Below are 57,671 nucleotides of genomic sequence, written 5' to 3'. Positions count from 1 at the left end.
CGGACGCCCCACCCTAATGAGCCGCCGACGCGAAGTCGATCAAGCACTCGTGCACGTGTCCGGGACACGTGCACGAGTGCTTGATGATCAGGAGCTCCAGGGGTGGCCGTCAGAAGCGGAACCCCCAGCCGGGCGTGCCGGGCTGCGGAGCGACGGGCTCGCTGAGCGTGCTCACCTCAGCGGGCGGGACCGCCGGGCAACGGGCTCCCTTCGCCGGGAGCGTCTGCGTGAGCAGGTAGGACTCGATGATCTGGTTGCCGCACGCTCCACGCCCCAGGACGATGTGCCCCCAGCCCTCGTACGTGAGCAACCGCCCAGAACGCCCCAGTTGCCGGGTCGCGCCGAGTGCCCACGGGTAGACGGTGGCGGGGTCGTGCAGGGAGTTGGCGACCAGCAGCGGCGTGTCCGTGCGGACGTTCAGGCGATGCTGCGGGTTGGGGATCGGGCCCGGCGTCCCGAGGCAGGCGACGCTCGTCACGAGCGCGATCGGGCTGTACCGCATTTCGGGCGCGATCTTGGCCATACGGCGCAGGTGCCCGGCGAACTCTCGGTAGTCCCGGATCGGCAGCCGGTAGTCCAGGCAGAAGATCTGCAACGGGTTCGGGCTGACCTCCTCCGCGCTGGTCTTCGGGGCGCTGGTGAGCGACATCCGCAATGTGCTGTCACCCGTCGCCTGGCCAGTGTCAAGATCGGCGAGCAGCTGGGAGAGCGCCAGCCAGTTGAAGGGATCGTAGAAGGCGCCCAGCGCCTCGTTAGCGATCATGAACGCGGTCACCGGGACGTCGGGCTCCCCCGGTACGTGCAGTTCACCGCGATCGGCCCGCTCCAGCAGCCCCCGCCAGAACGCCTTGACGTCCTGGCCGTGCTGGAGACAGCGGCTGTCCCGGTCGCACCAGGCCGCGAACTCGTTGAAGGCGTCCTGCGCGCCCCACGTCTCGGTGTCCATGAACGCCTGCGTGCCCAGGCTGTGGTCCATGGTGCTGTCGAGAACGAAGGCGCGGACCCGCTTCGGGTAGCGCTCGGCGTACAACTGGCCGAGGAGGGTGCCGTACGAACCGCCCCAGAACGACAGTTGCCGCTCACCGAGCGCGGCGCGGAAGGCGTCGAGGTCGGCCGCCGTGCTGAGCGAGTCGACGTGGTCGAACAGCGGGCCGGTACGCGCCCGGCAGTCGTCGCGCAGGCGCTTGTTGTAGGCGACCATCCGGTCGAAGTCGGCCTGGCTCTTCATGAGCGGCTCCGGTGCCTGCGTCAGCAGGTCCGTGGAGCAGAGGATGGGGTGGCTCCGGTTCGTGCCGCGCGGGTCGAGACCGACGATGTCGAAGCGGCGCAGCACCTCGGGGCTGAAGCGGCGCGGGCTCGTAAGGACCAGGTTCACTCCCGAACCACCTGGGCCACCCGCCCCCAGCGTGAGCACACCGATCCTGGCCGCCGGGTCGGTGGCCTTGCGGCGGGCGACCCCGACCTGGAAGGTGCCGCCTTCCGGATGTTTCCAGTCGACGGGAACGGTGATCGTCCCGCAGTCCATCTCGGGAACCTCCGGACACGGCGTCCAGGAGATCGCGGCAGGGGCCGGTTCGGTCCGCTCGGCGGTGGCCGTGGCCGGCGTGATCAAGAGGAGCGGGATTGTGAGCCCCGATAACAGGGCGACGAATCTTCGCATGTCCCGATCTTTGACCGCCTCCGGTCAGAAGGGAATCGAGCGAAAGTAGGGACGTGACCTCATCCGCAGGTATGACGGCCGGGCGGATATGAGGTGCCTCACACGGCGTCACAGCCGAGCGGAACGTGTCGTCCATGGGGCATGACGAACTCGCGACAGACCTCGGTGCTGATCACCGGAGGCGACAAGGGACTCGGCTTCGAGGCGGCCCGCCAGCTCGCCGAACTGGGCTGGACGATCTTCCTCCCGACGTGGCCGACGACGCCGTGCTCGCCGACCGCGTCTCGATGGCGATGCTGCTGGTGCTGGAGGTGCTCACGCCGACCGAGCGGGCGGTGTTCGTGCTGCGCGAGGTGTTCGAACTGGAGTACACCGAGATCGCCGAGGCCGTCGGCAAGACTCCGGCCGCGGTACGCCGGCTCGCCCACCGGGCACGATGTTCTACGCCGAGCCGGGGACAACCGATCACGACAGGATGGTTCTGCTCGACATGGACAGGTCCGAACACGCGACGTCCGACCCGTGCTCATCGCGTGCCCTTGCCCGAGCCGGACGGCGAGCGTTCCGGGATCTAGGAGTCGCTGGTCAGGGTGTAACTGCGAGTGACCGCGACGAGGCCGCCATCCTCTCTGGTGGCCGCGACCAGATCAGGGGGTCTGGGGACGAAGCCCGGTACCGCGGTCAGCCCGTCAGTCTCGCCGATGACGGTGAGGCGAATCCGATCCGCTTTCGCCATGCGCAGGGTGATCTGGGCTCCCTGGGCGGGGATGCCGCGGAAGCGGATCTCCGAGGGCCAGGTTCCGGTTCGCGTACCGGTGACCGGCACGCTCGCCGACCCGAACCGGCCGGCCGATGCGGTGGCGTGGGTGATCGGCTGGTCGAGTCTCAGCATCACCGAGCGCGCGCCCTTCCCCGCTGTCACGTGCAGTTTGAGCGTGCCCTCGCTTTGGGCCAGGACGGCAGCTCGCGGGCCGTCGGCGGCGATCACCGGTGCGGGACCGGTCCGCAGCGTGCCTCGTGCGTAGCCGCCGGGCAGCGCGGAGGTGTCGTGGCCGGACACGTACTGCCTGGTCCACTGTGCCGGGTCGGTGTCGGCGCTGACCCAGTGGGCGGTGCGGGTGTCGGCGTCCATGACGTAGGCCAGGTGCGTACGCTGCGGCTGGTCGGCGTCGAAGTCGTCCACCACGAGCCCGGTGGCGACCAGTGCCGTCGCCAGGACAAGGGCCGTCAGGGACACGGGGAGGACGACGGCGCGTTTCGGCCGGATGGCGGGATCGGGCAGGAACAGTTCCGCGAGCGGCACCACGATCAGCCCGAACAGTGCCAGGATCAGCGCACTCACCCCGCCGAGTGCCAGCCCCATCCCGTCGAAGACGTCCCCGGCCAGGGACGGCAGCAGCATCGCGGCCGTGATCGGGCCCAGCATCGCCGCCGCCCACCGCGCCCACGCGGGTCCGCGCAGCAAGGCGGCGGCCAGGCAACCGAGCGCGCCCAACAGGGCCGGCAGGGCGAACAGGAAGGAAGCGCCGGGAGCGAACTGCGCGCACAGCACGCCCAGCCCGGCAAGCCAGGTCAGCGCTCCGACGGCCAGCGCCGCCGGACCGAGCCTGCGCCGCAGCATCAGATACCAGCCGAGAACCGCCAGCGCGCACAGGGCCGCGATCGCCGCCTGGTACGGCCGTGGGCGGTGCAGCAGCCCGCCCATCAGGTCGTAGGCGGGCCGCCAGGCCACCAGCAGTTCCCACAATCCCTGCGCCAGGGCGACCGACAGCGCCAGCGGCACCACGGCCGAGACCGCGGCCGCGATCAGCCGGGGCACGCTCAGCAGTCGCCTGAGGCGGGCCAGCAGCGCCAGGCCCGCCACCGCGACTACGGCCAGCAGCGCCAGCGGCCAGACGAGCCCGGCCGGGTAGGTGATCATGGTGCCGAGCGCACGGAAGTAGGTGGCGTCCTGATCGGAGGTCAGCGTCCGCAGGTCCGCGTCGCCTAGGGCGCGCGTCAGCGCCAGCATGTTGGTGCCGTGATGTTGCAGGCTGCCCCGATTGAGGTTGGCGATGGAGTCGCCCGCGGTGTGATACAGCGAGGAACGCTGGATGTAGGCGAAGTTCATGCCGGCGTAGCCGGCCTTGGTCAGCGGGGTGAAGTCAGTGTTGTTGGGCAGCAGCCGATACAGATCCACCATGGCGGAGTGACCGCGCGGTGCGGGGACGGCGTTGACGAAGGTCTCGACCAGGCGGGCGTTGTCGGCGGTGGTCTCGAACATCAGCGAGGGGCCGCTGACTCCGCGGGCCTCCCAGTTCAGCAGCACGCCGCCGGCTTTGCCCAGGGGGTGGTCGCGGATGAAGGCCTCGGCGCCGAGCACCCCGTCCTCCTCGCCGTCCGACATGAGCAACACGATGTCGTTACGCGAGCCGGGACCGGTGCGCAGCGCCCGGACGGTTTCGATCATCGCGGCCACCGCGGCGCCGTCGTCGGAGGCGCCGGGGCCCATGGCCGCGGAGTCGTAGTGCGCGGCGATGAGCACAGTGCCGGTCGAGCCTGTCCCCCGCAGCCGGCCCACGATGTTGTCGACCTGGCCGAACGTCGCCAGCCCCGCGGCGGACCGGCCGCCGACCGAACGCTGGATCTCCACCTGAAGCCCCGCCGCGCGCAACTGCCCGGCCAGGTAGTCCCTGGCCCGGGCGCTCGCCGGGCTGCCGATGGGCCGTGGTTCGGCGGCGAACTCCTTCAGGTGAGCCAGCGCGCGTTCGGCGCTGAACTGCGCGCTCGGGGCGGCGGCCGGCAGGGGTTGCATGGTGCTGTCGGCCATGGCGGACAGCATGATCACCGCCATCAGGGTGAGCAGGGCCGCCGGCCCGGCCAGCAGCCGCCGTGGGACGTCGAACAACTTTCCGATCATGGCCAGGAGGCTAAGCCCGGCCACTTGCCCCGCGGAATGAGGCGCTCACCCGCCCGTACCTGCGGTTTTCCGCAGCCCCCGGTCGAGCAGGGCAAAGCCTCTGTCGGGAGGAGCAAAGGCGGAAGCGTGGGTGCGCCGAGCGGTGCGTGATCCAGATGGAATGTCCGACGGATGGCGGATGATGTCGTGTGCGGCAACCGTGAAGATGGCTGGCATGGATCCAGAACTGGAAGTATTCATCCCCTTGTTCCCCCGCGCCGACCTGACCGACCCGGTCGCCGAACGCAAGAACTTCGCCGAACTGGCCGCCGCGCTGCCGCCGCCCGACACCGCGGACCTGCTGATCGAGGACCACACCGTGCCCGCCGATCCGGACGTGCCGGTACGGATCTACCGCCCGCACCACCCGCAGGGCGCCATCGTCTGGCTGCACGGCGGCGGATTCGTCATGGGTGACCTGAACACCGAACACCCCTGGGCCGCCCGGCTCGCGGACGTCTCCGGCGCGGTGGTGGTCTCGGTGGCTTACCGCCTGGCCCCCGAGCATCGGTTCCCGGCCGCCCTGGACGACGTCTACGCCGCGCTGACCTGGACGGCCGAGCACGCCGCCGACCTCGGCGTCGACCCGGAACGGATCGCGGTCGGCGGCCACAGCGCCGGCGGCGGACTCGCCACCGCGGTGGCGCTGCGAGCGCGTGACGAGCAGGGGCCGCCGATCCGCTTCCAGCTGCTCAACCAGCCCGGGCTCGACGACCGGCAATGGCGGTGGACCTGGTTGCGTTCTGCGCGCCCTCGCTGACCGCCCTCATCCTGCTCTGGCTGCTGGGCCCACACACTCCGACGGTCCTGATCGGCTCGGCCGCCGCCCTGGCCGCAGTGGTGGTCCTGGCGACCCAGATCATCCGCTACGCGGACGTAGCCAGCCCCGTACAAGGGGGCATGATCGGGCGGCCGTCTCCGTCTCCTCGGCGCCCGCGGTGCAGACCCGCGACTACGACGCACCGCGCGTCGTGACACCCACCCTGAGGGTGCCGGCCATCCGCTATCGAGCCTCAGCAGGAACAGCGGAAACCAGCATGATCCTTCTCAGCGCCAATGGCTGTCCGCCGGTTCCTCGGCCCCCGTACTCGGTCGCTCCGCCTTTGGAGGTGACGCGGCCGCGCCGGAACTCCAGGTCCAGGTCCTCGATGTTCAGGGACAGGAGTTCCTCGGCTCTGGCCGCCGTTTCGTAGAGCATCCGCTCGCGCAGGCCGTGCCGGTCGTCGGTGAACAGCTTGTCCAGCCGGGTGCGCGGGATCGACCGGTCGCCGCGGCGGGCGGGCTTGCGCCGTTCCAGTCGGCGTCCCGGGTTAGTGGTGAGGATCTCCTGTCGTCCGGCCCAGGCGGTGAAGGAAGTAAGCGCGGACAGGTGCCGGTTCCAGGTAGCGGCCGCCACGCCGTCCCACCTGTTCATCACTGCGGCGTAGTCCTCGGGCGTGAGCACCACGGCGGGCCGGTCCCCGGTGAGCGTGGCCAGCCGGGCGAGGGTCTCGGCGTAGCTGTCACGGAGCGCGGCTGGGTGCGGTGTTGACCTTCGTTGCTAACGTTACTAGTCTAAAGCTAATCAAATTAGCCATACTTGTGGAGGACGGCATGACCGAACACCTGAGAATCGGTAAGAACACCATCGCCTTCGACGTGGCCGGGGAGGGTCCCCTGGTCGTGCTGGCGCACGGTATCGGTGACAGTCGGCACTCCTACCGTTTCCTCGTTCCCGGCCTGGTGGCCGCCGGTTACCGGGTCGCGAACGTCGACATCCGCGGGTGCGGTGAGTCCAGCCTCGGCTGGGACGGTTACAGCCGCACGGACATCGCCGGCGATCTGGTCGCCGTCGTACGTCATCTCGGCGGGCCGGCCGTGATCATCGGGCAGTCGATCAGTGGCGGCGCCGCGACCATCGCGGCCGCCACGGCGCCTGAGGTGGTCAGTGGTGTGATCGAGCTGGCCCCGTTCACCCGTGCGCAGCCGGTCGACCTGGGTGGGCTGATCCGGGTCAAGCGCTTCCGGACCGGGTACACGCGGATGGCGCAGGTCATCGTCCGGGGACGCCTGGCGGACTGGAAGAAGTACCTCGACGTGGCCTACCCGGCCAAGCCCGCCGACTGGAACGGTGAGCTGGCCCGCATCGAGGCCAAACTGAGCGAGCCCGGCCGGATGAAGGCCCTGCAGGACATGTGCAAGTCCAAGCCCACCGACGCTGGCGCCCAGCTGGCCCACGTCACCTGCCCGGTCCTGATAGTCGAAGGCAGTCTCGACCCCGACTGGGCCGACCCCCGCGCCGAGGGAGAGAAGATCATCGCCGACCTGCCCGCCGGCCTCGGAGAGCTGGCCGTGATCGACGGCGCCGGACACTACCCGCACGCCCAGACCCCTGATCAGGTCCTCGCGCTGGCCGTGCCGTTCCTGGCCAAGGCGGCCGCCGGTGCCTAGGGCCGGACTCACCGCCGCGGCGGTCACCGAGGCCGCCGCCGCCCTGGTCGACGAGGTCGGGTTCGACCAACTTGGCATGGGCCTGGTCGCCGAACGGCTCGGGGTCAAGACCCCGTCGCTGTACAAGCACGTCACCGGCCAGACCGACCTCGCCCACCGGATCGCCATCCTGGCCATGAACCAGTGCGCCGACGCCATCCGCGACGCGATCCAGGGCCGGGCCGGCACCGAAGCCCTGGCGCGCGGCGCGCAAGCGATGCGAACGTTCGTGAAAGCACACCCCGGCCGATACGCCGCAGCCAACGCCGCCCGCCCGACCGGGCCCGACGACCCCCTCATCGACGCTCTCAACCGGGTGGTCGACTCCTGGGCGGCCATGCTGCACGGCTACCGGATCGACCCCGACCAGCAGATCCACGCGCTGCGGATGCTGCGCACCGTCCTACACGGATTCGCATCTTTGGAAGTGGCCGGCGGATTCCAGTTCGCCACGGATATCGACGACAGCTTCACCTGGATGATCGACTTCATCGACCACGGCCTGCAGGAGACCACGGCCACCCCCACCACCAGCGCCCTCTCTCCCGCAGGGCCGCACCGGGCGTGACGCTCTGACCGCTGCGGACTGCGCTCCACGCCTGGTCCCACCTACCACCGGTAGACCACGCGCTCGCCGAACCCCACCCCCTCCCGCCCGCACCAGCCAGAAGTGGAACCCACCGTGAAGCCAGTCCTCACCGCCGTCATCGACATCGACGCCACCCCGCAGGCGGTGTGGGACGTCCTCACCGACTTCGCCGCCTACGGAGAGTGGAGCACCTTCTCCGCAGCCGAGGGAACCGCTCAGGTGGGAAACAGGCTCACGATGCGCATGCCGGGCATGACCTTCAGGCCCACGGTCACCGTCGCGACGCCTGGCCGGGAACTGCGGTGGGTCGGCACGCTCGGCGTGAAGCAGCTGTTCCACGGCCAGCACTCCTTCGTCCTTTCTCCCAACCACGACGGCACCACCCGCCTGACCAACCACGAGGAATTCTCCGGTGCCCTGGTCACCCTGATCCGGCCCTTCCTCAGAACACCCAAGAATGACGGGTACGCCGCGTTCAACAAGGGCCTCAAGCAGCGTGTGGAAGGCTGCACCGAGCTCGGGCCCGGTGTGTGAGGTGCCGTCGCTCCCGCCCCGGCTAAGGTGTGGCATCTGATGACATTGGTTCCTCGCTGTCAGGCTTGGCGGGCGTAGGACGCGAGGCGATCGGCGAGCGCGATGACGAGGTCGCGCAGTTCATCGGGGCGCTGGATGACAAACGGCCGGTCGAGTGAGGCGAGTGCCGGAGGCAACCAGTCGAGCCGCTGCGCCCGTAACTCGACGCGAGACCCACGGGCGGATCGACATCCTGGTCAACAACGCCGGCTTGATGCTCTTCTCCTTCTGGAAGGACGTGGCGGTCCAGGACTGGCAGAAGATGATCGACACGAACCTGCACGGCTACCTCAACGCGATCGCCGCGGTGCTCCCGCACATGCGAGAGCGCGGCAGAGTGACGACCAGGGAACTAGCCAGGGTTGCACCCTGTGGGGATTTTCCGATCCTGACGGTCCCCGTACGTCCGCTTCGGTGGGGAGTTTTGCGAGGCATCAACGCGCGCACGCGCGATATCCCCGCCGAACAGCGGTCAGGCGATCGTCACCCCGCCGAACACATTGCCGGTCTGCACCACGGCCCCGTTCATGACGTTGTGCGTCTGCCCGTTGCGGGACGTGGCGTGCTGTGCACGCTCATCGTGTGTCATGCACCCTGTACGGCCCTGGCGCCCCATTGGGCTCAATTCTCCCTTACCTCCCGCCACCTGGGAGGATGCGACGATGCAAGCGGGAACGGGAGAACGTGGTTGGTAAGTGATCAGGTGGCATGGCTGGGCTCTACGCGGTGGTCTCGGGGGTGAAGACGCGGACGAGGAAATCGTCGAGGGTCGCGGCCTCGAAGGTACCGTCCAGGGACAGGGCGGTGGCGATCGAGCATTCGCTGACCGCGCACGGGATCTCGGGGATCAGAGAGATTCGGAATGAAATCGGGCGTTTAAGGGGGTTCACCCTTGGTCAGGCCGCTGCCTTTTCCTGCGGCCCGCACACCGCCCGCCCCCGCCTCGGCTACGACCGCGCCCATGTCCTGCTCGATAAGTACGCCGGCCCGTCTAGCGGGGTTTCACTGCGGGAGCTCGTCCGTCCACTCGGTGTTCACCGAGATATACGAGTTGCTCATCGCCGAGCCCCCTTCGGCGGTCAGCAAGATGTTGGCACGCGCCACCCGGGCGGCCTCGGGATCGACGACCATCCTGATCTTCAGGCTCGCGGAGAGCGGGATCAGCAGTTCCTGCCCGCCCTCGACCGGTCCCGCGTTCTTGATCCCCGGCGTCGTGGCGAGGGCCTCGAACGCCGCCGAACGGACCTGCGCGGGCGTCGGCAGCTCCGTGATCAGGGTGATCAGCGGGGAGACGAGCTCGCCTTGCCGGTCGGCAGGGGTCATGGCGCTGTCATACTGGGGAAGCCCGGCGATGCGCTCCTTCAGCTCCTCCGGATCCGCCGGAAGCCGTTCGAGCTCCTCGAAACCGATCTCGGCGCCCATGAGCCTGAACGGGGCCGGGTCCTTGACGACGGCGCCAGGAGCGGCGTACGGCTCGTTCCTGGACCAGCGGTGGCCGTCGCGGGTGGTCCAGCTCTCCTGCATCTGGGGCGCGTTCGGGCCCTGCCATGTACGCGTGATGTGCCAATAGGTCCCCGTGCCCTGGGGGATGTGCTCGGCGCTGGCCGCGGCCATGAGCAGGACGTCTCTGCCCGCGACCGGTACGGCGGCGGGCGAAACCATGCTGGTGACGATCACGGCGACGGCCACTGCGGCGGCGACCGCCATGCCCCGCATCGGCAGGAGCCAGCTGCGGCGCCCGACGGTACCTGCCCGCCACGGCAGGCGCCGGACACCCCGGGGACGGGCAGGGCGCGTTTGGGGGGCGGCTGTGGCGGGGTCCTCAGCCGTGATCAAGGTGAGTAGCGTTTGTGCCTCCGCGTCGGAAGGGTGGCCTCCCGGCTGTCCGGGCGCGACCCGGGCCAGCGCCCTCGTCATGGCGTCGATCTCGTCGGTGTTCTTCACAGCGACCTCTCCGCCGGCGCAAGCCGGCTTTCCGGGGTTGAACGGATGCCCGCATCGGTCAGCGCGCGGGAAAAGCGCCGGCGGGCGCGGTGGAGCCTGACGCGTACGACGTTGCGCGACAGGCCCAGCGCCGTGGCGATGTCCTTGTGGTCGAGGCCCTCCCAGGCGACCAGCGCCAGCAATTCCCGGTCGTCGTCGGGCAGGGCCCGAAATATCTGGGTGATCGCTTCCCGTTCGAGCCCGCTATCGGGGGAGTCGGCGTAACGGTCGGCCATCTTTACATCGAGTTCGGCGCTGCGGGCCTTGCGGCGACTCTCGCTACGGTGGTGGTTGGCCAGCACGTTGCGTGCCACGCCGTAGAGCCATAACGTGGCCTCTTCCCCTGACGGCAGATCGTCCATCCGCCGCCAGGCGATCGTGAAGGTCTCCGCCACCACGTCCGCAGCATCCTGCGGCGAGTCGCAGCGGCGCACGGCATACGCTGTGATCTGGCCATATGTCTCCCGGTAGACGGCCTCGAATCTGGCCAGCCGTTCGTCAGGCACGGGCGGTTCCCATGAGCGATTCCTTTGTCAGCACGAAATACAGACATGTCCCCTATGTGTTGAGCGAGCGCATCATTACGCGCCAACTTAAAGAAGTTTCAGCGTGTTGGCAGCGCAGAAGCGTGTGTACCTCGGGTTCTCGGAAACGCTCGATTTCCAGAGAAGATCACCAGAACGCTTGGCGGGGCCGGTTCTGATCTCCAGGAGGGCTGACTTCTTCTCAAGAACAGGGCCACGCTCTGAGGGTCGGGTTCGCCGACAGCGTGGGGCGACGAGGAAGAGTCTTTGATGGTGAGGCGCTGGGTGAAGTCGCTGGGCTCATCCCGGTGAAGCATCATCCTCGCCAGGGCGGTGTTTCGGTGATCGTTCCGTAGCGGCTCAGTGGTGGCACCGTGTGCGGCACGGATGTCCAGCTGCGTGCCGCCCGCCAGACTGGCCGTACACCGTCGAACACGGAGATCACGATGACCGTTGTCCACCGGGGCCGGCGAGGGCCGGCGTCATGACCGAAGCCGACCTGGACGCCCACGCCCGTGGCCTGAAGGACGCCAACCTGTACGCGGTCCTGGGCACCGCCGCCGACGACGACGACGGCATCCCGTGGACGTCGCCCGTCTACTTCGCGACCGCCGACTACGCCGAGGTCTTCTGGGTGTCCAGCCCCGACGGCGGCACTCCCGTAACCTCGCCGCGCCCTGAGCTGAGCATGGTGATCTTCGACTCGACGGTGCCGACCTACCAGGGCCGGGTGGTGTACCTGTCCGGCCCGCCACCGAGCTGACCGGCCGCGACCTGGACCGCGGTATCGAAATCTACCCCGGCGAGCCCAGCCGGGGCGGGGCCGCCCTGCCGCGGCCGGAACAGGTCGCCAGGAAGCGGCGCGCAGAGCCGTGTCTCCCTCGTCTGCGACACCACACGCCCGAACGACGTCGCCGGCATATCCCCGTCCCGACGATCGAGCCGTGTCGGTAAGAACCTGTCCATTTATGAAACCCGAAGGAGTACCAACCATGTCCCGCGTACGAGTACAGAATTTCGCGATCTCGCTCGACGGATTCGGCACCGGCGAAGGCCAGGACCGCGATGCGCATTTCGGGCACGCCGGCGACCGGCTCCACGAGTGGATGTTCGCGACCAACTGGGGGCAGCCCGGGGGCAGCACCGGAATCGACGACGCCTTCGTCCGCCAGCACGACGACCCGCAAATCGGCGCCGAGATCATGGGCGCAGGAAAGTTCGGACACCCCGGGTGGCACGAGGACCCGGAGTGGAAGGGTGCCTGAGGCCCCAACCCGCCGTTCCACACGCCGGTCTTCATCCTCACGCATCACACGCGCCCGTCGATCACGATGGAAGGCAGTACAACCTACCACTTCATCAACGCCTCACCTGCTGAGGCGTTGGAGGCGGCTCGCAAGGCCGCCGGCGACCGAGATGTCCGCATCGGCGGTGCGACGGTCATTCGCGAGTTCCTTGCCGCCGGCCTCGTCGACCAGATGCACGTCGTGATAGTCCCGATCCTGCTCGGCCGCGGAGTGCGGCTCTGGGACGGGCTCGAAGGTATCGAGAAGGCCTACCGGATCGAGAGCGTCTCTTCGCCCAGTGGCGTCACACACGTGACGTTCAACCGTGCGGGTGTCTAGACTGCCACGGTCCGACTGCGGCCGCGGCGCGTGGACCTTCACCGGTGTTGACCGAGCTCTCGGTCACATCGGCTGACCGCAACTCCCCTGGCGTCGTTTCCCTCTGGCATCCCAGCGTGGAGCACGCTCTGGCCGCCACGCACGGAGCTACGCGCCGCTTCGATGATGCTCCCCCTGCAGCTGCGGCAGCCGCTCGAGGAGCGGGAGGATGTTCGGGCGGACGTCGCGCCGGTGCATTCCGGTACGGCTCGGCGCGGTTCCGCGAGGACGTGGAGGTGGTCGGACTCGGCGTCCGTGAACCCGGCGAGCGGTATGCGGCCGGTGTCGCGCTACTTCGCGATCGCCTCCCGGACGGACGGGACGATCTCCTGGGTCCAGCGGGCCAGCACGGTGAGGTCAACGGCGCCGTGGCCGTGGGAGAAGAGGGTGAAGCCCGACGCGCCGTGCTCCAGCACGGCTCCGGTCAGCTCCTCGACCCACTGGTCGACGGAGCCGCCGAGCCAGCGGCCGTCGCGGTCGCGGGTGTTGGGCAGCGGCTGGTCGGTGATGCGTCCGGGGAAGTTGAAGACCGTACGGATCTCGCTCGGATCGCGGCCGACGGACGCCGCCGCCTCGTCGATGATCGGCCGGGAGGTCCGGTAGCGCTCGCTGAGCCAGTCGGCCGCGTGGCCGGGGATCCAGCCGTCGGCCACCCGGCCGGTGGCGGCCAGGGACTTCGCGCCGACCGAACCGGTCCACACGGGCGGCGCGGCGACGGGAGCGGGCTCGATCTGGTGCACCTGGTAGTGCTTGCCCTCGTAGGTGACCGGCGGGCCGCCCCCCGACAGCAGCTTGACCAGCACGATCGCCTCCTCGAAGGCGTCCACGGCCGCGCCCGGCGTCAGCCGCGGCACTCCCATGTCGGCGATGCGATCCCACAGCCCGCCCGCGCCCATACCGAGCACGACCCGGCCGTCCGACAGCGCCGACAGCGACGTCACCGTCCTGGCCAGCATGGCGGGAGGCCGGGTCGGCAGGTTGGTGACGTTGGCGAAGCCGGCGATGTGCCGCGTACGCCCGAGAATGAAGCCGAGCGCGGCGTAGGCGTCCAGGCGTTCGCCGATGTAGGGGTGGTCGGACAAGGTGAAGATGTCCAGCCCGTCCTGGTCGGCCTGCTGGACCATGCGCAACAGCTCAGGCATGTCATCGATGCTGGAATGCGCGCCAAAACCGAAGACGACGTTATGTGCGGACAACGTGCTGCCTTTCTCTGCGGATGCTCGTCAGCGCACCGTGGTGTGCGGCGCGACACATTGAGTTCGTACTGCGAACCATATTAGTTCGCAGTACGAACTGCAAGTCCGGGTTCAGCGCCGGCGATCCGGTTCCACGAAGACGGTGGGCACCTCGTTGTCCGCCACGACCCGGCCGAGCAGCGCGGCGAGCGTGTCGAGTTCCGCCGGGGCGAATCCCGAGGTCAGCTCCTCCACGCGGCGGCAGGTCTCGGTGTAGAACTCATCGACCAGCTTGGCGCCCCGTGGGGTGAGCGCCACCCGCACCGCGCGGGAGTCCTGCGGGTCGGGCCGGCGTTGGACCAGGCCGTTGCGTTCGCTGCGGTCCACCAGGCCGGTCAGGCTCGACTTGGCCAGGCCGAGCATCGCGCCCAGCTCGCTCATGCCGTACGGCTGCGCCATCAAGACGCACAACAACTGGCCCTGCTGCTGGGTGAGACCGTACTCGCGGGCAGAATTCGCGTACACGGCATTCACCAGAAAGGTAGACCGTACGAGTGCGGCCACCGTCCCGATCTGGCCGTCGACATCTTTACTCACTGGCCCAGGCTAACAAACTTCGTGTGACGAACTACCGCTGGCAGCGAGCCGGCTCGTAGCCGGGAAGTGCGGCCGGGTCGCCGGGCGCATGGTCAGGATCAGTACGGCCAGCCCGGCGAAGATCACCGCGGCGATGACGCCGGTGACGTGCACGCAGGCGGTGAACGCCTCCCGCGCGGCGTGCAGCAGTTCCGCGCCTTGGCCGGCGGGAAGGTGCCGGCTGGTGGCGACCGCGCCGGCCAGCGAGTCGGACGTGCCGTCCATCCGGCTGCGGTAGACCACCGCGGCCACCACACCGAGCAGCGCGAAGCCGAGCGAGCCGCCGAAGTAGTTACTGGTCTCCGACATCGACGCCGCCGAACCGGCGCGCTCCGGCGGTACGGCTCCCACGACCAGCCCCGTGCCCAGCGCGAACAGCGGCCCGGTGCCCAGCGCCAGTACGGTGATGCCGATCATCACCAGCGGCAGGGCGCTCGCCCCGCCGACGCCGACCAGCAGCAGGCCGCCCAGCGCCGACACCGCCAGCCCGCCGGCGATGGCGGTCGGCTGCTTCATCCGCCGGGCCAGCGCCGGCGCGGCCATGGTGCCGACCGCCGTGCCCAGGCCCATGGGCGCGAACAGCAGCGCCGACGCGACCGGCGAGAAGCCCAGCACGCTCTGCAGGTACTGGGTCACCAGCAGGCCCGTACCGGCCATGGCGATTCCGGCGAAGACCAGCGCGATGAGTACGGCCGTGAACGGGCGGTTGCGGAGCAGCCGCAGGTCCAGCAGCGGCGTCTCCAGCCGCAGTTGCCGGCGTACGAACAGCGCGCCGATGGCCGCGCCGACGACGAGGGCCACCGCTGGAACGACCGGCACGCTCTCGACGGGCACCTGCTTGATGCCGTACACCATCAACAGCACCGCCACGAGCGACAGCCCCACACTGGCCAGGTCCAGCCGACCGGCCCGGTCGGTGCGGAACTCGGGCAGCAGGACCGGCCCGGCGAGCAGCAGCAACGCCATCGCCGGCACGGCGACCAGGAACACCGATCCCCACCAGAAATGCTGGAGCAGGAATCCGGCGAGCACGGGCCCGAGCGCGCCGCCGGCGAACTGGCAGGTCGCCCAGATCGCGATGGCCTGCCCGCGCTGCCGTGGATCCTGGAACATGTTGGTGATCAAGGCGAGGGTGGACGGCATCAGGGTCGCGCCGGCGACGCCCAGCAGCGCACGCGCGACGATCAGCATCAGCGGGCTGACCGAGAAGGCGGCGACGACCGACAGCACCGCGAACGCCGCTCCCCCGATCATCAGCAGCCGACGGCGGCCGATCCGGTCGCCGAGCGTGCCCATCGTGATGACCAGGCCGGCCACCATGAATCCGTAGCTGTCACTGATCCACAGCTGCTGGACGTTGGTGGCGCCCAAGCCGGCGCTCAGCTGCGGGAGCGCGAGGAGCAACGCCGTCATGTCCATTGCGACGAGCAAGGTCGGCAGTACCAGGACGAGCAGTCCCAGCCATGCCCGGTTGACTCGCATATCCGAACTCCTTGTGTGTTCTGCCGACGGGTGTTCTGTCGACGTTTCGCCGGTTGGTCGGAGCGGTCGCGAGCTTCTTGACATCGCCGCGGAAAGGATCTCGCGCGGCCGAGGCGGCGAAAATTTCGCCGGTAAGTTGTGGCGAGGGGATGTCAAGACGACGGCGGCGGCTCCGACCAACCGGTCGAAGGGCCCCGGCCGGGGCTCGCGAACCACGAGGAGTACGACATGAAGTTCCTGATCAGCATGCACATCAACCCGGCCGTGCTGGACGCGCTGACCGACGAGGAGAAGGCGGCGATCGGCGACGGCCACGGCGCGTTCATCGAGGCGCTGAAGAAGTCCGGCGAGCTGATCACCACGCAGGCGCTGGTCGACCCGTCGCAGGCTGCCGTGGTGTCCGTACGCAACGGCCAGCCGGTGGTGACCGACGGCCCTTTCCTGGAGGCGAAGGAGTATCTGGGCGGCTTCTACCTGATCGACTGCGAGAACAAGGAGCGGGCGATCGAGCTGGCCACGCAGATCCCGGACACCGCGATCGAGGGGCTGGGGGTAGAGGTGCGGCAGGTGATGTTCGCTGACGGACAATTGGAGGCATGACGACATCAGCCATCGAGGACCTGCTGCGTGAGCTCACGCCGCAGGTCCTCGGCACGTTGGTACGGCGGAACGGGCAGTTCGAGGCGTGCGAGGACGCCCTGCAGGAGGCCGTCCTCGCCGCCACCGTGCAGTGGCCGGCCGAGGGGCTGCCGGACAACCCGCGCGGCTGGCTGATGACCGTCGCGTCCCGGAGGCTCATCGACCAGGTGCGCAGCGACCACGCGCGCCGCGAGCGGGAGTCGGCGACGGCCACCGAAGTGGTGCCCGAGGACGTGCCGGACACCGACGACACGCTCGTCCTGCTGTTCCTGTGCTGCCATCCGACGCTGACCGCGGCCTCCCAGACCGCCCTGACGCTGCGCGCGGTCGGCGGCCTGACGACCGCTGAGATCGCCCGCGCGTTCCTGGTGCCGGAGGCCACGATGGCGGCCAGGATCAGCCGGGCCAAGCAGCGCATCAAGGCCGCCGGCAGCTCGTTCAGCCTGCCGGAAGGCGCGGAGCGCGAGGAGCGGCTGCGGGTCGTCCTGCACGTGCTCTACCTGATCTTCAACGAGGGTTACACCGCTTCCTCGGGCAGCGAGTTGCATCGCACCGACCTCGCGCACGAGGCGATCCGGCTGGCCAGGATGGTGCACGCGCAACTGCCCGAGGACGACGAGGTGACCGGGCTGCTCGCGCTGATGCTGCTGACCGACGCCCGCCGGGAGGCACGTACGACGGCGAGCGGCGACCTGGTGCCGCTGGACGAGCAGGACCGTACGAAGTGGGACCGCGCGCTGATCGACGAGGGCACCGAGCTGGTCAAGGCGTCACTGGCCGGCCCGGCGCTGGGGCCCTACCAGTTGCAGGCCGCCATCGCCGCCACGCACGACGACGCGGCCACGGCCGCGGCGACCGACTGGGCGCAGGTGCACGCGCTGTACCTGGTCCTGGAGCGGATCGCGCCCAACCCGATGGTCACCCTCAACCGGGCCATCGCGCTCGCCGAGACCGAGGGCCCGCAGGCCGGGCTGGCCCTGCTGGCCACCTTGGACGGTGACGAGCGGATGGCCGGGCATCACCGGTTGCTGTCCGTACGGGCGCATCTGCTGGAGAAGGCGGGCGACGCGGCGGGGGCGTACGAGCACTTCCGGCTCGCCGCGAAGTCCACCGCCAGTATCGCCGAGCAACGCTACCTGGAGTCCCGGGCCGGCCGGGGGAAAATGTCGTCCTAGGCCGCATGTCACAGATGGGCGGGCTGTCTCGTCTCGGGTTCCGAAGACAAGCTCTGGAATCTGGAAGGTGATGGTCATGCGGGTGTTCGTGGCGGGCGGGGCCGGGGTGTTGGGCCGGCGGCTGGTGCCACTGCTGGTGGCGCGTGGCCACGAGGTGACGGCGACGACGACGAGCACGGCCAAGCGGGGCATGCTTGCGCAGCTGGGCGCCGAGGCGGTCGTGATGGACGGGCTGGATGCGATGTCGGTCGGCGAGGCGGTGGCCCAGGCCCGGCCGGAGGTGATCGTGCACCAGATGACGGCCATCTCCGGCAAGCCGGATATCAAGCACTTCGACCGCTGGTTCGCCACCACCAACCGGCTGCGCTCCGAGGGGACGGACCACCTGCTGGCCGCCGCCGAAGCGACCGGTGTGTCCCATGTCGTCGCGCAGAGCTATGGCTCTTGGAACGGCATCCGCGAGGGCGGATGGGTGAAGACCGAGGAGGACCCGCTGGACCCGACGAGCACGGGCAAGGGGGCGGCGGCGATCCGCCACCTTGAGGACGTGGTCGTCAAGGCCGGCGGCGCGGTCCTGCGCTACGGCGCGTTCTACGGGCCGGGCGCCACCGATGATCAGGTCGAGCTCGTGCGCAAGCGGCAGTACCCGGTCGTCGGGAACGGCGCCGGCTACAGCTCATGGGTGCATCTCGACGACGCGGCGAGCGCCACTCTCCTGGCCGTGGAGCGCAAGGTGAAGGGCGTGTTCAATATCGTCGACGACGAGCCGGCCCCGGCCCGCGAGTGGCTGCCCTACCTGGCGGCGTGCGCGGGGGCGAAGCCACCGATGCGGGTCCCGGTGTGGCTCGCCCGGCCGCTGGCCGGGAGTACGGCGGTGGCGATGATGACCCAGGGGCGTGGCTTCTCCAACGCCAAGGCCAAGCGGGAGCTCGGCTGGCAGCTGCGCTACCCCTCCTGGCGCCAGGGATTCAAGGAGGAGCTGGCATGACGCGCGCCGAGGAGTTCCTGGAGCTGCGGCCGCTGCTGTTCTCCATCGCCTACCGGATTCTGGGCAGCGTGAGCGAGGCCGAGGACGCGGTCCAGGAGACCTGGCTGCGCTACGAGGCCTCCCCGACGCAGCCCGCCTCGACCAAGGCGTTCCTGTCGGCCACGGTGTCGCGGATCGCGATCGACGTGTTGCGCTCGGCACGCGTCCGGCGGGAGGAGTACGCCGGGCAGTGGTTCCCCGAGCCGCTGCTCGCCGACCCGTACGAGGATCCGGAACGGTCGGCGGAGCTGGCCGACTCGGTGTCGATGGCGGCCCTGTTGCTGCTGGAGCGGCTCAGTCCGCTCGAACGGGCGGTCTTCGTCTTGCGGGAGGTGTTCGGGTTCGGCTTCGGCGAGGTCGCCTCGGCGGTGGGCAGGTCGGAGGCGGCCTGCCGCCAGCTCGCCGTGCGGGCGCGCCGGCACATGGACGCGGGCCGTGCCCGGTTCGAGGCCGATCGACGCGAGCGAGCGGAACTCGCCGAGCGATTCTTCGACGCCTTCCGGGAAGGGGACGTCGACGGCCTGCGGAAACTGCTCGCCGCCGACGTACAGATGATCGGCGACAGCGGAGGCAAGGCCCCGCTGTGGGGCAGGGGCGTCTTCGGCGCCGAGGGCGTGGCCCGGACGCTGGCCGCGATCGTCGCGCCGTTCGTCGGGATCGGCGGCGTGGTGGAGCCGCATGAAGTGAACGGCCAGCCGGGCGCCATCTTCCGCGACCGGGACGGCCACATCGTCAACATCCTGGCGCTCGACACCCTCGACGGGCAGATCCAGACGATCCGCGCGGTGATCAACCCCGACAAACTGCGGCACCTGGGTCCGGTGGCGGACGCCTGGGCGGTCGTTCGCGAGGCGAACCAGCAAAGGAGAGCTCAACCATGATGCTGGTAACCGGTGGCACCGGAAACCTCGGCGCCAACAGCTCGACGCGGGCGAGAAGGTACGCGTCATCATTCGCGACCCCGGCGGGTTTCCCACGCCCGGCTGGATCGGCCAGCGGCGTCCGCGACTGGAACAGGCCGTCGAAGCGTCCGGGTTGCCGTGGACCTTCGTACGGCCCGGCGCGTTCATGACCAACGACCTGGTCTGGGCAGTTCGGTTCGACTCCGGCCTGATGACGACCGCGGTCGTGACCAAGAAAGGACAGTCGTCATGCTCATCACAGTCTTCGGAGCCAACGGTCCGACCGGCCGCCTGCTCACCGGCCAGGCACTCGCCGCCGGACATCAGGTCACCGCGGTCACCCGGCAACCGGACGCGTTTCCGCTGCGCCATGATCGGCTCGAGGTAGTCAGTGCCGACGTGCTCGACGCGGCGGCCGTCGACGCCGCCGTGGCGAAGCGGGACGCGGTGCTGTCGACGCTCGGCGTGCCCGCCGGGAAGGAGCCGATCAGCACCTATTCGCGGGGTGTGACGAACATGGTCGCCGCGATGGAACGGCATCGGGTGCGCCGCCTCGCCGTGGTCAGCTCGAGCGGGGTCGCCCCGCACGCGTACTCCGATGGCGGTTTCCTGTTCAACCGAGTCGTGCTGCCGTACGTGACGCGGGTGCTCGGTAAGACGCTGTACGACGACATGCGGCGGATGGAAACGCTGGTCCGCGCCAGCGATCTCGACTGGACGATCGTGCGCCCGAGCGGGCTCTACCACTTGCCGTCGCCCACCGCCTACACGCTCGTCGAGGGCCAGGCCGACGGCAGGTTCACCGCCCGTACGGATCTGGCCGCGAGCATGCTCGCGCTGCTGGACGACGACCGCTACGTCCGTAGCACCGTGAGCGTCATCACCACCGTCGACAACCCCACCCTGCCGCAGTGGATCCGCCGCGAAGCACTCACCAAGAGCTGAGCTGGCCAACTGCGTCATTTACTCGACCGCTCAGGCCACCCCGGCCGCGGCCTACGTGGCGGCGGCCGGGGTGGTAGTGGCGGCGATCGAGGCCGCCGCGATCGCCGCGGCGGCCAGCGAACTACGCCCTCGACCACCGATGGGCGAGTGTGGCCGCTCTGTCCTGCGACCCGTAGGTCACTGGGGTGCGGTGTCGGTCAGCAGGTCGAAGGCCAGCCCGCTGGAGCGCCCGCCGCGGCCGGTGTCCCGCCGTACGGTGAGCCAGACGATCACCTGGCCGGTCCGGGTGCGGGTGCGGTTGTACGCGGCGGTCAGGCGGGTGCCCGTGAGAGGGACCTCCTCCTCGTTGATGAAGTAGGAGTTCCCGGCGTCGAACCCCTCGCGGAGCAGGGCGGTCCTGGCCGGTACGGGACTGCCGTCCACCTCGCTGGGCATCGTGGCGCGCTGCAGTTGCACGCTGCGGTTGTCACCGGGGACGTGGACCGGGATGAACGGGATCCAGTGCTCCGGGACCGAGCTCATCACCCGGTACGCGGGCGCCGCCCCAGGATCGTCGGGCGCCGCCCGAGGGTCGTCGGCCCCCGTCGGCGGGCGCAGCCGGCGGCGGAAGGCGAGGGTCTCGGCGGCGGCCTCCGCGCCGGGGCGCGGGTCGCCGGTGGGCATGCGGACGGTCTGCTCGATGCCCCACACCATGTTGGCGTTCTCGTCCCGGGCCAGCTGGACCTCTTCCAGCGCCGGGCCGTCGCTCACCTTCGGCGTTCCGGGCGGCAGCAGGAGGCCGGGCGCGTCGCCGTGGACGTACATCGACCATTTCTGCCAGTCGTGCGCGGCGCCCGCGCCGGCGGGGGTGATCCAGCGGCGGGCGCCGAACACGTCGGTCACCGCGAGCCCCTGTATCGCCGCGAACGTGCCGGTCGGCACGTCGCACGGCAGGATGTACCAGTCGTTGCTGTAGACCAGCGCGAACTCGAGGAAGATCAGCCGGGCCAGGTCGGTGCTGTCGGGGGTGACGGCGGCGAAGTTCGTACGGCCGTCCTCAACCGCCCACCAGCGCGGCAGCGGCATGCCGGTGAACCGGGCGGGCGTGGGGAACACGGTGCGGTTCAGCGCGGCGGGAGTGGCGCCGGCGCCGCCGAGCGTGTCGTCGTGGGCCGTCGAGAACGCGTGCCAGTCCAGCTCGCCGCCCGGGTACTCGGGTGCGGACAGCACCGTCTCGCCGCCGGGCCCGGCCGCGGCGACCGAGAAGCGGTGCTCCAGCCGTCGCGGATCCCAGGGGCTGACCGCGCCCGGCTGGTCGATGAGCTGGTCGAACCAGGCGATCAGGCGGGGGCCGAGGGCGTTGAGCGCGTCGCGGTCCTGCCGCCGCAGCCCGGTGATCCCGTCGGCGGCCGTTCCGCCGCCCTTGACGTTCTGGTACAGCAGGTAGCCGTCCATCCGGCGGCCGGCCACCGCCTGCGTGCCCGCCCAGACCTCCGGGTGGGCCACGCGCTGGGCGTCGGCCTCGGTGTTCGGGTCGGGGAGGGTGATGCGGTAGCGGGCGACGTACTGTTCGGCGACCTCGCGGTTGTGCTGGAGCGAGGCCCGCGCCACGAGTTTCAGCCAGCGGCGGCCCAGCGACAGCCGCAGGTCGAACGAGATCGGCTCGGTCCCGAACGCGAACGGCAGGGGCCGCCTCTCCGCCACCGTCTCCAAGGGACGCCCGGCGGGTAACGCGCCCGGCGGGCTCACCGGGTCGGTGTCGGGGCGGAAGCGGGTCAGTGGGCTGGCCACGACCGAGTACGTGGCCGTCACCGGAGAGCCGCCGTCGGTGGCGCGGAACTCGCCGAGTTGCCACTGCCGCGCCAGCAGCCACAGCGGGTCACGGACCTCGGCACGCAGCGCCCTGCCGAAGTCGGTGGTACGGGGACGCCCCTCCAGGCGGTTCCACAGGCCCACCGTCGGGAAGTCGCGATGGGCCAGCGCCGCGGGCAGGTCGGCGATACGGGGCTCACTCATGGTCGGCCTTCCATCGTGCGTTGGCGACGGCGAGATCGGTGCTGATGGTGATGGGCTGGCGGGTCGCGGACAGGAGGGTCGCGGGCAGCAGCTGGGCGTACCCGGTGCCGTCGAGCTGCGCGGGCTCCACCAGCCGTGTACGCGCCAGGTCGAACGTCTCGGTGACCGCCGCGACGAGGTCCTCGGCCCGCCACGACCCGGTGGTCACGGGCGGCACGACCAGCAGCATGCTCTGCGGCGGCTCGGAGTCGGGGCTGTCGGCGTGCACGGCGATGCCGGTCGTCTCCCGGTCGGTGGGCAGCACTTCGGTCCACTCGTCGAACAGCAGGCCGCTGGCGGGCCCGGACCCGTCGGGCGGGTCGTCGGCGTAGTGCGCGGTGAACAGCAGCCGGTCCTGGTCGATGGTGGCGCCCGACGCGAGCTCCATGGCCAGCCAGTGGTCGCCGTTCACGAGCGGCAACTGGATCGGCCGCAGCCGTGGCTCCCGGTCCTCGATGTCGTCGAGGTCGTCGTTCCTGAGCGCGTCGCTGAGCAGCGTCACCCGCTCCCACAGCCGCGGCATCTCCCGTACGCGGGCCAGGCCGTGCAGCCAGTCGTCGACGGGGAAGTCCCGGGAGATCGGCGCCCGGGTGAGGTGCTTGACCAGGTCGTCGCTGTCGTCGAACGCGTCATGCAGGTCGTCGCCGAGATCCTTCGGCAGCGTGTACTCCGGCACGACCAGCGCGTCCGGGCCGAGCAGCGCCCGCAGCGCCTCGATGGTCGCCTTCGCGCGGTCCGGCGCGGTGACGGCGTTGTCGGCGCTGGTCAGCGCGGCGGTGGCGGCGGCGAGGCGGGCGGTGATCTCCTCGCGCAGCGCCCGCGTCCTGGACAGCAGCTCCGCGCCGAACGCGACGACCTTGTCCAGCACCGGGGTCAGGTCCAGTCCGGCCGGGTCGAGCCCGGTCAGCGGCAGCAGGTCGCCGACCTCCTCCAGCAGCTCGCTCAGCTTCGTATGGTCGGTCCTGGCGACGTCCTCCAGATCGTCCTGGCGCCGGGCGAAGATGTCGCGCTGGCGCCCGATGGCGTCGCGGAACCGGTCGGGCCGGTCCGGCGGGTCGGGGTCGGGCGCGGTCGTGAGCAGCGGCTCCACCTCGTGCAACCTGCGGAAACGCTCGTCGTCCGGGGTGCGCCGGGGCAGCGCGTCGTAGGCGGCGAGCAGCGCGTCGGCCTTGGCGAGCGTGCGGCCCATCCGGGCCGCCGTCACGGCCGCGGCCGCCAGCACCTCGGAGAACACGCCGCGCCGCCAGGCGGTCACCTCGCCCCAGCCGCTGCGCACCATGCCGAACCCCGCCGCGGTGGTGACCAGCCGGGCGTAGCGGGTCAGCAGCGTGTCGATGTCCTCCACGATGTCGTCGCGCCGCGGCTGCGCGGGGGCGGGCGGGTACAGCCGGACGAGGTCGCCCAGCAGGTCGTCCACGTCGTCGCCGAGGTCGTCGAGCGACTCGCGGACCGCGACCGGGCGCTGCCGGGGCACCGACACGGCGTCGTCCAGCGTACGGTCGAGCGTGACGGGGCCGGAGGCGGGCACCAGGTCGGTCGGCTTGAGCGGCCGGCCCGTGGTCAGCAGCGTGCGCAGCGCGGTGATCAGCGGCGACAGCTCGAAGAAGGTGATCTTGCCGTCGATGCGGTCGGTGTAGCGGATGGTGAGCTCGGCGTCCGGGCGCGGGTCCTCCCTTTTCACGACGACGCCGATGATCCGGTCGTCCAGGTCGGTCATCGCCGCCTGGTCGGTGGGCCGTACCGTCCACAGCAGGTCGATCGGGGCGAGGTCGACGTCGTCCTGGGTGACCACGCTCTCGTGGGCGTGGCCGTTGACCGGGTCGGTCCAGGTGACGCGCGCGGCGACGGATTCGTCCCGCGGCAGCAGGCTCGGCAGCCAGTCGTCCACGGCCGGTTCCGCCTGCGCGCGGGGGGTGTCGTCGTTGCCGGGGTGCAGTCCGGCCTTCAGCCGCAGCCCGAACCGGTGGGTGAGCGTGGTGCCGCTGCGCGGCGACCTGACCACCTCGGGCTCGGGCGGCAGCCCTTCCTTGGCGTAGGCGTCGAGGGTGGCGGAGGCGCGCTCGGGGTTGCCGCCCAGCGCCTGGTGCGTGGCCTCGGCGACGGCGAGGTCGGCGACCGCGTCGTTGGCGGCCAGCAGCCGGTCGGCCTCCTCGCTGATCGCCTGGGTCTGATCGGGGTTCGCCTCCGGCAGACCTTTCAGACCGAAGGGGTACGTGCGCGACGCGCCGCTCCTGGTCAGATGGCGGGCCAGGGCCAGGCCGTCGATCACGTTGCGCGCCTCGACCTGCCCGATCTCGCCGGGCTTGTCCTGATCTGCGGCCACGGACTGCGGGATCTTGCCCGACCGCAGCGGGAAGGCCAGCCTGAGCCCCCCGATGAACTTGTCCACCTCGGTCCCGTGGCCGCTCCGGTCGTGCAGGCCGCGCTCGAAGCGGTAGCCCAGCATCGCGCCGAGCGACTGGCCGCGCCGCATCCCGTCGAGGATCGACAGCGCGAGCCTGACCCGGTCCGCGCCGAGGTTGACCGCGAAGGGGCCCGGGTTCTGCCGGTCGGCGTTGGCGACGTACCCGGCTCGCAGGACGGCCGCCGTACGGGCGTGGCCGGGCGACGGCGCGTGCACGAAGCCCTCGTTCTCCGGGTCGTGCAGCAGCGGCTGGGCTCCGGCGAACACCGTCGCCAGCGGGCCGGTCAGGGGGACGGGTTCCAGCCGGTCGATGGCATGCGGCCGGACGTTCTCCAGGTAGCCGTACGCCCCCAGGTGCAGGCCGGGCCGTACGGTGCCGTCGGGCGCGAACCGCAGTTCGGCGAGCCGTTCGGTGGCCAGGCCCAGCCGCCACGCGTCCAGCCGGTACGTGGCCAGGTCGAGGTGCTCGGCCAGCAGCCGTTCCAGGCGGGCGGTCGGCAGGGTGGCCATGACGTCCAGCGCGCGGGCCTGGTCGGCGAGCGCCGCCGTCGGGCCCGGCTGGTCCGGCGCCTGCTTGCTCAGCGCCGACGGGATGAAGTTGACCAGCAGTTGATCAGGGCTGCCCGTGACCAGCGGGGCGGGCGAGTACAGCAGCCGGAAGCGGCTCTCGCTGGTCGCGTCCTCACCAGGGCCGGGCAGGTGCACGTGGATGAACGGCGGGTCGACCGGCGGCCCGGCGGACTGGCCGGCCGCGGCCGTGAGCGCGCGGGCCGCCTCGTCCCAGCCGAGCAGGATCGCGTGCCGCAGCAGCAGGTACAGCAGCGTCGCCGGACGCTGCCCCTCCGCGAAGCCCGACTCCAGCCGGATGCCGTTCAGGTTGGTACGCGTCAGCGCGGCCAGCCAGGTCAGATAGTCGCGCCCGTCGGTGGTGTACGGCCGGATGCGGGCGCTCTCCGACAGCGGCCGGTCGTCCACCAGCGGCGCCAGCATCGGCTGGTGGAAGTCGGTGAACAGCCGCCGCAGCAGGTCAGGGTCCCGGCCGGGGCCGGTGTCCGCGCCGAACCGGCTGAGCAGGGCGCGCACCGGGGCGGCCAGCCCGAACTGCTCCACCGTGGAAACGACGGTGCCGCCGAGCCCGGCGAGGTTCTCCCGGTTGAACAGGTCCTCGAGGCTCTGCGCGTACCGCTGGTGGTACTCGGCCGACGTCGGGTGCAGCGCGACCAGGTCGAGCAGGTGCTGGTGCGCGTCGCTCGCGCCGTCGCCCAGGTGCGGCACCTGAGCGGCGGCGGCGGCCCAGTCCTTGCCCGCCTCGGTGAGGACCCGGTTGAGCGCCCGCCGGTGCCCCGCGGAGTCCGGGAAGGCGAGCCGGGAGAAGGCGGTGGTGGGCAGGATCCCGTACGGCTGCCGCCCGATCTTCACCACGGGCAGCGGGCCACGGCCGGAGACGTACTTCTGGAAGAAGTCGCGGGTCTTGGCGACCGCGTCCGGGCCGAGCAGCGGGTGCAGCGCCGTCTGCAGGAAGGAGCCCCACGTCGCCGGCCACAGCGCGGTGTTGGCCGCGCGGGCGTCGCGCTGGTCCGTTCCGTCCGCGTTCGGCATGCCGGACAGGACGCCGGGGTCGATGCCGAGCAGGTCGGTGAGCTGCCTGCCGTCCGTCCTCGTCGTCCAGTCCTGCGCCGCCGCGGCGGCGAGCCCGCTGGAGGAGCGCAGCGCCGCGGCGGCCTCGTCCTCCTCATCCTGACCGGCCGGCCGGACCTCGGAGTTGTTGGTCGGCGTGCCCTGCGGCAGCAGGACGAACCCGTCCGGGCCGCGCAGGTGGCGCTTGATCAGCTCGGTGAGGTCGGCGGCCGTCTTCGTGGGCGCCGCCTGCTCGCGCAGGCCCAGCACGACGAGCCGTTCCACCCCGCCGCGGATCTCGTCGGTGAGCGGGATCCGCACGCCCATGCCGACGGCCACGGCCCGGTCGAAGTCGACGAGCCAGCGCAGCGCGTCCGGCACGTGCAGGACGCCGGTCTGCTCGTTGACGGAGATCTGGTCGCCGGAGCCCGGGTCCGGGCTCACCGCGAGCGTGGCCGGCACCGTGGCGCCGGTCACCGACACCACCTGGCGGGTGCCGTTGAACCCGAGTACCTGGAACCGGTCGGGCAGCAGACCGGCCTTGGCGCCCTGCGTCCAGGCGTCCGTCGCCGTCGTGCCGGAAGCGGGCGGCTTCAGCACCAGGAACGCGACCAGCACGTTGTCGGTCGGGCTCGTCAGCGCGCCGTCCAGCCCGAACGGCCGGTTGGCGCGGATGGTGTTCGCCCTGGCGGTTCCGACTGAGGCGAGCAGCGCGGCGTCGGCCTGGCGCAACCGCAGCCGGTCGCCGTGCGCCCGCCACACCGCGCTCCAATAGACGATCGACGGCTGCCGGTTGTTGGCGGCCGGAGCCGCGGCGGACCGGATGGCCAGCACCACAGCGTCGTCGGCCGCCCCGGTGGGCTCTTCGGCCGGGTTCTCCGGGGTACGGCCCCGCAGCAGCCACGCCGCGCGGCCCGCCGGTATCCGGGTGGCCAGCTCCTGCCAGGCGGCCTGAAGCCGTGCGGCCCGGCCGCCGGCCGCCCAGCGGGCCGTCCAGTACGCGTCGATCGCGGTGATCTCGGCGTCGGTGGGCTTGGACTCGAATTTGTCCACGGCCCACTCGTCCGGAAAGACCCGGACCAGCAGTTCCGTGGCGGTGAAGCGGGTCTCGACCCGCACCGGCGCGAGCAGAACCGGGAACGCGTCGCTGAGCGCGGTCATCGGGGCACCATTTCCTGAGCGTGAACGGCGACCATGACGGGCACCTGGAGGAGGATGTAGGCGAGGTCGGCCGAACCCAGCCCGCTGGACCACAGCGGCAGGTTCTCGTCCTCGCCGTGCTGGTCGAGCTTGCCCGCGTCGTCGGATCCGTCCAGCCCGGCAAGCGGCACGGTGACGGCGGGGTCGAGCGTGAGGAACCCGTGTCCTGCGGGGTCGACGTCGCTCCAGGTCAGGTCGTTCCAGACCTCGATGGGTCCGGCGGGCGCGCCGGGGTCCCGGTCGTCCAGGCCGAAGCGGGGGTCGCCCGGACGTTCCTTCAGCACGAAGAACCAGCCGGGGTCGTCGGGACCGCCGATCGCCTGGTCTGCGGTGAGGCCGAACCCGATCAGGTAGATGTCCGGGTCCACGGTGGCCTCGAAGCGGGGAAGCTGGATCTGCTCGGTCGTCGGCTGAGCGGTGATCGTGACCAGGCGGCGCTGCTGCGACTTGTCGGGCAGGCCGTCAGGGCCGGGCGGCCATTCGGCCCGGTGCGCGTAGATGGCGGTGGTCGGGTACTTCTTGAGCAGTTCGCCCCTGACGACCAGCACGATCCCGTCGTGCGGGTTGGAGTTCTCCCCGAGCCTGGCCGTCAGCGGCCAGCGGTGCATCGGCGGGATGTCGTAGTCGCGCTCCCGGCGGTCCGCGGGCGACACCCCGGGCTCCGGCAGGGCGGTGACGGGGTCCCAGAACTGGCGGAACGGGGTGCCGCGCTGGTCGGTCGGGAACTCCCGCCACAGCATCTCGCGGGCCATCTCGTGGTTGAGCCCGGCCATGTACGACTCGATGAACTCGTGGTTGTTGTCCAGAAGCGTCAATGTGTTCTGCGGCAGCAAGTTCAGGTGCGGTACGAACGCGTCGACCCCCAGGCCGAGCAGCGCCCGGAACATCGGCGTGTCGAACACCGGGTACGCCATGGCCTCGGTGAACGCCTCCGCGAACGGCCGCAGGCGCTCCGGGAGGCTGACGGAGCCGTCCAGCAGCGCGCGTGGCACGGTCGTGTCGGAGCGCAGGCCGGTGAGCGTGGCCGTCGTGGTGGTGCCCAGGTCGAGCGGGACCGGCGGCGGGGTCTGACCGACCGCCACCCCGGCGTCGATCGCCTGGTGCAGCTCGCGTAGCGCGATCTTGAACCGGGTCGCCTCGGCGCTGTCGGCGGTGCCGGGGTGCGGGGTGACCGGATCGCCGGGCGAGCGGAGCACGAAGTCGGGGCTGTGCGCGAGGACGTCGACCGGGTCCGTGCCGGGCGGCCGGTCGGGGTGGAGCGCGGCGTTGACGTCGGCCGGGGTGACCAGCGCGCCGGGCGTGATCTTGACGGGTACGGCGACGACCGGGTTGACCGCGTCGTCCATGCGGAACAGCAGGGCGTCCGGCCGCGGGCCCTCGGCGAAGTCCAGCGAGCGGATCAGCCGCGAGCCGGGGCGGATGATCCGCCGCATGGCGGGCGAGACGGGCGCGGCGGCGACCCGGCTTCCGGCCACGTGGAACCCGACGGCGACCTCGCTGTCCTGCCCGGCCACCAGCGAGTTCGCGGCGGTGACGGGGGTGGTGACCCGGGAGTGGGCGGGGGCGGTGAGGGTGAGCGCGCGTCCCGAAGGCGCGGCGGCCGCCGCGGTCCGCGCCGTGCCCGCCGGCAGTTCGAGGTGGCGGGTCTGGAGCGCGTGGCCGACCTCGCGGGCCAGCTGGGCGGCCCGGATCCGGCCGTTGGCCGCCAGCACGTCGCCGACCTGCGCCCACGCGGCCGCCATCAGCTCCTCGTCGTGGTCCCTCACCACCTGCGCGCCGAGGTTGGCGGCGACGCGGAAGCGCGGGTCCAGGTTCAGCCGGTGCACCCAGTTGTGGTTGTCCTGCGTGGACACCGGTGTGCCGTCCCGGTCGTACAGCAGGCGCGAGGTGCGCGCGTGCCACCGGCCGTACAGCGGCGGCGTGAGGAACGGGTCCGGTCCCGACGTCGGCTGCTGGAAGTCGTCGGCCCGGTTGATGAGCCGGGCCAGCTCCTGCTCGAACGGGTGCGGGTAGAGCGGGGACGGCGACGGCGGGTCGGCGAAGTGGTCCCAGTTCTCCCTCGGATCGACGCTCTCCGGCACGCGTAACGCGCCGCCGAGCGGCAGCACGCCGCCCTGGTCGGGGATGCCGGGCAGGTCGAAGCCGGGGCCGGCGTGCACGTCGATCTCCCGGACGCCCACCCGGGCGTCGGCTCGGCGGGGCTGCAACTGGCGTACGAGGAACTCGAAGTCTCCGGCCGTACCGGTGCGGAACGCCCAGCGGTGGTAGTACGGCATGCGGTTGCCGACCGGGCGGTTGGCGTAGGGCGGGCCCCAGCTCGAGTACAGCGCGCCCGGCGCTCCGGCCGGGTCGAAGCCGAGTCCGGCCAGGCGCCCGGTCTCGAAGGCCGGCACCAGGAACGCCTCGTACGCGGTCTCGGGCCGCAGGTGGCGCGGGCAGATCAGCCGCGAGCAGGCGCTGTCGGGGTCGGTGGTCAGCACCGTGTCCAGGGCGGCCAGCGGGCCGGCCGTGCTGTCGGTGACGACCGGGCCCGCGAGCGAGCCGTTCACGTGGACATGCGCCCAGGCGCCGAGCTGGTCGGCGGGCGGCATCACATGGACCGGGTCGATGATGTCGATGGCGGGTAGCGGGTCCGTGCCGGGGGCCTCGGCGAACTCGGTGCCGACGGCCAGCACCACCAGGGCGAGCCACGGGGTGAGGCGCGCGGTCGACGGGCCGGACGGCGCGGGGCTGTAGCGCCAGGCGAAGTCCTCCTCCACGAACTCGATGTGCGCGAGGAAGTTCGGCTCCACGTTGGCGGTGCCCGGCCGCGGCTCGGTCCGCGAGATCGCGCGCGGGTCCACGCCGACCACGTCGCCCGGCCCGTACAACTGCACGGGACGCCCGGCGTCGTGGGTGATCGTGCCGCCGTCGAGCCCCTCGCCGGAGACGTTGAGCGGGATCTGGACGCTGGCCCGCGCGGCCGTGCCCGGGTCCGCCGTGATCCGGGTGTTGATCCCGGCCCGCAACCACGGCAGGAAGGTGTAGGCGTTGGCGGTCACGAGGTCTCCCCGAACACCTCGGAGGTCGCGGTCAGCTCGACGGCGGCCGGGCCGGCGGCGGCCAGCCCGGAGCGGGCGACGCCGCCCGCGACCAGCACCCTGTCGTCGGCCAGCACGACGGCCGCGAACGACCAGCGGCCCGTCACCAGGCCCGGCACGGACGCCCACGCGTCACCGGTGACGTCGTAGGCCAGCACGCTGCGGAAGCCGGACTCGTCGCGGTCGCCCGCCGCGCCGCCCGCCACCATGACCTGGCCGCCGGGTAGCAGGACGGCGCGGTGCAGCGCGCGCCCTGAGGGCATCGCGGTCACCTCTGCCCACTTGCCGGTGTTCAGGTCGAACACTTCGGCCGTGCGCCGGCTGAACGGGTCGTACGGCGCGGTGCCCGGCGAGCCCGGCGCGGTGCCGCCGGTGATGAGCACGCTGGTGTCCGACAGCCGGACCGCGCGGTGGTGCCTGCGGGCGCTGATCAGGCTGCCGGTGGGCGTCCACTTGTCGCGTGCCTGGTCGTACAGCTCGCAGAACGCCAGCGCCGGGTCCTCAGGGGCGCCGACCGGCGCGGTGCCGCCCGCGACCAGGACCATTCCGCCGTGCAGCGGTACGGCCGTATGGGCGGTGCGCGCGTCGCTCATGGAGCCCGCGGAGCGCCACTTCTCCTTGCCGGGGTCGAACCGCTCGGCCGAGCGCAGCGCGACCGTGCCGCCCGAGGGGCGTGACGCGCTGCCGCCGGCGATCAGGACGCTGCCGTCCTCCAGCAGGGTCGCGCTGTGTCCCCAGCGGGGGGTGATGAGGCCGCCGGTCGGGGTCCAGTGTCCCGTCGCCGGGTTGTACAGCTCGGCGGAGCCCTGTTCCGTGCTGCCGTTCAGGCCGCCGACGGCGAGGACGCGGCCGTCGGCCAGGCGGGTGAGCGAGTGCAGGCGCCGGGGCGTGCCCATCGGGTCGGCCCGGTCCCAGGTGTCGTGGTCGGTGCCCTGCTTCTTGCCGAACAGGGCCGCGTCGGCGAGCGAGCCGCCTGCCGCGTCGGCGCCGCCGGCCACCAGCACGGTGCCGTCGGCGAGCAGCACAGGCCCGTCGTGCTGGCCGTGCCAGGCGGCCGGGGTGGGCAGGTCGCCTGCGGTTTTCCAGGTTCCGGCGGGTGGCTCGGTGGCTTTGGGCATGATGGTCATTCCTTCGTTGGTCATGGGATCAGCACCTCGCCGGTGCCTGTGGGGTCGGTGCCGGCCACGCCCGCGGCGGCCAGCACCCGGTCGTCGGGCAGTTCGGCGACGGCGTGGGCGCTACGGCCCAGGAGCAGGCCGCCCAGCGTGCGCCAGGTCCCGGACCGGGGGTCGTAGGAGAGGACGGACCGGAAGCCGGCGTTCCGTTCGGGCGCGCCGGTGCCGCCGGTCACCAGCACCTCGCCGGAGCGCAGCGGGATCGCGCGGTGGCCGGAGCGGCCGCCGTCCGGCATCGGCCGCGCGGTGCTCCAGACCTCGCTGACCGGGTCGTACAGCTCGGCGCTCGCGAGGCTGTGCGGGTCCAGCGTGCCGTCGGCGGCCACGACAGGGTCGCCGCCGGTCACCAGCACCCGGTGGTCGGTGAGCAGGACGGCCTGGTGCCCGGCCCGCGCCGTGCCGAGGCTGCCGGTGGTGCTCCACTGCCCGCCGGCCGGGTCGAACACCTCGCAGTAGGCCAGCGGCTCGGCGCGGCCCGCGCCGGTGGGCAGCAGGCCGCCGGTGACCAGGACCCGGCCGTCGTCCAGCAGGACCGCCTGGTGGCCGGTGCGGGCGCTGCTCAGCGTTCCCGTGGTGGTCCACGTGGCGGTCGCCGGGTCGTACAGTTCGGCGGAGGCGAGCGCGCCGTCCTCCTGCCCGTCCCGCGCGCCGCTGCCGCCGGCCACCAGCACCCGGCCGTCGCCCAGCACCGTGGCCGAGTGCCCGTGGCGGGCGACGGCCATGCCGGCAGCCGGGGTCCACCGGCCCGCGGCCGAGTCGAAGAGCTCGGTGGACGCGAGCGGCGCGTGCCCGCCCCCCTGCCCGCCTGTGACGAGCACGCGGCCGTCCTGCAGGCGCGTGGTGGCGTGCCGCCTGCGCGCGGCCCCGAGCGCGGATCCGGTGGACCACGAGTCGCCCGCCGGATCGAACAACTGGGTGACCGGTACGGGCGAGCCGTCGGGCGCGGTGCCCCCGGCGATCAGGACGCGGCCGTTCTGCAGCGGCACGAGATCCACCTCGGACACCGGTGCGGGCAGCACGCCCGCGGGCGACCAGGTGCCGGGCACGCCCGGCGTGACGGCCGCCTCGGCCGCCGGAATCACGTGCAGCTGCCCTGCCAGATTCGGGTCGAGCGTCACGAATCCGGCGAGCGCGTCCTCGGCCGTCGCGCGGCTGCGGAACGTCGAGGGCACCCGGCGCGTGGTCGTGCCCGGCCGGCTCGGCGGGAAGGCCTGGCGGTTGCTCTTCACGTACGCGACCACGAACCGCTGCTCGTCGATCCGCACGGTGTCCTCGGCCAGGAACGGCTGCCGCTGCCTGGCCTGCCTGGCCGACAGTCCCGAACGGCTGGTGCTCGAACCGCGCAGCAGTTCGTCGAACACCGGCTCGCTGACGCTGTGGAAGCGCTGCACAGGCGCGCCGGCCGCGGCTGCGAGCGCGACTCCGGCCGGCTGCGCGGCAGCGCTGTCGATCAGGTGCAGTTCAAAGCGGACCGCGCGGCGCACGACTCGGGCGGTCGCGAGATCGCCCTGGTCGGAGGTGAGTTCCAGCCCGGCGTCCTGCGTCTCGAACGAGGGCCGCGACAGCTTGGCCGCGTCGGACATCTTCTGGAACTGGGCCATCGCGAACTTCTCGCCGGTGACCGACTTCTCGACGAATCCGCCGTTCTGCGGCGTGGTGAGGCTGAAGCGCCGCCCGTCGGTGATCGGCTGCCCGCCGATCTGGTCCACCCGGACGCCCAGCGGCAGCGCCCGCTGCCGGACGACGAGCGTGCCGAGCGGGTGCAGCACCAGGTCGTCGCCCGCCGGGAGGCTGCGCAGGGAGACCAGCGTACGGACGCCGCCGCCCGGCAGCCGGGTCTCCCAGCTCTCGTTCTTGGCGATCTCCGAGACCAGCAGCGGCAGCCCGAGAACCGTCGGCACGAACAGCGCCAGCTCCTCGCCGAAGGAGAAGTCGAAGTCGGCGGAGATGGAGAAGAACAGGAAGCCGATCGAGCCGCGCCCGTGCACCCGCCACGGCGCCGGGCCCTCCAGCGTGAGGTCCAGGCTGAGGCTGAACACGCCGACCCCGAACGCCTTGAGCGAGACGTGCCCCGAGCTGTGCGCCTTGTAGCGGAACGGGTCGCGGTTGATCAGCCCGTCGAGGGTGAGATGGCCCTCGACCCCGAACGAGCTGAACCCCAGCCGCACCTCGACACCGCCGCCGAACTGCACGGTGTTGGGGGTGAGCGCGAAGTAGCCGGTCACCCGGATGAGCTGCTTGCCCCGGTTGAGCAGGTCCACCGCGAGCCGAGCCGGCGTGGGGAAGGGCAGCGGCGGCGGCCGGAAACCGGGATGGAAGCCGCCGATGGTCACGATCAGCTCGCGGTCGCCGCTCCAGGCCACCAGCAGGCCCATCCCGCCCTCGACGGTCATCCCCACGATGCGCGACTCGACGAGCTTGGCGAAGAACCACAGCCGTCCCTTGTCTCGCTCCAGCGCGCCGAGGAACTGGGCCTGCAGGAGCAGCAGCGGGTCCTCGGGAGAGGGCAGCGCGGCCCGTACGACGCCGAGGATCGCGATGTTGCCCGGCACCTCGATGATCAGGCCGACCGAGGCGGTGATGAGGGGCGGAGTGCCCCACCCGATCTTGGCCATCGGGCCGATGAGGAACGTTCCCTGCTGGGCGGGGAAGAACCGGCCGAGGTCGGACAGGATCCGCGGCGCGTTCGCGACCACGTCCTTCGGGAACGCGACCGACTCGATCGCCCCGGTCCGCACGCCCTCGATCAGCGCCTGCAGGTCCATCCTCCGGTTGAGTCCCAGAAGCCCGCCGACGGCCAGCAGCGTGAATCCGGCGCCGAGCTGGATGCCGGAGGGGAACTCCGCGGTGAGCACGATGAGCAGCGAGAAGCCCGGTGAGCCGTCCGGCTGGCGGGTGGTGATGAGCCCGATGCCCTTGACCGCGATGAGGTCGACGATCTCCAGTTCCAGCGCGCCCGCGTACTCGCCGCGGTCGGGGTCGAAGGACAGGAACCCGCCGCCGGACGCGCCGCTCGCGTTGATCTTCAGCCCGACCCCGGTGGGCGGCTTGAAGCCGACGTCGAGGCCGAGGGCGCCGTCCTCGCGCGACAGCTTGATCACCGCTCCCATCCTGTCGGCCACGGCCGCGATCGGGCCGAGCTGGGCGCCGACCGTGCCCGACACCTCCAGGGCGACCCCGTCGTCGGTCAGGCGCAGGCCGAGGTGGAGCGAGCGGATCTCCACCGGGCCGATCTGGAGGTCGACAGGGATGTCGGCCTCGACCCCGCCCGTGCCGCGGAAGCGCAGCCCGGTCGCGCTCGACCAGGACAGTCCCACGTCGGCGTCGAGCTCGATGGAGCCGAACGGCAGGATCGTCCCGAGGAAGCCGTCCGCGTCCGCCAGGTTCAGCACGATCTTGCCGCCCTCGACGGCGGCCTCCAGCACCAGCTCGCCCTCGGCGCGGCCGGCGGCGGCGTTCCAGTCGAGGTCCGCCCCGCCCGTGATGCGCAGGGAGCGCGCCTCGACCCGGGAGCTGCCCGCGGTGCCGAGGACGACCAGCGGTGGGCCGCCGGCGGCGGGCGGCGCCTGGACGCCGAACCGCACCGAGCCGCGCACCTCTCCGGACGGCGGCACGACCCGCAGGTCGGCGGGCGGCAGCAGCTCGACGGCCGCCCCCGCCTCCATCGCCGCGTCGGCCGTCGCGACCAGCGCCACGGAGTCGTTGACCGGCACGATGAGCTCGAGATGGTCCTTGGCGTCGAGCCGCAACGTGGCCGCCACGCCAGGGATCTGGTCATCGGTCCTGCCGATGTCCACGCCGGCGACCCGCAGGAACGGCGGCGGCCCCGGCTGCGGGAAGGCGAAGTGCGACACCGTGGTGAGGAAGATCGACAGGCGCTGGAGCAGCAGGTCCCAGTCGAAGTCCGGGCCGCCCCAGCGGTAGAGCTCGGTCAGGGTGGCGACGGGGTCGCGCAGGAAGCCGCTCAGCCGGTCCAGGCGCAGCACCCGGCGCACGTGCGTGGGCGCCGCGGGGGTCGCGGCGATCGGCGTCGACTCCAGGACGCCGATCAGCTCCAGGACGTTCGCCACGATCGGCTTCCTGTCCTGGAGGTAGGTGATCAGCGCGAAGCCGAACAGCCGCTCCGCCAGCTCACCGGCGAACGCCTCCACCTCGGCCCGGTTCGGCCCGGCCGCCGCCGCGGCCGCCCGGATCGCGCCGGCCACCACGCCGACCGCGTCGGCCACGGCCGTGACCAGCTTGCTGATCGCGGCCACGCTCTCCGCGATCCGGTCCACGTCCTCGGCCTCGATCGCCGCGGCCAGGTCGGACAGCGAGCGGGGCAGTCCGCTCAGCGCCGTGGCGGCGCCTTCCACGGCGTTGCGTACGGGTTGCGCGGCCAGCACGACGCCGGGCGCCGGCAGGCCGATCTCGGCGAACAGCAGCGGGATCTCGTCACCGCGCAGCCGCTGCTCCAAAGGGGCGAACGCCTTGCCCACCTCGAGCATCAGGGATTCGACGGACAATGCCATCGCGGGATACCTCCGGTCTAGATCACGCCGCCGGATATGACCAGCGCGTAACCTTGGGTGTCAAGATTCAGGAACGGGCGGAGCCGGATCATCCACGTACCGATGACAGGACTCGGCAGGACGACCATCTGGACGTTGTTGGTGATGTCAGGCGGAACGGGCGGGCTGGTCTTGCGCTGCCGGGAGAAGCCGCTGGGCACGTCGAAGTCGTTGCCCGCGTAGAGGTTTCCTGCCGGGTCCTCGACCTCGAACCTGATCGCCTGCACGGTGGGGGTGGTCTGGCCCTCGGACGGCGGCCGGTTCACCCACACGAAGGTGATCTTCAACGGCTCTCTCGCGTCATGGACGTTGAAGCGGTACGTACGGGTCTCGGCCAGGCGCAGACCGGCTCGGCTCGGGATGTCGATCGCGATCATCGAGCGGGCGCCGTTCTCGAAGAACAGGGTCTGGTCGAGCTGGATGAGCCCCCAGCCCTCGGTGTCGGTCGGGTAGCCGGGATGACCGCTCATGTCGACGGTCGCGTTCAGCAGCACCGCCCTGATCAGCGCACCTGACGGGCTGGGGTTGCGGTTGCCCTCCACCGGCCGGCCCTTGGGGTAGAAGCCCTGGTTGAAGTACTGGCGTACGAGGGCGGCCGCGGCCGAGACGTTCGGCGTCGCGAAGCTCGTGCTGCACCGGGTCTGGACCTCGGTGTCGCTGTACAGGCCCGTGGACGGCGTGGGCGGCAGGACCGAGGTCCTGATGCCGCAGCCGACGGCCATCACCTCCGGCTTGCGGCGGCCGTCGAAGGAGGGCCCGTCCACGCCGCTGCCCCGCGACATCTGGTCGGGGAAGGCCTTGGCCGCCGCGACGCAGAGCGCGTTGAACGCGACGCTGGGCGAGGCGTTCTTCGGGCTCACCCCTGTGTTCTCGCCGGCGACGATCACCACCTGTTCCTCGCGGGCCAGGCAGAACGCGTCCAGGTCCCGGGCGGCGACGTCGTAGCGGATATTGGTGCTCCAGCTGATGTTGTGGACGGTCGCCCCGGCGCCCCTCCCGTCCTCCAGCAGCTCCTGCAGGCTGCGCGGGCGGCGGTTCCTGTCCGGCGACGTCTTGTCCGGCGGGGCGAGGATCAGGTTGGCGTCGTGGCCGACGATCTTCGCGGCCCAGGCGCCGCCTCTGTCCTGGTGGTTGCCGGAGTTGCCCAGTTCGTTACCGGCCGCGATGCCGGCGACCTTCATGAAGTGGTCGCGGGGCGTGGCCCCTCTCGGGTTGAACAGCTCGCGGATCTTGCGATGGCCGGGGCCGGGCCTGTTCGGGGCCACGTCGGCGAAGAAGCGGTGGTTGAGGTCGAGCGTGCCCCGCTCGATGACCTGGATCACCTGATCCTCGCCGTGCAGGTCGTGCGCCCAGATCGTGCCGCGGGCCGGGTCGCCGGACTGGGTCGTCTGGGCGGAGGGCACGTCCGCGTCGACGATCACCGGCACCGGTTCGATCCACGTGACGTCCTCCAGCGCCGCGACCTGGGCGACCTTGGCCGCGTCGTCCAGCGTGAGCCGCAGGCGCAGCCGCCCGCCGAACGCCCGGCCGTCGACCGTGGCGATGTCGTGCGCGCCGATCGTCGTCAGCGCGGCCGTGACGGCGTCGGCGTCGGAGTCGTCGAACAGCACCGCCACCAGGTCGAGCGGCCCGGTCGCCGGGATGTCCGGGGAGAGCTTGGACGCCTGTGGCAGCGGGGCCACGGCCCGGACCAGGAAGTCCGCGCGCACCCGGTCGGCCGTCGCCGCGTCCAGCCGTTCGAGGTAGGCCAGATTCGGGATGAACCGGTCCAGCCGCAGCCCGTACGCCGCCTTGAGCCGGACGATGTCCGGCCCGCTCAGCAATGCCGCGACCTGCACGACCGTCGCCCGCGGCCCGGCCGCCGCGGCCGGCTCCACCCGCATGGGATCGAACGGCTCCGGCCCCACCAGCAGCCGGAAGTCCTGTCCCTCACTCCTCATCGCACACCCCCCGTGATCACCAGCGCGAAGCCCTGCGGCGCCCGCGTGAGCACGGGGCGCAGCCGGATCGTCCAGGGGCCGGGAGCGGGGTTGTTCACGACGACCATCTGGACGTTGTTCGCGATGTCGGGCGGCGCTTTCGGGGGCGCCGCCAGCTTCCGCGAGACCCCGTTGGGCACGTCGAAGTCGTTGCCCATGTAGAAGCCCCCGGCGGGGTCCTCCACCTCGAACCGGATGGGGTCCGGGGTGAACGGCGCCACCTCGGTCATCGCCTTGCTCGTCCAGACGAGGGTGATCTTCAGCTGCTCGCCCGCGTCGTCGACGGTGAAGCCGTACGAGCGGGTCGCGGACGTCGCCATGGAGGCGGCGCTCCTGACGTCGTGCACGATCAGCTTGCGCGTGCCGTTCTCGAAGAACAGGGCCCGGTCGAGCTGGATGAGCCCCCAGCCCTCGATGTCGCTCGGGTAGCCGGGGTGGCCGGTCATGTCGACGGTCGCGTTCAGCAGCACCGCCTTGATCAGCGCGCCGGACGGCTGCTTGACGATCTTGTCCTGCTCGGGCTTGCCGTTCGGGTAGAAGCCCTGCGTGAAGTACTGGCGTACGAGGGCGGCCGCGGCCGCGGCGTTCGGCGTCGCGAAACTGGTGCCGCACGTCTGGACGGCGGTGTCGCTGTACAGGCCCGTGGACGGCGTGGGCGGCAGGACGGAGGTCCTGATGCCGCAGCCGACGGCCATCAGGTCCGGCTTGCGGCGGCTGTCGAACGAGGGCCCGTCCACGCCGCTGCCCCGCGTCATGTGGCCGGGGTGGGCCCTGGCCGCCGCGACGCAGATCGCGTTGAGCGCGATGCCGGGCGGCATGTTCCTCGAGTTCGGCCGCGTGTTCGTCGCGGCGGCGACCACCACCTGCTCCTCGCGGGCGAAGCAGAACGCGTCCACGTCCCGGGCGGTGCCCTCATAGCGCAAGCTGAGGGTGTTGACCCAGCTGATGTTGTGCACGGTCGCGCCGACGCCTCGCCCGTCCTCCAGGAACTGGTGGACGCTGCGGTGATTCGGGCCCAGGTCCTGCAGTGCGGTGCTGTCGTTGCCGACGATCTTCGCGGCCCAGGCGCCGCCGCGGTCCTGGTGCTGACCGGAGTTGCCCAGCTCGTCGCCGGCGGCGATGCCCGCGACCTTCATGAAATGGCTGTCGAGCGCGGTGTTCGCCTTTTTGAACAGCGCGCGCACCTTGCGATGGCCCGGGCCTGGCGTGTTCGGGGCGGCGTCGGCGAAGAAGCGGTCGTTGAGGTCGAGCGTGCCCCCTTCGATGATCTGGATCACCTGGTCCTCGCCGTGCAGGTGCCGATCCCACACGGTGCCCCGGGCCGGGTCGCCGGACTGGATCACCTGGGCGGACGGCACGTCCTGGTTCTCGACCGCGGGCGCCGGTTCGATCCACGTGACGTCCTCCAGCGCCGCGACCTGGGCGACCTTGGTCACGTCGGCGAGCCCGAAGACCAGGCGCAGCCTGCCGCCGAACTCGCGGGCGTCGCTCGCCGCGACGTCGTGCGCGCCGATCGCGGTCAGACTCGTCGTGACGGCGGCGGCGTCGGAGTCGTCGAACAGCACCGCCGTCAGAGCGAGCGGCCCGGTCGCCGGGATGTCGGGCGAGAGCTTGGACGCCTGCGGGAACGGGGTGACCGCCCGGATGAGGAAATCCGCGCGCACCCGGTCGGCCGTCGCCGCGTCCAGCCGTTCGAGATAGGCCAGATTCGGGACGAACCGGTCCAGGCGCAGGCCGTACGCCGCCTTGAGCCGGGCGATGTCCGGCCCGCTCAGCGACGCCGCGACCTGCACGACCGTCGCCTGCGGCCCGGCCGCCGCGCTCTCCTGTACGAGCTCCACGGGATCGAACGGTTCCGGTCCCACCATCAGCCGGAAGTCGGGACGCCGGCCCGTCACAGCGCGTCCACGGCGACGTCACCGGAGACCACGAGCGCGTAGCGCTGTTTCTCCTGGTGCCCGGACTGGCGCAGCCGGATCCTCCAGGTCCCTGGAGTGGGCTGATTCACGATGACCATCTGGACGTTGTTGATCGCGTCCGGCGGGCTGGCCGGGGCCGTCGCCAGCTTCCGCGAGACCCCGTTGATCCCGTCGAGGTCGTTGCCCATGTAGAAGGTGCCTTGGGAGTCCTCCACCTCGAACCTGATGGCGTCCACCCGGGGATGCGGCAGGTTCTGCTCGGACGGCGGCCGGTTGACCCACACCAGGGTGATCTTCAGCGGCTCCGTGTCGCCGTTGACGAAGAACTGGGACGTACGCGTCTCGCCCATCCGCAGGCCGGCGCTCTTCGGGACGTCCTTGACGATCAGCCCGCGGCGGCTGGAGTCCTTGAAGAACAGCGTCCGGTCGAGCTGGATGATCCCCCAGCCCGTGATGTCGTTCGGGTAGCCGGGATGATCGGTCATGCGGACGGTCGAGTTGAGCAGCACCGCCTTGATCAGCGCTCCTGACGGCTCCTTGATGACCATGTCCTTCCGCGGTTCGCCTGTCGGGTAGAAGCCCCTCTGGAAGTACTGGCGCACCAGCGCGGCCGCGGCCGACGTGTTCGCCGTCGCGGCGCTGCAGCCGCACGCGATCGCTTGCACGTCGCAGAACGGGCCTTTGGGAGGGGGCGTAGGGATCACCGAGGTGGTGATGCCACAGCCGACCGCCATGAGGTCCGGCTTGCGGCGGCCGTCGGGCGTCGGCCCGTCCACCCCGTTGCCCCGCGACATGTGGTCGGGGAAGGCTTTCGTGGCCGCGACGCACAGCGTGTTGAACGCGATCCCGGGCGGCAGGTTCTCCGGCCCCTGCTCCACGTTCTGGCCGGCCGCGACCAGCAGCTGGTCCTCGTGCTCGAAGCTGAACTTGTCCGCGTCCTGGGCGAGCACGTCGTAGGCCGCCGTCTTGCCGATTCCCCAGCTCAGGTTGTGGATGCTCGCGCCTTCTTTTCTCGACGCGTTCAGCAGGGTCTCGAGGCTGAAGACCGCGAAACCCGTATTGATCTTCTCTCGCTTCAGGTCCCCGAGGCTGCGGGTGACGAGCTTGGCGGCCCACGCGCCGCCACGGTTGGGGTGATTGCCGGAGAAGCCGAGCTGGTCACCGGCGATGATGCCGGCCATCTGCATGAAGTGCGGGCCGACGACGCCTTCGTTGAACGCCCGGACCACCTTGCGATGGTTCGGACCGGGCTTGTTCGGCGGGTTGTCGGCGAAGAAGCAGTGGTCCAGGTCGACGCCGCCCTGGTCGATCATCCCGATCACCTGGTCCTCGCCGTGCAGGTTGTGGATCCAGACCGGGCCGCTGGACGGGTCGCCCGACTGGATCACCCTCGCCGCCCCGGCGTCCATGAGGGTGAACTCGGGCTCGGGCTCGATCCAGATGACGTCGTCGATCGCCGCGGCCTGGGCGACCCTGGACGGGTCGTCGAGCGTGAGGTGCAACCGCAGCCGCCCGCCGCTCTCCCGGTCATCGGCCGTCGCCATGTCACGCGCGCCGAGCGCGGTCAGACTCGCCGTGACGGCGACGGGGTCGGAGTCCTCGAACAGCACCATCGTCAGGTCGAGCGGCCCCGTGGCGGGGATCGTGGGCGACAGCTTCGACGCCTGCGGGAACGGGATGACCGCCCTGACCAGGAAGTCCGCTCGTACGCGGTCCGCGGTCGCGGTGTCCAGGCGTTCCAGGTAGGCCAGGTTCGGGATGAACTTGTCCAGGCGCAGGCCGTACGACGCCTTGAGGCGGGCGATGTCGGGCTCGCTCAGCGACGCCGCGACCTGTACGACGGTCGCCCGCGCCGCGCCCGCCGCGGCGGGCCGCTCGCGGTGGGACGACTCAGTGGGGGGCGGCTCTTGGCGGGACAGTTCTTGGTGGGACGGTTCCACTGCCGCAGGGTCGAACGGCTCCGGCGCCACCATCAGCCGGAAGTCCCGCACCCCCGGGACGGGCTCCCCCGTCATCGCTCATCCCGCTGTCCGGCCGCGGACTCGATCCACGAGCCTCGGCCGGACCGGTCTTGGACACGGTCGATCACTGCATCCTCCTTGGAGTGGACGAGCCGACGCCGACCACGCACCCCGGCGGTCGGCAGGAACCCCCAGCGGCTCCGCGATGGCATGTCCCCGAGGCAAAGCCGCCTTACCTAGAAACGCGTTCCATCGCGTTCCATCGCGTTCGTGGGAGCGCGGCGAGACCAAGCCGCCGACGGCGCGTGGCGATGGCTGGACTACGGGCCGGTCGGCAACCTGCGGCGGACCGGGCCATCCGCAGGCGCTGCGGCACACAGGCATCCGGATCGAGGAACTGACCGAACTGTCGCACCACAGCTTCGTCCCGAAGAACAGCCGCCTCGACGTGGCCCACCAGGGCTTCGATGCCCTGATGGCGGGCAAGGACCATGTCGTGGCCGGCGACAGAGCCACCAAATGCACCGGTTTTGCCCGAGGCGTTCAAAGCAGCCCGCCACGCCCACAGGGCCAAGTCAGATGACCTCGAGGTTGGCCATCATGCCCATGTCCTCGTGTTCGGCGTTGTGGCAGTGAAAGAGGTAACGGCCGCGGTAGCCGTCGAAACGGGTGATGATCTCCACCGATTCGCCCGGCCGAAGTGAGACGGTGTCCTTGAGTCCCGCGTCGTACGGCAACGGCGGCCGGCCGCTGCGCGAGAGCACACGGAAGCCGACCAGGTGCAGGTGGACGGGGTGATGGACGTCGGCGACCAGCCGCCACACCTCGACATCGCCGAGACCGACGGTGACATCGGAGCGGGCGGGGTCGAACGGCAGCCCGCCGATCAGCCAGCCGTGGTCGCCGTGCATGCGCCCGGTGCGGAAGGCGAACTCACGCGTCCTGACGGCCTGCGAGCGGCGCCAGTCCGGTAGGTCGGTGGAAAGGGTGGCGGGGACGCGGCTGTCGTCGGTGGCCTTGCGCGCGATGCGGAAGGCCATCACGTCGCGGGTACGCCCGGAGCCCAGCCGGTTGACGATTGTCACCCGGCTGCCGATGGGGAGGCCGGTGAAGTCGATGATCACGTCGTAGCGTTCGGCGGGCGCGATCGGCAGCAGCCGGTGGGTGACCGGCGCCGCGAGCAGGCCCTGGTCGGCGCCGATCTGGACGAGGTCGAGCGGGCGCCCGTCGTCGCCGACCGCTTCGAGTTCGTAGTGGCGGGCGTTGGAGGCGTTGAGGACGCGCAGCCGGTAGCGGGCCGCGTCGACCTCGTGCACGGGCCAGGGGGCGCCGTTGACCAGGATCACGTCGCCGAGGACACCGGCGAGATACGGCTCCTGTACGCCCGGCCGCCCTCGCAGGGCGGGGTAGGCGAGGCCGCCGTCGGCGGCGAACGCCCGGTCGGCGATCATGAGGGGCAGTTCGCGCCGCCCCGAGGGCAGGCCGAGGGCGTCCTCGGCGTCGTCGCGAACGATCTGCAGCCCGGCCAGGCCGCGCCAGATCGCGGGGGCGGTGAAGTCCATCCGATGGTCGTGGTACCACAGCAGCGCGGGCCGCTGATCCAGCGGGAAGGTGTAGTCACGCGTCAGCTCGCTCACCGCCGCCCGCGGATCGTGCATGGCGGGCGCGGAGCCGTGCCCCATGTGCATGGTGGCCTCCGGCCAGCCCTCGGGCAGGACGAGGTCGGTCGGGTACCCGTCGGAGGCCGCCGGGGTGCGTCCGCCGTGCAGGTGTACGACGGTCGGCACGGGCAGCTCGTTGTGGTGCGTCACGGTGATCGGCCGGCCGCGACGCGACTCGATCGTCGGCCCGGGAAAGGTGCCCTCGTACGTCCATAGCGCTGTCCTGACACCGGGCAGGATCTCCGCGCTCGCCGCGCGCTGGGTGATCTCGTAACGGTCGGCTCCACCCGAGGTGCTGACCGGCGCCAGTACGGCGGGAATCGGCAGTGGCACGCGGAACGGCGGCGGTAGCGGTACGGCACTGCGCAACTCGGCACCGGTGATCGACGGCCGCCGGGCCAGCGCGGCCGAGGCCGACAGCCCGGTGGCCGCCATCAGCCCGAGCGCCCCTCCGATGCCCAGAACCCGCCGCCGGCTCAGACGCTCACGCATGGTGAACCTCCCGCCGCGCCAAGGGCTGGCGCCAGACGGCGATGAACAGCACGACGAGCGCGGCGACGGTCATCACACCCAACGGGATGTGCAACCACAGCGCGCCGTCCAACCCGGCGAAGTACTGCACGGTCTCGGCCGCCACCACCGCCACCGTGGCCAGGAACGGCCAGATCTGCCGCAGCCGAATCCACCCCACGATCGCCACGATCAGCTGCAGGTAGCCGATGGAGGTGACCACGTCGGCGCCGACCGCGTGCCAGCGCAGGCTGTCGAAGTCGCCGGTCAGATACGCCCCGGCGAACACCGGCTGGCCGACGATCGCCACCACATGCGCGCTGACGACGGCCCGCAGTGTCCACCCCGTCGATGTCGTCCGATGCGCGGGCATGGTGAGCATGGGATATCCCCCTTACGTTGTCCGGCATCGACGCTATGGCTCGTGGGTTATCTTGTCTAAGATCAATATCGCTATGCTGTTATGTATCGAGAGGCATGATGGAGCTGAACACGCTCAGGCAGTTCCTGGTGGTGGCGCGGCTGGAACACCTCAGCCGCGCGGCCGACGAGCTGCGCGTCGCCCAGCCTTCGCTGAGCCGTACCATCGCCCGTTTGGAGAGCGAACTGGGCACACCGCTGTTCGATCGCAGCGGCCGGCTCCGGCTGAACGACACGGGCAAGCTCTTCCGCGGTCACGTCGAACGCGCCCTCGGTGAGCTCGACGCGGGCCGGCGAGCCGTCGCCGAGGCGACCAGCGAGGGTGTGGGCACGGTACGACTGGCGTCGGAGACCTTCCTCACCCTCACCGGGCCGCTGGCGGCCTACAAGCGAGCCCATCCCTCCATCGAGGTCGAACTCCACTGGGCGGCGGCCGAGGACATGGCCCGCCACCTGCGGGCCCAAGAGGTCGACCTGTGCGTCGCCTCGCAACCGATCCACGCCGAGGGCCTGGAGGCGGTTCAGCTGCTCGATGACGCGGTGTGGGTGGCCACGGCACTCGATCATCCGCTGGCGGGCCGTGCCTCAGTGAGCATCGACGAACTCGCCGACCAGTCTTTCGTCACCGCCCGCAAGGGGCACTGGCAGCGCCGGCTCCTCGACCGGCTCTTCGCCGCCAGAGGACTCACGCCGAAGATCGTCTGTGAGGTCGACGAGCTCAGCGCCATCGCCGAGCTGATCGGCGCGGGGCTCGGCATCGGCCTCGTCCCTTCCTTCGCCCGGCATACCTCCGTCCGTGCCCCCCTCGCCGCGATCACCGTCAACAGCCCCGACTGCCGTCGCGTGGTCACGCTCTACTGGAGCGCCGACAGCCACCTGTCGACCGCCGCCCGCCTGATGCGCACCACGATCACCAGCTGGAACTGGATCACCGGCGAACCGCAGGAGAGACCGCGGCACGCCCACACCACGCGCGAGACGCCAGACCCCGGATAGCGCGGTATCCGAGGCCTGCCGCGTCACCCGCGCGGCGCCTGCCACCGGGCAACGCGCCGACGATGCGCCGCCCGCAGCCTCTCGTCGGCGAAGCCGGGCGGCATGCGCACGTCGGTCACCACGGCGTCGGGGCGGTGCTCGGCGACGGCGGGCCGCGTGGGCCTGCCCGACCGTCCGGCCCGCTGGCGAGTCGTCCGGCAGGTCGAGCCGGGCCATGCCGGGCAGTGGCTAGGTGGTCGTTCGCGATCGGGCCTCGGCGGCCCAATGAGGTGCGTTCCACAGGTCGGCCATGGTGGCGGCCTGAGCGAAGTGGGCGGCGGCCTCGCCGTCGTGGCCGAGGAAGACGGCCAGCTCGCCGAGGGTGTGGGCGACCGGGCGCAGCTCCACCGACAGGCTCGTGGCGTCCGGCGGGGGGCCGTCGCGACGCGCGAGCAGCGTCGCGTAGATCTCCGCGGCCGCGGCGCGATCGTCCAGGGCGATGGCGGCCATCGCGCGGACGGTCGTGAGGAAGGTGAAGAAGTAGTCGGGGCGGATCGGGTCCGAGGTGCGTATCCGGCGGGCTTCGTCGATCAGGCCGTTGGCGTGCAGGGCGAGGACCAGCAGGTCGGAGGCGATCGGGCCGAACGCCTCGTGGAAGGCGCGCACCTCCTCCAGGTGCTCGCCGAGCGTGCCGCTGTTCACCCAGATCGCGGCCAGCGCGAGGCCGAGGAAGCCGACGGCGTGCAGGGATCCGGCACGCCGCATACCGTCGGCGGCCTCGGTGTAGAGCCGTTCGGCGGCGCCGAACCGGCCCTCGATGAGGGCCAGGGTCGCCAGCACCACCTTGGCGACGCCGATCGCTTCGGGCAGTCGGTAGGTGCGCGCGAGGTCGAGGGCCTCGGCGGCCGCGCGGCGCATGGTGGCCGGGTCGTTGGCCGCGGCGGCGCAGGCGGCCTGGTTGAGCAACCCGGTGACGCGGTAGACGGGCAGGTCGTGCTCGGTGCCGATCGCCACCAGCTCGCGGCAGAGGCCGTCGCGTTCGGGCAAGCTGCCGTGGCCGCGGGTCAGGACCTGGAGGGCCGCCGCCCGCAGGCGGGGTGAGGTGGCGAGGTCGAGCGCCTCGCGGGCCGCCGCCAGGGCGGTGGGGTCGTCCTCGCCGACCAGTTCTTCGGCGTAGGCGGCGAGGAGGTGGCTGCGTACCTCCGGGGCCAGTTCGGTGTGCTTGAGCAGGCGGCTCAGCCTGTCGACGATGGGCCGGTCCACCGTGCCGTACTCGCGGGATTGCCATGGTGTCGGCTCGGTCCAGGCCGTGAACGCGGCGATCATCAAGTCGTCGCGTCCCAGGGACTCGGCGTACTCGACGGCCCGCAGGCGGGTCTGGCGCGCGGCAAGCAAGGCGCCGGCCCGGATCTGCGCCCGCAGCAGCCTGCCATGCAGGTCTATGCGTTCCTCCGGGTCGGTCGAGTTCGCGACCGCGTCGGTGAGGAGATCGGCCGCGACGTCGTGTGCGTAGCGTGCCTCGGCCAGCTCGGCGGCCCGGAGGCAGTAGCCGACGGCCTGGGGGGACCCGGCTCGCGCGTAGTGGTACGCGAGCGCCGTGATGTCACCGGTGGTCTCCAGCGCGGCGGCGAGGCGGGCGTGCATGCGGGTGGCCCGCAGGCGGCTGACGTCGGCGACGAGGGTGTCGCGGACGAGGGCGTGCACGAACCGCACCCGCCCGGGGCCCGGCTCGCTCAGCAATCCGGCGATCACGCCCGCGTCCAGTGCGTCGAGCACACCGTCCTCGTCGGTGTAGGCGGCCTCCACCAGGACGTTCACCGAGCTCTCCCGGCCCGCGACCGCGGCGAGGCGCAACACGGCCACACCTGCCTCGGGCAACCGTGCGAGGCGCCGCCGCAGCACGTCCCGTACGCCCTCGGGGACCTCGGAAAGGGCAACCAGCGCGCCCTCCCCGTTCATCAGCCGGGCGCTTTCGCGTACATAGAACGGGTTGCCGCCGGTGCGCTCGGCGATGGCGGCGGCGGTCTCGTCGTCGGCCTTGCACTCGGTCCGTACGAGCTGTGCGACGGCCTCCTCGTCCAGGCCGGGCAGGGGGAGCCGCAGCGGTGTGGCGCGCGCGAGGGAGGCCAGCGTTTCGGTGAGGTTTTCACTCTCGTCCGCCCGGTACGCCGCGACGACCAGCAGGGGAGCCCTGATGCCGAGGCCGCCGCCGAGCAGCTCCAGCGTGGCGGTGTCCGCCCAGTGCAGGTCGTCCAGGACGATGGCGACCGGGCGTTCCGCGGCGACCGCCGCCAGCCATGTCCACACGGCTTGGCGTAGGCGGAACCGTCCCGCGGTCGCGTCACTGTTCACCGGCCCGGCGTCGGCGAGCAGCGGCGCGAGGTCGTCCGCGAACCCGCCCGGGGATGTGGTCGCGGCGATGGTCCTCAGCACCTCGGTCCACGCCCACGCGGGCGGCGCGCTGTCGACCTCGGGGCAGCGGCCGACGGCGACCAGCCATCCGTCACCTTCGAGCCGCCTACCGAGATGTTCCAGAAGCGTCGACTTGCCGAGCCCGGCCTCGCCGGTGACCAGGGCGATACGGGCTCCGTCGGCAGCGGCTTCGGCGGCGGCCGTGACCAGTGCCGACAGCTCTGCCTCGCGTCCGACGAACGGCGCCTCGACGATCGTGGCCGTTCCCGGGCGAGGGGCCGCGGTCGGCTGCGGCGGGGGCGGCGGCACGGTCGCACGTAGGACGTCCAAGCGCTGGGTGAGGATCGCCTCCTCCAACGCCGTGAGGTCCGGGCCGGGGTCGAGCCCGAGCTCCTCGGCGAAGACACCGCGTGCGCGGCGGAGCGTCGCCAGCGCGTCGCCTTGGCGGCCGCTGCTCCACAGCGCCAGGGCGTGCAGTCGCCAGCCTTCCTCGCGGAGGGGCTCGTCGCGGGTGAGCCGCTCGGCCTCGGGAACCACCGCGGCCGCGTCGCCGATGCGCAGGTCCGCAGCGACGCGCAGCTCGGTGGCGACCAGGCGCAGCTCGTTCAGCTTGGCCGTCTCGGCGGCAGCCCACGGCTCGTCGGCGACCTCGGCGAACGCCGGTCCCTGCCACAGCCCCAGCGCCTCGGCGAGCCGAGCCCGCACGACGTGCGGGTCGGTGACCGTACGGGCCTGGTCGAGCAGATCCTCGAACCGCCACGCGTCCACCGCCTCGCACGGCAGCCGCAGGGCATAGCCGGGCCACGCGCTCACCAGCAGCCGGGCCGGCGTGCGCGGCGGACGTCCGGGCTCCAGCAGCCGGCGCAGGTTGGACACATACGCCTGCAAGGACATCAGCGCTCGCGCGGGCGGCTCCCCGCGCCACAGGTCCTCGATCATCCGGTCGACCGGCACAACCTGCCCACGCGCCGCCACCAGCAACGCCAGCACGCCCCGCTGCCGCGGCCCGCCCAGGGGAACGGGCTCGCCGCCGACCTCGGCCCCGAGAGAGCCCAGCACCCGGATGAAGACCATGATCCGCACATTTTACGTGGACGTTCCAAACCGCTTCCAAATCCCCTCCAAACACCCAGGAGCAGCCTGAACACGTCGCCACCGATGAAGGGCAGGAACAGATGAGCGTCGACACCCAGGACATGGAGATCGTCCACCGCGTGCTCCGGCGTGAGTCACGGCTGCTGATGGAGCTCGTCGCGGCCGTCGCCCCGGGTGACACCGCTCGCGCCAAGGTGATCGCCGACCACTTAAGCGTCTACCGCATGGGCCTGCACAACCATCACGAGGGCGAGGACGAGCTGCTGTGGCCGCCGCTGCTTTCCCGGGTCGACCTGGAGGCCGACATCGTCCTGCGCATGGAGGCACAGCACCAGCGCATCGCGGCCACCCTGACCAGGCTGGACACCACAGTCCCCGTCTGGGAGGCCACCGCGGGCGCCGACGAACGCGACACTCTGGTGGCCGCCCTTGCCGAGCACCGCGCGGTCCTGCTGGAACACCTCGACGACGAGGAGGCCACCCTCCTCCCGCTCGCGGCCAAGCACATCACTGTGCAGGAGTGGGCCTCCCTGGACGACCACATGGTGCGCAACACCCCCAAGCCCATCCTGCTCACGCTCTTCGGCGCCGTCCTGGAAGAGGCGAACCCGGCCGAGCGCGCCCTCGTGCTCAGCGGCCTGCCCGCCCCGGTCCGCCTCATCTGGCACGTCATCGGCCGCCCACGCTACGCCCGCCACATCCGCCGCGTCCGCGGCTGAACCCCTGCCCAGTCTGAACACCAAAGGAGAACAACCATGTCACTGAAGAAGCTCAACACCGTCCTGGCCACCGCCGTCATCCTGTTCACCCTCTACCTCGGGCTGTCCTTCGTCCTGCCCCTCGAGACGACCTTCCCCGGCCTGCCGAACTGGCCCTCTGACGACAGCGGCTTCTCTGTCGTGAAGGGCAGCCGCGAACTCGCGATGGGCCTGGTCATGGGCATCCTGCTGGTGACGGGCCACCGCCGCGCCCTGGGCTGGGTCCTACCGATGATGGCCGTCGCCCCGTTCGGCGACATGGTCAACGTCCTGGCCCACCACGGCCCCATGGCCGCCGCGTTCGGTATCCACGGCCTGACCTCGGCGCTGATCGCGGTTACGGGCCTGCTGATCCTCCGCGAGACCAGCAAGGCCCGCAAGGCCCAAGAGGCCGCCACGCAGCCCGCCTGACCTCCTCGCAGTGCACACGGTATTCCTTCGCATTTTCTGACAACTTGAAAGGGAGACGACGATGACGACCAACGATTTGCGCGGTGTTCTCAAGGGGCGCGTGCTCATGCCCGGTGACGACGGCTTCGAACAGGCGACCACCGCGTGGAACCTCACCGTCAGGCAGCCGGTGGCGGCTGTGGCGGAGGCCACGGATGCCGATGACGTGGCGGCGCTCGTGCGTTACGCGCGGCGGGCGGGTTTGACGGTGACCGCGCAGCCGAGCGGGCACGGCGCCTCCGGCGATGTGGAAGGCCTGATCCTGCTGCGTACCGGTCGGCTGGTTCAGCCGCAAGCACGGCTTGGCCGCCGACAGCGTGCGGGCCTTCGACATCGTGGACGCCGACGGCGAACCGGGCCGGGTGACCGCCGAGTCCGATCCCGACCTGTTCTGGGCGCTGCGCGGCGGTGGCGGCGACTTCGCGGTGGTGACCGCCCTCGAACTCGAGCTGTATCCCGCGTCGGCCCTGTACGGCGGGCGGGTGATCTGGCCCGAGCACCGGACCAGGCAGGTCTACGGCGCGTTCCTGGAGATCACCGCCGAGGCACCGCGCGAGCTCAGCGTCTGGATCAACCGGCTCCAGCCGCCCGGCGCGTCGCCGATGGTGACGCTGGACCTGGCCTATCTGGGTGAAGCGGCTCAGGGGGCGGACCTGCTGGCACGCCTCGACAAGATCGAGGACGCGATCTTCGACAGCCGCGGCGTCGTCCCGGTCGCCGACCTGGGGGGCATCGCCGCAGAACCGACCGACCCGGCCCCCTCCATCGCCACCGCGGAGCTGCTCACCGGCCTGGACGCGGACGCGGTGGACCTTTTGCTGGCCAAGCCGGTCCAGCCGCTCATCAACGTGCAGATCAGGCACCTGGGCGGGGCGCTCGCCGAGCCGGGCGCCGGGGCCGGCGCGAGCGGCGCGGTGGCCGAGCCGTACCTGCTCGGCCTGGTGGGTCTCGGCCTGCCGCACGCGGCCGATGCGACGCGCGCCAAGCAGGCCGAGGTCGTGGCCGACCTGGCGGCCAACATCAGCGGCCGCAAGCCGTACACCGTGCTGTCCCCCGGCGACACGGCGGCGAAGTCCTTCTCCAGCAGCGCGCTCGCGCGGCTGCGGGAGATCAAGCGGGCCCGCGACCCGCACAACGTGTTCCGTGCCAACTACCCGGTGCTCGGATAGATCGGTTCCCAGCAGGTCACGGCCCCTCCGCCCGCCACCCGGCCACGATCTTCTCCGACACTCCCTCGAATAAGCCCTCCGGCAATCCGATCGCCTTCACCCGTTCCAGCTTGACGATCTCGGCCAGCAGCGTATCCAGCTGCATGGGCCCCGGATCGGACTTCAACTCCTGCAGGAACGCCCGCCCGCCCCCCATACCCCCGGCCTTGTCGCCCGCCTCTGCGGTGTCGTCGCCTTTGGCATCCTCGTCTCCGGCGCCGTGACTGGCGTCCTCCTCTGCGGGGCGCTCTGCCGAAGAGCCGGACTCGCTCTCGTCCGCCTCGTCCTCTTCATCGGCACCCGAACTGTCGGCGACGATCAGCTCCTCCAGCTCGAAGTACTTCAACATCAAGCCGAAGCCCAGCCTCGTTGCCCCCGATTTGTTGGCCAGCACCGCCCGCTCCTGCTCATCCAGCGTCCAGCAGTCGAGGAGGTCTTCCAGTTCCCACTCGCGCCGCATCTCGGCACCCTTCTTCCGATGGCCCCGAAGGTCGGAAGACCGATGATTCGTAGTCATATGGCTACCGAGTGGTACTCGCGAGTCGTGATCGCTGCGTAGCGGATTTGACATGTAACTCTCAGCTACTTTTCCTTCGGTGACATCAACCCGAGCGATGGGCCACGACCACGCCGAGCGGGATCGTGGCGGACGCCCCCGTTGGCCGACCACGGGGGTAATCGGGGCGACGCTGTAACGACGGACGCACGTGGGCACGGACCTGCAGGCATTTCAGGTCGCCCACTGGCCCGCTGGTCGTGCGGCGTGGATGAGCGCGGCCCGCAGTTCGGTGGTGGCGTCCGGTGAGCAGGCGTTCTGTCTCTGCGGCTGAATGTGTGTCGATTTCCAGTTGCCGGGTTCGAGCATCGTGGTGCCGCGTCCGTGCGGCCGTCGGGTGGTGGGCAGATCGAGCAGGTTGTAACCGGCGAGACGGAGCGACGCTCGCTGAACCTGACGTCTTACCCTGCCAGCATCTCGGTGACGATGACGTAGAGCGCCCAGACCGACAGCCCGGCCATGATGATGATCTCGCGCCAGCCGAGGGCGGGCCTGGCCTGGATGGCGTACGACATGGTGATGTCGGGTGCCGCCGGCGCGGGCGGTCGCCGGTTCTCGGCCAGGGGCTGGTTGAAGCGGTGGATGAAGATCTGGATGAGGTTCATGCCGACGACCAGCCCGGCGGCGAAGCTCGGCGCGCTCATGCCGGAAGCGAACTGCAGGGCGATGATGGCCATGACGCACAGCAGCGTGAGGGTGTCGTAGATGCCGATGAGACGTTGCCCGCGCGTGTAGTAGGCGGCGATGCGCTTGATCCGGACGTGGTAGGGGGCGAACAGCCACAGGCCGAACTTGGCCAGTGCCTGCAGGTAGAACAGAGCGATCAAGATGCCCAGTGCGATCTTCATGGCCGGCGTCCTCTCATGAGGTCGGGGTGTCGTCGATGCCGGCGGCGGTGAACCAGGGGCGCAACACGGCGGGCTCGACCAGCACAAGGCAGTGCTCGGCAAGGCCGAGGATCCGTTCCAGGGCCTGGGTGTGGGCGGCGACCGTGTCCTGAGCGGCGGACAGGTCCGGCCGGCCGGTGGCGTCGAAGGACACGATCATCTCGGCCAGCCGGTCGTTGAGGTCCTGCACCAGTGCGACGAGAACGCGGCCGGTCGCGTCCGGATGCGGAACCGCCAGGGTGGTCTCGCGTGCGCCTTGCTCAAGGATGCCGGCCAGTAGCGGTGCGATGCGGTCGGCGATGCCCGGGCGCAGCTTCTGCCGGACGACGGCGTTGTCGTCGGACTGCCAGACGCGTAGCAGCGCGACGAGCAGGTCGCGCCGCTGGGCCTTCCAGCGGCCCAGCCCGGTGAAGAAGCTCTGCAGCTTCTCCAACGCGGGCGCGTCCGAATCGGCGGCCAGTGGGGCCAAAGCGGCGGCGATCTGATCGGCCATGCGTTCCATCACCGCTTCGATGAGCGCCTGTTTGGAGTCGAAGTAGTGGTAGAAGGCCCCCTTGGAAGCGTCCACCTGGGACCAGACGTCCTGCACGCTCATCCGCTCGTAGCCCTTGGTGTGCAGCAGCAGTTCCGCCGCGTCCAGGAACTGCGCCCGCCGTCCGGCGTGCGCGGCCTGATCAACTGTCCGGGCCATCGCGTCCTCCCATCCACTCATTAGCAAACCGGCTGCCGGTTTATTAATAGCGCGAGGGTCCGGCGGTGTCGCGACCAGCCCGGCCGGGAGACGGATCATCGCTCACGTGCCGCGCCATTGGCCGGCGTTGGCGTCACAATCCGAGGGGCTATCTCGTCGTTAGCTACCGAGACGCCGATTTCACCAGGCGCCCACGACCGCATCATCTCGATCCAAGGAGAAGGCGACATGTCAACAGCCCAGGAAGCACGCAACAAGGAGACGTACCACTGCTTCCACGAGGCCATCAACAGCGGCGATCTGGAGGTCATCTCGAAGGCGATCGACGAGCTCATTCACCCGGACGGGCGGTTCCACACGGCGGAGCGGACTGACGTGAGCGCGGTGCAGGTACAAAAGCGCATATGGGAGATCCTCCTGCGCGCGTATCCCGACATCCACATAACGCTTGAGGACCTGATCGCCGAGGAAGACAAGGTCGTCGCTCGGCAGACGGTCACCGGGACCAACTCCGGTGAATATCGGGGCATGCCCCCGACCGGCATATCCGTCACCTACCACGAGATCTTCATCATCCGCTTCGCCGACGGTCAGATCATCGACATCTGGGGAGTCGTCGACCTCTACTCACAGCTGCGGCAACTCGGCCTCATCCAGGCGTAGCGCGCCCACCGGATACGTCGCCGGGTAGCGAAGCACTCCTCTGAGATTCTAAGCAACCGACGTTGACTATCGACAGATGGTCAACTACGGTTGCTTATATGCCGGTCGAAGACGTACCTGTTCCCAAGGATCCCGCCGACTCGCTGGCGGCCGTCGTGGCCCTGCGGCTCTTGGCCGATCGGCTGGAGGACGCCGCCGTGGAGCAGGCCATGCGCGCGGGCTGGAGTTGGCCGGATGTCGCCGAGGCCCTCGGTGTCACCCGCCAGGCGGTTCACAAGAAGCACGTCAAGCGGCTCATCGCCGCCGGAGTCGCGCTGAGGAGACGACAGTGAGTGCGATCGATCACTACATCAACGCGATCATCGAGCAGGGGGCGGCGGAGGCGCAAGAGGATGGCTCCGCGGCGATCGAGGCCCACCATCTTCTGCTGGCGATCGCGGCCGGCGAAGGCACCGCCGCCCACCGCGTCCTGACCGCTGCCGGGCTCGGGCGGCAGGCGATCCGGGACGCGCTCGACCGGGAGTTCGAGCACAGCCTGAGCGCGGTCGGGGTGAGCGTCGCCTCCTTCGACCTCCCCAAGCCCGCCCTCGCCCTCGAGTCTCCGAAGCTCGGCGCTTCGGCGCGGCTCGCGATCGAACGCGGCTTCGCCGCCGCCACCGGCAAGAAGGACCTGCGTCCTGCGCATCTGCTGCTCGGCGTCCTGGACACCGAGATCGGCACCGTCCCCCGCGCGCTCGCCCTGGCCGGCCTGGACCGGGTGGATCTGATGGCGCGCGCTCGGGAGACGCTCGCCGGGAACAGCTGGTAGGCCCACTGCCTCGCCTACCCGTCTGAACCGTCCCGTTCCGCACCGTCCCGGCCTGGCGTTCCCTTTCCCTATGGCCCGGCCTGGGCCGCAGCCGCCCGCGCAGCGACGCGGGCCGCTCGGCTCAGGCCGTGATCAGGCATGCCCTCGCAACGCCCCACACCGGCATGTGCGGCGAGGCCGAGGCGCTCAATCCACGAAGACCGAGGCGCTCAATCCATGACGAAAGGTCATCTCATGACGACGAGCGACAAGGTCGTGCTCGACGTCGGCGGGCTGCGCATGCGCTACGGCTCCGTCGACGTCCTGCACGACGTCACCTTCCACGCCCGCCACGGCGAGGTGCTGGCCCTGCTGGGCCCGAACGGCGCCGGCAAGACCACCACGATCGAGATCCTGGAGGGCTTCCGCACCCGTTCACAGGGTCAGGTCAAGGTGCTCGGCACCGATCCCGCGCACGGCGACGAGCGGTGGCGGGCCCGGCTCGGGGTCGTGCTGCAGTCCTGGCGCGATCATGGCAAATGGCGCGTACGCGAATTCCTGGCCCACCTCGGCACCTACTACGCCCCGTACACCACCCCGCAGATCAAGCGGCCCTGGCACCCCGACGAGCTGATCGAGGCGGTCGGCCTGACCGAGCACGCCGGCAAGAAGCTCAGGATGCTGTCCGGCGGCCAGCGACGCAGGCTGGACGTGGCGATCGGTCTGGTGGGCCGTCCCGAGCTGCTGTTCCTCGACGAGCCCACCGCCTCGTTCGACCCGCAGGCCAGACACGAGTTCCACGATCTGGTACGGCGCGTCGTCGGCACCGGCGAGACCACCGTCCTGCTCACCACCCACGATCTGGACGAGGCCGAGAAGCTGGCCCACCGCATCCTCGTACTCAATGGCGGGCGGATCATCGCCGACGGTACGGCCGGCGAACTCGCGCAGCGGATCGCCGGCGAGGACGAGGTGCGCTGGCTACGCGGCGGTCAGCGCTTCACGGAGCGGACCACCGACTCGACCGGGCTGGCCCGCGACCTGTTCGCCCGGTACGGCGACGACATCCACGAGCTCGAAGTCCACCGCGCCTCGCTGGAGCAGACCTACCTCTCTCTGGTCCGCCAGGCCGAATCACCCCAGGCGGCCACCCGATGAACCCCGCCACGACCGTACTGCGCACCGGCTGGACCCGCGGCCGCGTCGAGCTGCGGCAGTCGTTCACCAACGGCGCCGACCTGTTCTCCCACTTCCTCTGGCCCGGACTGATGGTGGCCACCATGTTCTTCATCCGGGACCTGCCCTTCGGGTCCAGCGGGCTCCTGCTGGGCATGCTGGCGCTGCCCAGCATCCTGGGAATGAACGCCGCGACCGGCATGATCAGTATGAGCCAGCAGCTCACCGCCGACCGCGAGGACGGCACCCTGCTGCGCGCCAAGGCGACCCCGCACGGGATGCCCGCCTACCTCATCGGCAAGGTGATCTCGGTCTCCGGCGGTCTCTTAGCCGATCTGGTCATCTTCCTGGTGCCCGCCATGCTCATCGTCGAGGGCCTGCGGATCGGCCCCGGCTCCTGGCCCACCCTGGCCTGGACGCTGGCGCTCGGCCTGGTCGCGACCCTGCCGCTCGGCGCGGTCCTGGGCTCGGCGTTCACCAGCGCACGCGCCCAAGGGCTCATCCAGCTGCCGTTCCTCGCGGTGATCGGCGTCTCCGGCATCTTCTACCCGATCACCGCGCTGCCCGAATGGCTGCAATGGATCGCCCAGGTCTTCCCGATCTACTGGATGGGCCTGGGTATGCGGTCAGCCCTGCTGCCGGACTCGGCGGCGGCCATCGAGATCGGCCAATCCTGGCGCCACCTGGAGACCGTCGGCGTACTCGGCGCCTGGGCGGTGCTCGGCCTGCTCCTGGCGCCGGTGGTACTGCGCCGGATGGCGCGCGGCGAGTCCGGCTCAACCGTGACGGCGCGCCGCGAACGCGCCCTGCAGCGGGTCGGATGACGCCCTCAACCGTCGCCAGGGGGTAGTCCACATAAGCCCAGAACCCCCATTGCGGTGACGTCCGTCGAACAGACCGCCTATCGGGTGTTCCCGCGCTTGATGATGACGCGCGAGCTGTACCTCTTCTACTCCCCCTCGCGGGATGAGCTGGCGTGGGCGCGGGAGAAGACCGACACCGATGAGCACCTGCCGGCCGGAATTCGTGTCAACGGCCAAGTGGGTGTCGCCGCTGGTGGCCATGTAGAAGTCCCCACCTCTTCGTAGTTGACTACTTCTTGATCAAGCGTGCTGGTGTCCT

General features: G+C 70.9%; 45 protein-coding genes and 4 pseudogenes. 25 read left to right on the top strand and 24 right to left on the bottom strand.

Annotated features, from left to right (window positions below):
- Nucleotides 1-109: 109 nt before the first annotated feature.
- Complete coding sequence (locus AB0B61_RS46240) at nt 110-1,660, bottom strand: alpha/beta hydrolase (protein ID WP_358446859.1); 1,551 nt, start codon at nt 1,658-1,660, stop codon at nt 110-112.
- A 245-nt stretch (nt 1,661-1,905) separates the two neighbouring features.
- Between AB0B61_RS46240 and AB0B61_RS46235 the strand changes: the two are divergent.
- Nucleotides 1,906-2,097: pseudogene (locus AB0B61_RS46235) on the top strand (sigma factor-like helix-turn-helix DNA-binding protein); the annotation flags it as partial.
- A gap of 134 nt (nt 2,098-2,231) precedes the next feature.
- Here the strand turns inward: AB0B61_RS46235 and AB0B61_RS46230 are convergent.
- On the bottom strand, nt 2,232-4,559 hold the full coding sequence (locus AB0B61_RS46230) for a M28 family peptidase (protein WP_358446856.1): 2,328 nt from the start codon (nt 4,557-4,559) through the stop codon (nt 2,232-2,234).
- 214 nt (nt 4,560-4,773) lie between these two features.
- Between AB0B61_RS46230 and AB0B61_RS46225 the strand changes: the two genes are divergently transcribed.
- On the top strand, nt 4,774-5,358 hold the full coding sequence (locus tag AB0B61_RS46225) for an alpha/beta hydrolase fold domain-containing protein (protein ID WP_358446853.1): 585 nt from the start codon (nt 4,774-4,776) through the stop codon (nt 5,356-5,358).
- 243 nt (nt 5,359-5,601) lie between these two features.
- Here the strand turns inward: AB0B61_RS46225 and AB0B61_RS46220 are convergent, their stop codons facing one another.
- Complete coding sequence (locus AB0B61_RS46220; RefSeq protein ID WP_358446850.1) at nt 5,602-6,045, bottom strand: hypothetical protein; 444 nt, start codon at nt 6,043-6,045, stop codon at nt 5,602-5,604.
- Between the two features lie 146 nt (nt 6,046-6,191).
- Between AB0B61_RS46220 and AB0B61_RS46215 the strand changes: the two genes are divergently transcribed.
- The 4 genes and pseudogenes from AB0B61_RS46215 to AB0B61_RS46200 all read left to right on the top strand — a co-directional run.
- The gene (locus tag AB0B61_RS46215; RefSeq protein WP_358446847.1) at nt 6,192-7,028 is read left to right on the top strand and encodes an alpha/beta hydrolase; all 837 of its coding nucleotides are present in this window, start codon (nt 6,192-6,194) and stop codon (nt 7,026-7,028) included.
- On the top strand, nt 7,021-7,635 hold the full coding sequence (locus tag AB0B61_RS46210) for a TetR-like C-terminal domain-containing protein (protein WP_358446843.1): 615 nt from the start codon (nt 7,021-7,023) through the stop codon (nt 7,633-7,635). The genes AB0B61_RS46215 and AB0B61_RS46210 overlap by 8 nt, the downstream gene beginning before the upstream one ends.
- Nucleotides 7,636-7,749: 114 nt before the next feature.
- Complete coding sequence (locus tag AB0B61_RS46205) at nt 7,750-8,190, top strand: SRPBCC domain-containing protein (RefSeq protein ID WP_358446840.1); 441 nt, start codon at nt 7,750-7,752, stop codon at nt 8,188-8,190.
- Nucleotides 8,191-8,443: 253 nt separating this feature from the next.
- A pseudogene (locus tag AB0B61_RS46200) lies at nt 8,444-8,515 on the top strand (hypothetical protein); the annotation flags it as partial.
- Between the two features lie 433 nt (nt 8,516-8,948).
- On the opposite strand, the gene AB0B61_RS46195 reads toward AB0B61_RS46200, so the two are convergent.
- The 3 genes from AB0B61_RS46195 to AB0B61_RS46185 form a co-directional block, all read right to left on the bottom strand.
- Nucleotides 8,949-9,119, bottom strand: a complete 171-nt coding sequence (locus tag AB0B61_RS46195) for a hypothetical protein (RefSeq protein WP_358447020.1) — start codon at nt 9,117-9,119, stop codon at nt 8,949-8,951.
- A 112-nt stretch (nt 9,120-9,231) separates the two neighbouring features.
- Nucleotides 9,232-10,173 carry a hypothetical protein gene (locus AB0B61_RS46190; protein ID WP_358446838.1) on the bottom strand — a complete coding sequence of 314 codons (942 nt, stop codon included), beginning with the start codon at nt 10,171-10,173 and terminating at the stop codon, nt 9,232-9,234.
- Nucleotides 10,170-10,718 (bottom strand): RNA polymerase sigma factor, encoded by a 549-nt coding sequence (locus AB0B61_RS46185; protein ID WP_358446835.1) that lies wholly within the window; start codon nt 10,716-10,718, stop codon nt 10,170-10,172. The genes AB0B61_RS46190 and AB0B61_RS46185 overlap by 4 nt, the downstream gene beginning before the upstream one ends.
- Before the next feature lie 502 nt (nt 10,719-11,220).
- Between AB0B61_RS46185 and AB0B61_RS46180 the strand changes: the two genes are divergently transcribed.
- The 3 genes from AB0B61_RS46180 (at nt 11,221) to AB0B61_RS46170 (ending at nt 12,361) form a co-directional block, all read left to right on the top strand.
- Nucleotides 11,221-11,499 carry a hypothetical protein gene (locus AB0B61_RS46180; protein WP_358446832.1) on the top strand — a complete coding sequence of 93 codons (279 nt, stop codon included), beginning with the start codon at nt 11,221-11,223 and terminating at the stop codon, nt 11,497-11,499.
- A 229-nt stretch (nt 11,500-11,728) separates the two neighbouring features.
- Nucleotides 11,729-12,001, top strand: coding sequence for a hypothetical protein (locus tag AB0B61_RS46175; protein WP_358446830.1), 273 nt, complete (start codon nt 11,729-11,731; stop codon nt 11,999-12,001).
- A gap of 33 nt (nt 12,002-12,034) precedes the next feature.
- On the top strand, nt 12,035-12,361 hold the full coding sequence (locus tag AB0B61_RS46170) for a dihydrofolate reductase family protein (protein ID WP_358447014.1): 327 nt from the start codon (nt 12,035-12,037) through the stop codon (nt 12,359-12,361).
- 329 nt (nt 12,362-12,690) lie between these two features.
- Here AB0B61_RS46170 and AB0B61_RS46165 read toward each other — a convergent pair whose 3' ends face one another.
- From AB0B61_RS46165 to AB0B61_RS46155, 3 genes are all read right to left on the bottom strand, one after another.
- Nucleotides 12,691-13,596, bottom strand: a complete 906-nt coding sequence (locus tag AB0B61_RS46165) for an LLM class flavin-dependent oxidoreductase (RefSeq protein ID WP_358446827.1) — start codon at nt 13,594-13,596, stop codon at nt 12,691-12,693.
- A 111-nt stretch (nt 13,597-13,707) separates the two neighbouring features.
- A complete protein-coding gene (locus tag AB0B61_RS46160; protein ID WP_358446824.1) occupies nt 13,708-14,172 on the bottom strand; it encodes a MarR family transcriptional regulator in 465 nt (154 codons plus the stop codon).
- 9 nt (nt 14,173-14,181) lie between these two features.
- The gene (locus tag AB0B61_RS46155; RefSeq protein ID WP_358446821.1) at nt 14,182-15,693 is read right to left on the bottom strand and encodes an MFS transporter; all 1,512 of its coding nucleotides are present in this window, start codon (nt 15,691-15,693) and stop codon (nt 14,182-14,184) included.
- 228 nt (nt 15,694-15,921) lie between these two features.
- Here AB0B61_RS46155 and AB0B61_RS46150 point away from each other — a divergent pair, with 228 nt between their 5' ends.
- The 5 genes from AB0B61_RS46150 to AB0B61_RS46130 all read left to right on the top strand — a co-directional run bounded on the left by AB0B61_RS46150 (nt 15,922) and on the right by AB0B61_RS46130 (nt 20,381).
- Nucleotides 15,922-16,293, top strand: a complete 372-nt coding sequence (locus tag AB0B61_RS46150; protein WP_358446819.1) for a YciI family protein — start codon at nt 15,922-15,924, stop codon at nt 16,291-16,293.
- Nucleotides 16,290-17,507 (top strand): DUF6596 domain-containing protein, encoded by a 1,218-nt coding sequence (locus AB0B61_RS46145; protein WP_358446817.1) that lies wholly within the window; start codon nt 16,290-16,292, stop codon nt 17,505-17,507. The genes AB0B61_RS46150 and AB0B61_RS46145 overlap by 4 nt, the downstream gene beginning before the upstream one ends.
- Before the next feature lie 76 nt (nt 17,508-17,583).
- The gene (locus AB0B61_RS46140; protein ID WP_358446814.1) at nt 17,584-18,495 is read left to right on the top strand and encodes an NAD(P)-dependent oxidoreductase; all 912 of its coding nucleotides are present in this window, start codon (nt 17,584-17,586) and stop codon (nt 18,493-18,495) included.
- Nucleotides 18,492-19,415, top strand: coding sequence for an RNA polymerase sigma-70 factor (locus AB0B61_RS46135; RefSeq protein ID WP_358446811.1), 924 nt, complete (start codon nt 18,492-18,494; stop codon nt 19,413-19,415). The genes AB0B61_RS46140 and AB0B61_RS46135 overlap by 4 nt, the downstream gene beginning before the upstream one ends.
- A gap of 270 nt (nt 19,416-19,685) precedes the next feature.
- The gene (locus AB0B61_RS46130) at nt 19,686-20,381 is read left to right on the top strand and encodes an NAD(P)H-binding protein (protein WP_358446808.1); all 696 of its coding nucleotides are present in this window, start codon (nt 19,686-19,688) and stop codon (nt 20,379-20,381) included.
- Between the two features lie 177 nt (nt 20,382-20,558).
- Here the strand turns inward: AB0B61_RS46130 and AB0B61_RS46125 are convergent, their stop codons facing one another.
- The 10 genes from AB0B61_RS46125 to AB0B61_RS46080 all read right to left on the bottom strand — a co-directional run bounded on the left by AB0B61_RS46125 (nt 20,559) and on the right by AB0B61_RS46080 (nt 44,853).
- The gene (locus tag AB0B61_RS46125) at nt 20,559-22,376 is read right to left on the bottom strand and encodes a hypothetical protein (protein WP_358446806.1); all 1,818 of its coding nucleotides are present in this window, start codon (nt 22,374-22,376) and stop codon (nt 20,559-20,561) included.
- The gene (locus AB0B61_RS46120) at nt 22,369-27,597 is read right to left on the bottom strand and encodes a hypothetical protein (RefSeq protein ID WP_358446803.1); all 5,229 of its coding nucleotides are present in this window, start codon (nt 27,595-27,597) and stop codon (nt 22,369-22,371) included. Before AB0B61_RS46120 ends, AB0B61_RS46125 begins: the two co-directional genes overlap by 8 nt.
- On the bottom strand, nt 27,594-30,677 hold the full coding sequence (locus tag AB0B61_RS46115) for a hypothetical protein (RefSeq protein WP_358446800.1): 3,084 nt from the start codon (nt 30,675-30,677) through the stop codon (nt 27,594-27,596). Before AB0B61_RS46115 ends, AB0B61_RS46120 begins: the two co-directional genes overlap by 4 nt.
- On the bottom strand, nt 30,674-31,858 hold the full coding sequence (locus tag AB0B61_RS46110) for a kelch repeat-containing protein (RefSeq protein ID WP_358446798.1): 1,185 nt from the start codon (nt 31,856-31,858) through the stop codon (nt 30,674-30,676). The genes AB0B61_RS46115 and AB0B61_RS46110 overlap by 4 nt, the downstream gene beginning before the upstream one ends.
- Complete coding sequence (locus AB0B61_RS46105; RefSeq protein WP_358446795.1) at nt 31,855-36,402, bottom strand: DUF6603 domain-containing protein; 4,548 nt, start codon at nt 36,400-36,402, stop codon at nt 31,855-31,857. The genes AB0B61_RS46110 and AB0B61_RS46105 overlap by 4 nt, the downstream gene beginning before the upstream one ends.
- Before the next feature lie 17 nt (nt 36,403-36,419).
- On the bottom strand, nt 36,420-38,381 hold the full coding sequence (locus AB0B61_RS46100) for a S8 family serine peptidase (RefSeq protein ID WP_358446792.1): 1,962 nt from the start codon (nt 38,379-38,381) through the stop codon (nt 36,420-36,422).
- The gene (locus tag AB0B61_RS46095; RefSeq protein WP_358446790.1) at nt 38,378-40,318 is read right to left on the bottom strand and encodes a S8 family serine peptidase; all 1,941 of its coding nucleotides are present in this window, start codon (nt 40,316-40,318) and stop codon (nt 38,378-38,380) included. Before AB0B61_RS46095 ends, AB0B61_RS46100 begins: the two co-directional genes overlap by 4 nt.
- Nucleotides 40,315-42,354, bottom strand: coding sequence for a S8 family serine peptidase (locus AB0B61_RS46090; RefSeq protein ID WP_358446787.1), 2,040 nt, complete (start codon nt 42,352-42,354; stop codon nt 40,315-40,317). The genes AB0B61_RS46095 and AB0B61_RS46090 overlap by 4 nt, the downstream gene beginning before the upstream one ends.
- Before the next feature lie 521 nt (nt 42,355-42,875).
- Complete coding sequence (locus tag AB0B61_RS46085) at nt 42,876-44,453, bottom strand: multicopper oxidase domain-containing protein (protein ID WP_358446784.1); 1,578 nt, start codon at nt 44,451-44,453, stop codon at nt 42,876-42,878.
- Complete coding sequence (locus AB0B61_RS46080) at nt 44,446-44,853, bottom strand: hypothetical protein (protein ID WP_358446782.1); 408 nt, start codon at nt 44,851-44,853, stop codon at nt 44,446-44,448. Before AB0B61_RS46080 ends, AB0B61_RS46085 begins: the two co-directional genes overlap by 8 nt.
- A 95-nt stretch (nt 44,854-44,948) precedes the next feature.
- Between AB0B61_RS46080 and AB0B61_RS46075 the strand changes: the two genes are divergently transcribed.
- Nucleotides 44,949-45,887, top strand: coding sequence for a LysR substrate-binding domain-containing protein (locus AB0B61_RS46075; RefSeq protein WP_358446779.1), 939 nt, complete (start codon nt 44,949-44,951; stop codon nt 45,885-45,887).
- A gap of 53 nt (nt 45,888-45,940) precedes the next feature.
- Here the strand turns inward: AB0B61_RS46075 and AB0B61_RS46070 are convergent.
- Nucleotides 45,941-46,036: pseudogene (locus AB0B61_RS46070) on the bottom strand (DNA-binding response regulator); the annotation flags it as partial.
- Nucleotides 46,037-46,115: 79 nt separating this feature from the next.
- On the bottom strand, nt 46,116-49,352 hold the full coding sequence (locus AB0B61_RS46065; protein ID WP_358446776.1) for a BTAD domain-containing putative transcriptional regulator: 3,237 nt from the start codon (nt 49,350-49,352) through the stop codon (nt 46,116-46,118).
- Nucleotides 49,353-49,453: 101 nt separating this feature from the next.
- On the opposite strand from AB0B61_RS46065, the gene AB0B61_RS46060 reads away from it, so the two are divergent.
- From AB0B61_RS46060 to AB0B61_RS46045, 4 genes and pseudogenes are all read left to right on the top strand, one after another.
- A complete protein-coding gene (locus tag AB0B61_RS46060; protein WP_358446773.1) occupies nt 49,454-50,092 on the top strand; it encodes a hemerythrin domain-containing protein in 639 nt (212 codons plus the stop codon).
- A gap of 36 nt (nt 50,093-50,128) precedes the next feature.
- Nucleotides 50,129-50,542, top strand: a complete 414-nt coding sequence (locus AB0B61_RS46055) for a DUF4267 domain-containing protein (RefSeq protein ID WP_358446771.1) — start codon at nt 50,129-50,131, stop codon at nt 50,540-50,542.
- A gap of 61 nt (nt 50,543-50,603) precedes the next feature.
- Nucleotides 50,604-50,801, top strand: a pseudogene (locus AB0B61_RS46050) (FAD-linked oxidase); the annotation flags it as partial.
- A gap of 82 nt (nt 50,802-50,883) precedes the next feature.
- Entirely contained in the window at nt 50,884-51,750 is an 867-nt protein-coding gene (locus tag AB0B61_RS46045) for a BBE domain-containing protein (protein ID WP_358446768.1), read from the top strand.
- Between the two features lie 16 nt (nt 51,751-51,766).
- Here AB0B61_RS46045 and AB0B61_RS46040 read toward each other — a convergent pair whose 3' ends face one another.
- The 3 genes from AB0B61_RS46040 to AB0B61_RS46030 form a co-directional block, all read right to left on the bottom strand.
- Nucleotides 51,767-52,249: a hypothetical protein gene (locus AB0B61_RS46040; protein ID WP_358446766.1), complete on the bottom strand. Its 483-nt coding sequence runs from the start codon at nt 52,247-52,249 to the stop codon at nt 51,767-51,769.
- A 497-nt stretch (nt 52,250-52,746) separates the two neighbouring features.
- Nucleotides 52,747-53,193, bottom strand: a complete 447-nt coding sequence (locus AB0B61_RS46035) for a hypothetical protein (protein ID WP_358446763.1) — start codon at nt 53,191-53,193, stop codon at nt 52,747-52,749.
- 13 nt (nt 53,194-53,206) lie between these two features.
- Nucleotides 53,207-53,923, bottom strand: a complete 717-nt coding sequence (locus tag AB0B61_RS46030; RefSeq protein WP_358446760.1) for a TetR/AcrR family transcriptional regulator — start codon at nt 53,921-53,923, stop codon at nt 53,207-53,209.
- A 228-nt stretch (nt 53,924-54,151) separates the two neighbouring features.
- Here AB0B61_RS46030 and AB0B61_RS46025 point away from each other — a divergent pair, with 228 nt between their 5' ends.
- From AB0B61_RS46025 to AB0B61_RS46000, 6 genes are all read left to right on the top strand, one after another.
- Nucleotides 54,152-54,586, top strand: a complete 435-nt coding sequence (locus tag AB0B61_RS46025) for an ester cyclase (RefSeq protein ID WP_358446757.1) — start codon at nt 54,152-54,154, stop codon at nt 54,584-54,586.
- Nucleotides 54,587-54,684: 98 nt separating this feature from the next.
- Complete coding sequence (locus AB0B61_RS46020) at nt 54,685-54,918, top strand: winged helix-turn-helix domain-containing protein (protein WP_357955340.1); 234 nt, start codon at nt 54,685-54,687, stop codon at nt 54,916-54,918.
- Nucleotides 54,915-55,394, top strand: a complete 480-nt coding sequence (locus AB0B61_RS46015) for a Clp protease N-terminal domain-containing protein (RefSeq protein WP_358446754.1) — start codon at nt 54,915-54,917, stop codon at nt 55,392-55,394. Before AB0B61_RS46020 ends, AB0B61_RS46015 begins: the two co-directional genes overlap by 4 nt.
- Before the next feature lie 234 nt (nt 55,395-55,628).
- Entirely contained in the window at nt 55,629-56,531 is a 903-nt protein-coding gene (locus AB0B61_RS46010; protein WP_358446752.1) for an ABC transporter ATP-binding protein, read from the top strand.
- Entirely contained in the window at nt 56,528-57,373 is an 846-nt protein-coding gene (locus AB0B61_RS46005) for an ABC transporter permease (protein WP_358446749.1), read from the top strand. The genes AB0B61_RS46010 and AB0B61_RS46005 overlap by 4 nt, the downstream gene beginning before the upstream one ends.
- A 54-nt stretch (nt 57,374-57,427) precedes the next feature.
- A complete protein-coding gene (locus AB0B61_RS46000; RefSeq protein WP_358446747.1) occupies nt 57,428-57,637 on the top strand; it encodes a hypothetical protein in 210 nt (69 codons plus the stop codon).
- Nucleotides 57,638-57,671 lie beyond the last annotated feature (34 nt).

This window comes from Nonomuraea sp. NPDC049158 (genome assembly GCF_040648335.1).
In the GTDB taxonomy this organism is placed as follows: domain Bacteria; phylum Actinomycetota; class Actinomycetes; order Streptosporangiales; family Streptosporangiaceae; genus Nonomuraea.
This window is presented reverse-complemented; position numbering and strand designations above follow the sequence as displayed.

Coding starts and splice junctions, on each gene's coding strand:
- AB0B61_RS46075 (WP_358446779.1), top strand. CDS start 44,949: ATGATGGAGCTGAACACGCTCAGGCAGTTCCTGGTGGTGGCGCGGCTG.
- AB0B61_RS46120 (WP_358446803.1), bottom strand. CDS start 27,597: ATGACCGCGCTCAGCGACGCGTTCCCGGTTCTGCTCGCGCCGGTGCGG.
- AB0B61_RS46180 (WP_358446832.1), top strand. CDS start 11,221: ATGACCGAAGCCGACCTGGACGCCCACGCCCGTGGCCTGAAGGACGCC.
- AB0B61_RS46055 (WP_358446771.1), top strand. CDS start 50,129: ATGTCACTGAAGAAGCTCAACACCGTCCTGGCCACCGCCGTCATCCTG.
- AB0B61_RS46125 (WP_358446806.1), bottom strand. CDS start 22,376: ATGAGTGAGCCCCGTATCGCCGACCTGCCCGCGGCGCTGGCCCATCGC.
- AB0B61_RS46065 (WP_358446776.1), bottom strand. CDS start 49,352: ATGGTCTTCATCCGGGTGCTGGGCTCTCTCGGGGCCGAGGTCGGCGGC.
- AB0B61_RS46145 (WP_358446817.1), top strand. CDS start 16,290: ATGACGACATCAGCCATCGAGGACCTGCTGCGTGAGCTCACGCCGCAG.
- AB0B61_RS46030 (WP_358446760.1), bottom strand. CDS start 53,923: ATGGCCCGGACAGTTGATCAGGCCGCGCACGCCGGACGGCGGGCGCAG.
- AB0B61_RS46085 (WP_358446784.1), bottom strand. CDS start 44,453: ATGCGTGAGCGTCTGAGCCGGCGGCGGGTTCTGGGCATCGGAGGGGCG.
- AB0B61_RS46020 (WP_357955340.1), top strand. CDS start 54,685: ATGCCGGTCGAAGACGTACCTGTTCCCAAGGATCCCGCCGACTCGCTG.
- AB0B61_RS46175 (WP_358446830.1), top strand. CDS start 11,729: ATGTCCCGCGTACGAGTACAGAATTTCGCGATCTCGCTCGACGGATTC.
- AB0B61_RS46135 (WP_358446811.1), top strand. CDS start 18,492: ATGACGCGCGCCGAGGAGTTCCTGGAGCTGCGGCCGCTGCTGTTCTCC.
- AB0B61_RS46215 (WP_358446847.1), top strand. CDS start 6,192: ATGACCGAACACCTGAGAATCGGTAAGAACACCATCGCCTTCGACGTG.
- AB0B61_RS46240 (WP_358446859.1), bottom strand. CDS start 1,660: ATGCGAAGATTCGTCGCCCTGTTATCGGGGCTCACAATCCCGCTCCTC.
- AB0B61_RS46110 (WP_358446798.1), bottom strand. CDS start 31,858: ATGACCAACGAAGGAATGACCATCATGCCCAAAGCCACCGAGCCACCC.
- AB0B61_RS46225 (WP_358446853.1), top strand. CDS start 4,774: ATGGATCCAGAACTGGAAGTATTCATCCCCTTGTTCCCCCGCGCCGAC.
- AB0B61_RS46140 (WP_358446814.1), top strand. CDS start 17,584: ATGCGGGTGTTCGTGGCGGGCGGGGCCGGGGTGTTGGGCCGGCGGCTG.
- AB0B61_RS46080 (WP_358446782.1), bottom strand. CDS start 44,853: ATGCTCACCATGCCCGCGCATCGGACGACATCGACGGGGTGGACACTG.
- AB0B61_RS46100 (WP_358446792.1), bottom strand. CDS start 38,381: ATGAGGAGTGAGGGACAGGACTTCCGGCTGCTGGTGGGGCCGGAGCCG.
- AB0B61_RS46035 (WP_358446763.1), bottom strand. CDS start 53,193: ATGAAGATCGCACTGGGCATCTTGATCGCTCTGTTCTACCTGCAGGCA.
- AB0B61_RS46130 (WP_358446808.1), top strand. CDS start 19,686: ATGCTCATCACAGTCTTCGGAGCCAACGGTCCGACCGGCCGCCTGCTC.
- AB0B61_RS46060 (WP_358446773.1), top strand. CDS start 49,454: ATGAGCGTCGACACCCAGGACATGGAGATCGTCCACCGCGTGCTCCGG.
- AB0B61_RS46090 (WP_358446787.1), bottom strand. CDS start 42,354: ATGACGGGGGAGCCCGTCCCGGGGGTGCGGGACTTCCGGCTGATGGTG.
- AB0B61_RS46040 (WP_358446766.1), bottom strand. CDS start 52,249: ATGCGGCGCGAGTGGGAACTGGAAGACCTCCTCGACTGCTGGACGCTG.
- AB0B61_RS46010 (WP_358446752.1), top strand. CDS start 55,629: ATGACGACGAGCGACAAGGTCGTGCTCGACGTCGGCGGGCTGCGCATG.
- AB0B61_RS46230 (WP_358446856.1), bottom strand. CDS start 4,559: ATGATCGGAAAGTTGTTCGACGTCCCACGGCGGCTGCTGGCCGGGCCG.
- AB0B61_RS46005 (WP_358446749.1), top strand. CDS start 56,528: ATGAACCCCGCCACGACCGTACTGCGCACCGGCTGGACCCGCGGCCGC.
- AB0B61_RS46155 (WP_358446821.1), bottom strand. CDS start 15,693: ATGCGAGTCAACCGGGCATGGCTGGGACTGCTCGTCCTGGTACTGCCG.
- AB0B61_RS46105 (WP_358446795.1), bottom strand. CDS start 36,402: ATGGCATTGTCCGTCGAATCCCTGATGCTCGAGGTGGGCAAGGCGTTC.
- AB0B61_RS46025 (WP_358446757.1), top strand. CDS start 54,152: ATGTCAACAGCCCAGGAAGCACGCAACAAGGAGACGTACCACTGCTTC.
- AB0B61_RS46150 (WP_358446819.1), top strand. CDS start 15,922: ATGAAGTTCCTGATCAGCATGCACATCAACCCGGCCGTGCTGGACGCG.